This is a genomic window from Pedobacter sp. N23S346 (assembly GCF_048515415.1).
Classification (GTDB): domain Bacteria; phylum Bacteroidota; class Bacteroidia; order Sphingobacteriales; family Sphingobacteriaceae; genus Pedobacter.
Genome location: NZ_JBLYEE010000002.1, coordinates 346,029 through 403,699, shown reverse-complemented (window position 1 = coordinate 403,699; position 57,671 = coordinate 346,029). Strand labels below are relative to the sequence as shown.

47 protein-coding genes (2 of these 47 cut by a window edge) are annotated in these 57,671 nt (G+C 37.7%); 23 read left to right on the top strand and 24 right to left on the bottom strand.

The features are described 5' to 3' along the window. Nucleotides 1-64 carry the 5' portion of a glycoside hydrolase family 76 protein gene (locus ACN1CD_RS05525; protein ID WP_419129323.1) on the bottom strand. Its footprint begins 1,013 nt before the window's first position, so 64 of the gene's 1,077 nt are visible here — the first part of the coding sequence; its start codon is at nucleotides 62-64; its stop codon lies beyond the left edge, outside the window. 434 nt (nucleotides 65-498) lie between these two features. Next, nucleotides 499-2,784, bottom strand: coding sequence for a GH92 family glycosyl hydrolase (locus ACN1CD_RS05520; RefSeq protein ID WP_419129322.1), 2,286 nt, complete (start codon nucleotides 2,782-2,784; stop codon nucleotides 499-501). A 346-nt stretch (nucleotides 2,785-3,130) separates the two neighbouring features. Here ACN1CD_RS05520 and mnmA point away from each other — a divergent pair, with 346 nt between their 5' ends. Together mnmA and ACN1CD_RS05510 are read left to right on the top strand one after the other, a co-directional pair. Further along, entirely contained in the window at nucleotides 3,131-4,222 is a 1,092-nt protein-coding gene (gene mnmA, locus ACN1CD_RS05515) for a tRNA 2-thiouridine(34) synthase MnmA (protein ID WP_419129321.1), read from the top strand. A gap of 142 nt (nucleotides 4,223-4,364) precedes the next feature. Continuing rightward, nucleotides 4,365-6,182, top strand: a complete 1,818-nt coding sequence (locus tag ACN1CD_RS05510) for a glycoside hydrolase family 15 protein (RefSeq protein WP_419129320.1) — start codon at nucleotides 4,365-4,367, stop codon at nucleotides 6,180-6,182. Between the two features lie 11 nt (nucleotides 6,183-6,193). Here the strand turns inward: ACN1CD_RS05510 and ACN1CD_RS05505 are convergent, their stop codons facing one another. The 7 genes from ACN1CD_RS05505 to ACN1CD_RS05475 all read right to left on the bottom strand — a co-directional run bounded on the left by ACN1CD_RS05505 (nucleotide 6,194) and on the right by ACN1CD_RS05475 (nucleotide 11,926). Next, complete coding sequence (locus ACN1CD_RS05505) at nucleotides 6,194-6,964, bottom strand: SDR family NAD(P)-dependent oxidoreductase (RefSeq protein WP_419129319.1); 771 nt, start codon at nucleotides 6,962-6,964, stop codon at nucleotides 6,194-6,196. A 28-nt stretch (nucleotides 6,965-6,992) separates the two neighbouring features. Further along, the gene (locus ACN1CD_RS05500) at nucleotides 6,993-8,078 is read right to left on the bottom strand and encodes an AI-2E family transporter (RefSeq protein ID WP_419129318.1); all 1,086 of its coding nucleotides are present in this window, start codon (nucleotides 8,076-8,078) and stop codon (nucleotides 6,993-6,995) included. 55 nt (nucleotides 8,079-8,133) lie between these two features. Further along, nucleotides 8,134-8,349: a hypothetical protein gene (locus ACN1CD_RS05495; protein ID WP_419129317.1), complete on the bottom strand. Its 216-nt coding sequence runs from the start codon at nucleotides 8,347-8,349 to the stop codon at nucleotides 8,134-8,136. A 730-nt stretch (nucleotides 8,350-9,079) separates the two neighbouring features. Further along, the gene (locus ACN1CD_RS05490) at nucleotides 9,080-9,589 is read right to left on the bottom strand and encodes a sigma-70 family RNA polymerase sigma factor (RefSeq protein ID WP_419129316.1); all 510 of its coding nucleotides are present in this window, start codon (nucleotides 9,587-9,589) and stop codon (nucleotides 9,080-9,082) included. An 83-nt stretch (nucleotides 9,590-9,672) separates the two neighbouring features. Then, entirely contained in the window at nucleotides 9,673-10,323 is a 651-nt protein-coding gene (locus tag ACN1CD_RS05485; RefSeq protein WP_419129315.1) for a response regulator, read from the bottom strand. 56 nt (nucleotides 10,324-10,379) lie between these two features. Continuing rightward, entirely contained in the window at nucleotides 10,380-11,450 is a 1,071-nt protein-coding gene (locus ACN1CD_RS05480; RefSeq protein WP_419129314.1) for an ATP-binding protein, read from the bottom strand. Between the two features lie 80 nt (nucleotides 11,451-11,530). Next, nucleotides 11,531-11,926: a response regulator transcription factor gene (locus ACN1CD_RS05475; protein WP_419129312.1), complete on the bottom strand. Its 396-nt coding sequence runs from the start codon at nucleotides 11,924-11,926 to the stop codon at nucleotides 11,531-11,533. Between the two features lie 520 nt (nucleotides 11,927-12,446). On the opposite strand from ACN1CD_RS05475, the gene ACN1CD_RS05470 reads away from it, so the two are divergent. The 8 genes from ACN1CD_RS05470 to ACN1CD_RS05435 all read left to right on the top strand — a co-directional run bounded on the left by ACN1CD_RS05470 (nucleotide 12,447) and on the right by ACN1CD_RS05435 (nucleotide 23,649). Further along, nucleotides 12,447-12,794, top strand: coding sequence for a hypothetical protein (locus ACN1CD_RS05470; RefSeq protein WP_419129311.1), 348 nt, complete (start codon nucleotides 12,447-12,449; stop codon nucleotides 12,792-12,794). A gap of 181 nt (nucleotides 12,795-12,975) precedes the next feature. Beyond that, nucleotides 12,976-13,575: an RNA polymerase sigma factor gene (locus ACN1CD_RS05465; RefSeq protein WP_419129310.1), complete on the top strand. Its 600-nt coding sequence runs from the start codon at nucleotides 12,976-12,978 to the stop codon at nucleotides 13,573-13,575. 77 nt (nucleotides 13,576-13,652) lie between these two features. After that, nucleotides 13,653-14,819, top strand: coding sequence for a FecR family protein (locus ACN1CD_RS05460; protein ID WP_419129309.1), 1,167 nt, complete (start codon nucleotides 13,653-13,655; stop codon nucleotides 14,817-14,819). A 59-nt stretch (nucleotides 14,820-14,878) separates the two neighbouring features. Further along, nucleotides 14,879-18,511, top strand: coding sequence for a SusC/RagA family TonB-linked outer membrane protein (locus tag ACN1CD_RS05455; RefSeq protein WP_419129308.1), 3,633 nt, complete (start codon nucleotides 14,879-14,881; stop codon nucleotides 18,509-18,511). A 12-nt stretch (nucleotides 18,512-18,523) separates the two neighbouring features. Further along, complete coding sequence (locus ACN1CD_RS05450) at nucleotides 18,524-19,951, top strand: RagB/SusD family nutrient uptake outer membrane protein (RefSeq protein ID WP_419129307.1); 1,428 nt, start codon at nucleotides 18,524-18,526, stop codon at nucleotides 19,949-19,951. A gap of 14 nt (nucleotides 19,952-19,965) precedes the next feature. Then, on the top strand, nucleotides 19,966-22,398 hold the full coding sequence (locus ACN1CD_RS05445) for a zinc-dependent metalloprotease (protein WP_419129306.1): 2,433 nt from the start codon (nucleotides 19,966-19,968) through the stop codon (nucleotides 22,396-22,398). Further along, nucleotides 22,395-22,928: a DUF3347 domain-containing protein gene (locus tag ACN1CD_RS05440; RefSeq protein WP_419129305.1), complete on the top strand. Its 534-nt coding sequence runs from the start codon at nucleotides 22,395-22,397 to the stop codon at nucleotides 22,926-22,928. Before ACN1CD_RS05445 ends, ACN1CD_RS05440 begins: the two co-directional genes overlap by 4 nt. Before the next feature lie 550 nt (nucleotides 22,929-23,478). Next, the gene (locus ACN1CD_RS05435; RefSeq protein ID WP_419129304.1) at nucleotides 23,479-23,649 is read left to right on the top strand and encodes a hypothetical protein; all 171 of its coding nucleotides are present in this window, start codon (nucleotides 23,479-23,481) and stop codon (nucleotides 23,647-23,649) included. A 35-nt stretch (nucleotides 23,650-23,684) separates the two neighbouring features. Here ACN1CD_RS05435 and ACN1CD_RS05430 read toward each other — a convergent pair whose 3' ends face one another. After that, the gene (locus ACN1CD_RS05430) at nucleotides 23,685-24,200 is read right to left on the bottom strand and encodes a DinB family protein (protein ID WP_419129303.1); all 516 of its coding nucleotides are present in this window, start codon (nucleotides 24,198-24,200) and stop codon (nucleotides 23,685-23,687) included. 220 nt (nucleotides 24,201-24,420) lie between these two features. Here ACN1CD_RS05430 and ACN1CD_RS05425 point away from each other — a divergent pair, with 220 nt between their 5' ends. After that, on the top strand, nucleotides 24,421-25,239 hold the full coding sequence (locus ACN1CD_RS05425; protein WP_419129302.1) for a hypothetical protein: 819 nt from the start codon (nucleotides 24,421-24,423) through the stop codon (nucleotides 25,237-25,239). Between the two features lie 153 nt (nucleotides 25,240-25,392). Here the strand turns inward: ACN1CD_RS05425 and ACN1CD_RS05420 are convergent, their stop codons facing one another. After that, the gene (locus ACN1CD_RS05420; RefSeq protein WP_419129301.1) at nucleotides 25,393-26,469 is read right to left on the bottom strand and encodes a calcium:proton antiporter; all 1,077 of its coding nucleotides are present in this window, start codon (nucleotides 26,467-26,469) and stop codon (nucleotides 25,393-25,395) included. Between the two features lie 379 nt (nucleotides 26,470-26,848). Then, a complete protein-coding gene (locus ACN1CD_RS05415) occupies nucleotides 26,849-27,331 on the bottom strand; it encodes a hypothetical protein (protein WP_419129300.1) in 483 nt (160 codons plus the stop codon). A 332-nt stretch (nucleotides 27,332-27,663) separates the two neighbouring features. On the opposite strand from ACN1CD_RS05415, the gene ACN1CD_RS05410 reads away from it, so the two are divergent. Further along, nucleotides 27,664-28,167: a hypothetical protein gene (locus ACN1CD_RS05410; RefSeq protein ID WP_419129299.1), complete on the top strand. Its 504-nt coding sequence runs from the start codon at nucleotides 27,664-27,666 to the stop codon at nucleotides 28,165-28,167. A gap of 183 nt (nucleotides 28,168-28,350) precedes the next feature. Here the strand turns inward: ACN1CD_RS05410 and ACN1CD_RS05405 are convergent, their stop codons facing one another. Both ACN1CD_RS05405 and ACN1CD_RS05400 read right to left on the bottom strand, forming a co-directional pair. Continuing rightward, nucleotides 28,351-28,743, bottom strand: coding sequence for a response regulator transcription factor (locus tag ACN1CD_RS05405; RefSeq protein ID WP_419129298.1), 393 nt, complete (start codon nucleotides 28,741-28,743; stop codon nucleotides 28,351-28,353). A gap of 42 nt (nucleotides 28,744-28,785) precedes the next feature. Then, on the bottom strand, nucleotides 28,786-29,550 hold the full coding sequence (locus ACN1CD_RS05400; protein WP_320462754.1) for a DeoR/GlpR family DNA-binding transcription regulator: 765 nt from the start codon (nucleotides 29,548-29,550) through the stop codon (nucleotides 28,786-28,788). Between the two features lie 97 nt (nucleotides 29,551-29,647). On the opposite strand from ACN1CD_RS05400, the gene ACN1CD_RS05395 reads away from it, so the two are divergent. The 5 genes from ACN1CD_RS05395 to ACN1CD_RS05375 all read left to right on the top strand — a co-directional run bounded on the left by ACN1CD_RS05395 (nucleotide 29,648) and on the right by ACN1CD_RS05375 (nucleotide 35,860). Continuing rightward, nucleotides 29,648-31,291, top strand: coding sequence for a glycerol-3-phosphate dehydrogenase/oxidase (locus tag ACN1CD_RS05395; RefSeq protein WP_419129297.1), 1,644 nt, complete (start codon nucleotides 29,648-29,650; stop codon nucleotides 31,289-31,291). 30 nt (nucleotides 31,292-31,321) lie between these two features. Further along, a complete protein-coding gene (gene glpK, locus ACN1CD_RS05390; protein ID WP_419129635.1) occupies nucleotides 31,322-32,812 on the top strand; it encodes a glycerol kinase GlpK in 1,491 nt (496 codons plus the stop codon). A 48-nt stretch (nucleotides 32,813-32,860) separates the two neighbouring features. Next, on the top strand, nucleotides 32,861-33,592 hold the full coding sequence (locus ACN1CD_RS05385) for an MIP/aquaporin family protein (protein ID WP_419129296.1): 732 nt from the start codon (nucleotides 32,861-32,863) through the stop codon (nucleotides 33,590-33,592). A 148-nt stretch (nucleotides 33,593-33,740) separates the two neighbouring features. Beyond that, nucleotides 33,741-34,424, top strand: a complete 684-nt coding sequence (locus ACN1CD_RS05380) for an exonuclease domain-containing protein (RefSeq protein ID WP_419129295.1) — start codon at nucleotides 33,741-33,743, stop codon at nucleotides 34,422-34,424. Beyond that, nucleotides 34,409-35,860, top strand: coding sequence for a DUF294 nucleotidyltransferase-like domain-containing protein (locus ACN1CD_RS05375; RefSeq protein WP_419129294.1), 1,452 nt, complete (start codon nucleotides 34,409-34,411; stop codon nucleotides 35,858-35,860). Before ACN1CD_RS05380 ends, ACN1CD_RS05375 begins: the two co-directional genes overlap by 16 nt. A gap of 174 nt (nucleotides 35,861-36,034) precedes the next feature. On the opposite strand, the gene rplT is transcribed toward ACN1CD_RS05375, so the two are convergent. The 8 genes from rplT to ACN1CD_RS05335 form a co-directional block, all read right to left on the bottom strand. Beyond that, the gene (rplT, locus tag ACN1CD_RS05370; protein WP_029285460.1) at nucleotides 36,035-36,379 is read right to left on the bottom strand and encodes a 50S ribosomal protein L20; all 345 of its coding nucleotides are present in this window, start codon (nucleotides 36,377-36,379) and stop codon (nucleotides 36,035-36,037) included. A 75-nt stretch (nucleotides 36,380-36,454) separates the two neighbouring features. Then, the gene (gene rpmI, locus ACN1CD_RS05365; protein WP_010600880.1) at nucleotides 36,455-36,655 is read right to left on the bottom strand and encodes a 50S ribosomal protein L35; all 201 of its coding nucleotides are present in this window, start codon (nucleotides 36,653-36,655) and stop codon (nucleotides 36,455-36,457) included. A gap of 29 nt (nucleotides 36,656-36,684) precedes the next feature. Next, nucleotides 36,685-37,254, bottom strand: coding sequence for a translation initiation factor IF-3 (gene infC, locus ACN1CD_RS05360; RefSeq protein ID WP_051666461.1), 570 nt, complete (start codon nucleotides 37,252-37,254; stop codon nucleotides 36,685-36,687). A gap of 18 nt (nucleotides 37,255-37,272) precedes the next feature. Beyond that, nucleotides 37,273-39,198 carry a threonine--tRNA ligase gene (gene thrS / locus ACN1CD_RS05355; RefSeq protein WP_419129293.1) on the bottom strand — a complete coding sequence of 642 codons (1,926 nt, stop codon included), beginning with the start codon at nucleotides 39,196-39,198 and terminating at the stop codon, nucleotides 37,273-37,275. Nucleotides 39,199-40,081: 883 nt separating this feature from the next. Beyond that, nucleotides 40,082-40,981: a hypothetical protein gene (locus ACN1CD_RS05350; protein ID WP_419129292.1), complete on the bottom strand. Its 900-nt coding sequence runs from the start codon at nucleotides 40,979-40,981 to the stop codon at nucleotides 40,082-40,084. A gap of 79 nt (nucleotides 40,982-41,060) precedes the next feature. Continuing rightward, on the bottom strand, nucleotides 41,061-41,798 hold the full coding sequence (locus ACN1CD_RS05345) for a (Fe-S)-binding protein (protein ID WP_419129291.1): 738 nt from the start codon (nucleotides 41,796-41,798) through the stop codon (nucleotides 41,061-41,063). Between the two features lie 20 nt (nucleotides 41,799-41,818). Then, nucleotides 41,819-43,126, bottom strand: a complete 1,308-nt coding sequence (locus tag ACN1CD_RS05340; protein WP_419129290.1) for an MFS transporter — start codon at nucleotides 43,124-43,126, stop codon at nucleotides 41,819-41,821. 164 nt (nucleotides 43,127-43,290) lie between these two features. After that, nucleotides 43,291-45,183 (bottom strand): RecQ family ATP-dependent DNA helicase, encoded by a 1,893-nt coding sequence (locus ACN1CD_RS05335; RefSeq protein ID WP_419129289.1) that lies wholly within the window; start codon nucleotides 45,181-45,183, stop codon nucleotides 43,291-43,293. Nucleotides 45,184-45,614: 431 nt separating this feature from the next. On the opposite strand from ACN1CD_RS05335, the gene ACN1CD_RS05330 reads away from it, so the two are divergent. Beyond that, on the top strand, nucleotides 45,615-48,842 hold the full coding sequence (locus tag ACN1CD_RS05330) for an amidohydrolase family protein (protein WP_419129288.1): 3,228 nt from the start codon (nucleotides 45,615-45,617) through the stop codon (nucleotides 48,840-48,842). Between the two features lie 349 nt (nucleotides 48,843-49,191). Here the strand turns inward: ACN1CD_RS05330 and ACN1CD_RS05325 are convergent, their stop codons facing one another. Further along, on the bottom strand, nucleotides 49,192-51,387 hold the full coding sequence (locus ACN1CD_RS05325) for a B12-binding domain-containing radical SAM protein (RefSeq protein ID WP_419129287.1): 2,196 nt from the start codon (nucleotides 51,385-51,387) through the stop codon (nucleotides 49,192-49,194). Nucleotides 51,388-51,606: 219 nt separating this feature from the next. Between ACN1CD_RS05325 and ACN1CD_RS05320 the strand changes: the two genes are divergently transcribed. Then, a complete protein-coding gene (locus ACN1CD_RS05320; RefSeq protein ID WP_419129286.1) occupies nucleotides 51,607-52,323 on the top strand; it encodes a hypothetical protein in 717 nt (238 codons plus the stop codon). Between the two features lie 518 nt (nucleotides 52,324-52,841). Here the strand turns inward: ACN1CD_RS05320 and ACN1CD_RS05315 are convergent. After that, complete coding sequence (locus ACN1CD_RS05315) at nucleotides 52,842-54,032, bottom strand: NAD(P)/FAD-dependent oxidoreductase (RefSeq protein WP_419129634.1); 1,191 nt, start codon at nucleotides 54,030-54,032, stop codon at nucleotides 52,842-52,844. 55 nt (nucleotides 54,033-54,087) lie between these two features. Here ACN1CD_RS05315 and ACN1CD_RS05310 point away from each other — a divergent pair, with 55 nt between their 5' ends. The 4 genes from ACN1CD_RS05310 to ACN1CD_RS05295 form a co-directional block, all read left to right on the top strand. Next, nucleotides 54,088-55,227 carry a 5-(carboxyamino)imidazole ribonucleotide synthase gene (locus tag ACN1CD_RS05310; protein ID WP_419129285.1) on the top strand — a complete coding sequence of 380 codons (1,140 nt, stop codon included), beginning with the start codon at nucleotides 54,088-54,090 and terminating at the stop codon, nucleotides 55,225-55,227. A gap of 139 nt (nucleotides 55,228-55,366) precedes the next feature. Beyond that, entirely contained in the window at nucleotides 55,367-55,888 is a 522-nt protein-coding gene (gene purE, locus ACN1CD_RS05305; protein WP_419129284.1) for a 5-(carboxyamino)imidazole ribonucleotide mutase, read from the top strand. A gap of 172 nt (nucleotides 55,889-56,060) precedes the next feature. Further along, a complete protein-coding gene (locus ACN1CD_RS05300) occupies nucleotides 56,061-56,867 on the top strand; it encodes a DUF6597 domain-containing transcriptional factor (protein ID WP_419129283.1) in 807 nt (268 codons plus the stop codon). A 72-nt stretch (nucleotides 56,868-56,939) separates the two neighbouring features. After that, nucleotides 56,940-57,671, top strand: partial view of a nitrilase family protein gene (locus ACN1CD_RS05295; RefSeq protein WP_419129281.1) — the 5' portion only. It continues 210 nt past the right edge of the window; 732 of the gene's 942 nt are visible here — the first part of the coding sequence; the start codon lies at nucleotides 56,940-56,942; the stop codon falls past the right edge of the window.

Genomic DNA, 57,671 nt, shown 5'->3' with positions numbered 1-57,671 from the left:
AACAATTACCTAAAGTCGAAATAAAAAATAAACTAAGCATTACCGGGGCTACGTGATATCGCATTGATAGGAATGAATTTCTGATCAGACTATTTGTTTGTATGGTAATTTTATTCAACAAAATAACTCAAATTTATCTATTTAACTGAAGTGGCTTTTTGATGATCATCTGGCTAGAACGTAAACAAATATTATTATAATTTTTTTAACATCAAAATCAAAAAAGCTAATTAAGCCATTCCTAAATCGATTTTCCGATTCCTATTCAATTTATTACAAAAAACAAAGTTACTGGTATGAAATCAGATTGAAATTTTATGGTGGCTGGTTGATTAGAAAGTTAAATATATATTTTTATAAGGAGTTGTTCATAAAAATCATTGTTATCAAACCTGGTACATTTTAAAACCTGCGTTATTTGATGAAAATTGATGAAAAACAAAAAAAAACCGCTGGTAAAACCAGCGGTCCAATACCACAAACGAGACAATTGAGATATTATTTTTTTGGTTTGGCGCTCATGTAAAAAGTAAGTTTACCGCCGTTCGTGATGTCTTCATGTTTAATGCTGTGGTTAGAAATTTCCTTTCCATTCAGCATTACTTTTTGCACATAAACGTTTTTAGCACTTTGGTTTACGGCCTCTACTGTAAAAGTTTTATTATTCTCCAGGTTAAGAACGGCTTTGTTAACCAGCGGACTTCCCAAGGCATAAACATCTGCACCGGGTGCTACCGGATAAAATCCCATTGCGGAGAACATGTACCACGCACTCATTTGACCGCAATCATCGTTTCCACCCAATCCATCAGCTGTTGGCTTGTACTGCATATTTAAAATATGGCGAATCTGCGCCTGACCTTTATAAACCTCATCCGTCCAGTTGTAGAGATAAGCAACATGATGTGCCGGTTCATTACCGTGAACATAACCGCCAATAATGCCTTCACGGGTAATGTCTTCTGTGTGGGCGAAAAACTCATCTGGCAAATGCATGCTAAATAAAGAATCTAAACGAGCAGCGAATTTCTTTTTGCCACCCATCACTTCAATTAACGAAGTTGGATCATGTGGAACAAAAAAGCTATAATTCCAGCTATTTCCTTCTATAAAACCTTGCCCTTCAGTATCTTTCGGGTCGAATGCTTTTTTAAAAGTTCCGTCAGACAGTTTTGGGCGCATAAATCCGGAAGCGGGGTCATAATTATTTCTCCAGTTTTGCGAACGCTTGATAAACTCATTATAAATAGCTGTGCGGTTCAGTTTCTTCGCCAATTGTGCTATTGCCCAATCATCATAAGCATATTCTAAGGTATTGGAAACAGATACTCCACTCCTTTCAGCCGGAATATAACCCTGATCCATATAATAGCCGATGCCTTCATAATCCCGGTGTTTCGCCGTAACCACACAAGCATCCAAAGCCTTATTGGCATCTCCGTTATAAGTACCTTTAATAATCGCATCTGCAATTACAGAAACACTGTGATAACCACTCATGCACCAGTTATCGTTTGCATAATGCGACCAGATAGGCAACATATGCAAGCTGCTTTGATCATAATGTGCAAGCATAGATTTCACCATATCGTTACTCCGAGCTGGCTGCATAATATTGAAAAACGGATGCAGGGCCCGGTAAGTGTCCCATAAAGAAAAAGTGGTGTAATTGGTAAAGCCATCCGCCTGGTGAACATTCTGATCTAAACCTTTATACTCACCATTTACATCGGTGTAAGTTGTTGGATTGATGAATGCGTGATACAATGCCGTATAGAAATTTATTTTGTTATCGTTTGACGTGGTAACCTGAATTTTATTTAGCTCCTTATTCCAGGTGGCCTGTGCTTGTGCCTTTACCTGATTAAAATCCCAGCCAGAAATTTCTGCACGCATATTTTCTACCGCATTTTCCTGACTAACAGGCGATAACGCAAACTTAATTTTTATCTGCTCTCCTTCACTGGTATCAAAATCGAAGAACATTTTAATCTTTTTCCCGGCAATTTCAGGGAAGTTTTGATCCTGATTAAATTTTCCCCAGAAGCCCCGGTAAGCTTGCTTCGCATCATAACTTTTTCTACCGTAGCTTTTAAAAGGCTTAGAAAAACTCATGGCGAAATAAACGGTTCTGGTTCTGGCCCAGCCATTGGTTTGTCGATATCCGGTGATTAAAGTATCATTTACCACGCGAACGTAAGTCCACACGGTCTTATCTTCATAATTATAGATTCCAGCCATCAGATCTAAAATAATATGCGACTGATCTGATTTAGGAAAAGTATATTGATGCATGCCTACCCTGTTGGTTGAAGTAAGTTCTGCAGTAATATTGTGATCATCTAATTTTACCTTATAATAACCCGCATCGGCAGTTTCATTAGCATGACTATATGCCGAACGGTACCCGCTTTTCGGCTGATCGGCAGTGCCGGGATTTAACTGTAATTTCCCTTGAGTTGGCATAATTAAAAAATCGCCAAGATCTGAGTGGCCCGTACCGCTGAAATGCGTATGACTAAACCCAACAATTGTTTTATCTTCATACTTATAACCGGCGCAATATTTATAAACATCACCATTGTAATTCCCATTTACCTCGTAAGACAAAGTATCTGTTTCAGGACTCAACTGTACTGCTCCGAAAGGAACAGTTGCACCTGGATAAGTATGCCCCATTTTAGAGGTGCCAATAATGGGCTTAACATATTGCACTAAATTTTCTTGGGCAGTGGCAAAAAATGCTGAAAACAAAAAACAAGGCAGGATAAGTTTTTTAATCATAGTGTGTTAAAATATTGAACGATATCAACGAAAATTCTAAGGTAGAAATTAATTTGTAAATCTCTGTAAAATATAAACTAAAACGTTTAATCAATCTTAAAAACAAATTATATATGCGTTCTAGTTGGTAAGGTAACGACTCAGAGATTCAGGTACAGCTTTCCTGTTGGTGAGCCACCAACTGGGGGTTCAGTTTAATTAATCTTAAAAAAGGTTTTATATGTGTTCTGGCTGGTGGGCCACTAACCACGGGTTCGGGTTAATCCGTTCCCTTTTTACAACGAACTGACTTGCTTCAAATAATTTCAAATAAATAAACCTTATTTTTGCAACCTATAATTAAAAAATGAGTAAACACGGTAGAATTCTGGTTGCCATGAGTGGCGGGGTTGATAGTTCGGTAGCGGCTGTAATGTTGCATGAGCAGGGTTATGAAGTGATTGGATTAACCATGAAGACCTGGGATTATGCAACTTCTGGTGGCAGCAGCAAGGAAACAGGTTGTTGCTCATTGGATAGCATTAATGATGCCCGCACACTTGCCGTAAATTATGGTTTTCCTCATTATATTTTAGATATTCGTGATGAATTTGGAGATTATGTAATCGATAATTTTGTTGATGAATACCTGGCAGGAAGAACACCAAACCCTTGTGTACTTTGTAATACCCACATTAAATGGGAAGCTTTATTAAAGCGTGCCAATAAACTGGATTGCGAATTTATCGCCACAGGACATTATGCCAATATCCGTCAGCAAGACAGTGGAAGATATGTAATTTCTAAAGGTAAAGACGAAAATAAAGATCAGTCTTATGTACTTTGGGGTGTTTCTCAGGAAAACCTTTCCCGTACAAAGTTTCCATTAGGCAGTTTTGCAAAATCTGAAATCAGACAAATGGCTTTGGATATGGGACAGGAAGAACTCGCAAAAAAATCAGAGAGTTATGAAATCTGTTTCGTGCCTGATAACGATTACCGTGCCTTCTTAAAACACAAGGTTGAAGATTTGGAAGATCGTGTAGCAGGTGGTAATTTCATCCTGAGCAACGGGATGATTGTTGGTCAGCATAAAGGTTATCCGTTCTATACCATTGGTCAGCGTAAAGGTTTAGGAGTTGCTTTCGGCGAGCCAATGTTTGTGACGCAGATCTTACCGGAAAGTAATACGGTAGTTTTAGGCAAAGCAGATGAATTGGAGCGTGAAGAGGCGATGGTTCGTAATATCAACCTGATTAAATATGCCAGTATTGAAGAACCTATGAATGATGTGATTACCAAAATCCGTTATAAAGATGCAGGTATGTTAAGTACTATTGTGCAAGAAAAGGATAGAATGCGTGTGGTTTTTGATCATAATGTTTCTGCAATTGCACCCGGACAATCGGCTGTATTTTACGAAGGAAATGATTTACTAGGTGGTGGTTTTTTAGTTTAAATACCCCTTTAAGAAATACAAATCCTGGCTAGCGATGGCCGGGATTTTTTTGTTTACTCCTATTCAAACTAACACCAAACAAAAAACCAAAAAGTTACTTTATTAGATATAACTTATTTAAAATTTAATTTTTTCGCACTTTATGAATCATACCAAGAGACCATTTCAACCGATAGAAAACTATGGCATTATCGGAAACCTTAAAACCGTAGCATTGGTTTCATTAAATGGTTCGATCGATTTTATGTGTGCACCAAAATTCGACTCACCTTCCGTATTTGCCACGATGTTAGATTCGCAAAGAGGTGGGTTTTGCGCCATAGAACCAGATTTAGAAAATCTCACAACCAAACAACTTTATTTTCCGGGAACAGCTATTTTGCTTACCAGATTTTTTTCAGATGATGGAATTGCAGAATTAACAGACTTTATGCCCATTGCAGAAGGAAATAAGTCTTCTGCCAGTGCCATCGTTAGGCAAGTTAAAACGGTGAGGGGAAGCATAAAATTCAAATTTAGTTGCATACCCAGGTTTGGTTATTCAGAAAGCGATTATGAAGTGATTAAAGAAAATGATCAACTTATTTTTAGCTGTAAAAAAGAAGGATTGAATATCAAAATTTCTGCAGATGTGCCTTTGGTGGTCAGAAAACAAAATGGATATGCAGAATTTATGCTCGAGGAAGCAGAAACTGCTACAATTGTTCTGGAATTTTTAAAACCAGATGAGCAAGGCAAAGAACTTTCTTTCTATGCAGATAATGCCTACCACGAAACAAAAGAATTTTGGGTAAAATGGATCAATAAAACCAGCTATAGTGGCAGGTACAGTGAATTAATCAGGCGTTCTGCCATTACACTTAAGTTACTGACTTCGGCAGAATTTGGTTCTGTGGTGGCTGCGCCTACTTTTGGCTTGCCCGAAGCACTTGGTGGCAACAGAAACTGGGATTATCGTTTCACCTGGATTAGAGATGCTGCCTTTACCATGTATGCCTTCTTATCGCTTGGTTTTTATGACGAAGCAACCGCATTTATTGATTGGATATTCGGCCTTTGCCAAAATATTGACCTACAGCTTATTTACAAGATAGATGGTAATCCAGATATTGATGAGAAAGAGCTTAAACATTTTGAAGGCTATCGCGGATCAAAACCTGTCCGGGTAGGAAATGCGGCATCGCAACAGGTTCAGATTGATATTTATGGCGAATTAATCGATACCATTTATATCTACAACAAATCTTATAAACCAATTACCTATCAATTCTGGACATTAATTGAAAAACAGATTGCGCAGGTAATAAAAAACTGGAAAAAGCCCGATCACGGAATCTGGGAAATCAGAAGTGAGGAGAAAGAATTTTTGCATACCAGGCTGATGTGCTGGGTGGCCATGGATAGGGCAATCAAAATCGCAGAACATCGCTCCTTCCCTTATCCTGAACAAGAATGGCATGAAATAAGAAGCGAGATTTATAACGACATTTACCACAATTTCTGGAATGAGAAACTAGGTGCCTGGGTGCAATACAAGGGTGCTAAACATGTTGATGCAAGTGTGATGCTGATGCCTTTAACACACTTCATTTCGCCTATGGAACCGCGCTGGCTATCAACCATGAAAGTAATAGAAAAAGAATTATTATTAGATGTGTTGGTTTACCGATATAGAAATGGGTTCAAGAAAATAGATGGTTTGGAAGGTGAAGAAGGAACATTTAACATGTGCTCTTTCTGGTATATCGAATCACTGGCAAAGAGTGGGGAATTAGATAAAGCGGTAGAATATTTTGAGAAGATGATTAGCTATTCTAATCATCTTCTGCTTTTCAGTGAGGAACTAGGTAAAAAGGGTGAGCATTTAGGTAATTTTCCACAAGCTTTTACGCATTTGGCATTAATTAGTGCTGCTGTAGAGTTGAATAAACAAATCAGCAGACAAACCGGAAAAGACTAAATGCAAAGCACTTATTGTTCTTCGTAATGATAAGTTAATCCGCCGTCTACGTAATAGGTTGATCCGGTAACGTAGGCGGCATCATCTGATGCCAGGAAAGCAACTACACCCGCTACATCTTCAACAGTTCCCATTCTCCTTAATGGTATGTTACCAATTACTTTTTCTAACTGTTCCTTATTATCCAAAAGATCTTGATTAATTGGTGTCGTAATGGCGCCAGGAGCCACATTATTCACTCTAATACCTAATGGGGCAAGTTCAGAAGCCAGGTTACGTGTCAACATTTTTAAGCCACCCTTACTTGCACAATACGCAGCAAAATGAGGGAAAACGATTTCTTCATGAACTGAACTCATATTAATAATAGTTCCTTGTCGTTTTTCTTTCCTACAATAATTAACAAAAGTCTTGATCCCGAAAAACACCCCCTTCAAATTGGTATCCATTACTAAATCATAATCTTCCTCGGTAACATCCCAAAAATCTGCTTTGGTTTCTAAGCCAGCATTATTAATCAGAATATCTAACGATCCAAAAACTTTAATCGCATCATCTACCAGCTTAATTACCTCTTTCGTTTTACTTACATCGGCTGCTAAAAACTCGGCTCTCCTCCCCATGGCTTTAATCTCATTGATTAATTCTTCCCCCCGCTCATCAAATTTTCTTCCATTCAGAATGATATCCGCACCTTCCTTAGCCAGGCGCAGCGCACAAGCTTCACCAATACCTTGACTACTTCCTGTAACTAATGCTATTTTATTTTTAAAACGATCCATATTATGCTATTTATTAATGTGATTTAAGCTATTTTGAATAAATAATTTCTTCTATTCTTTGATCCATTTCCGGGTCTTCCGGAAGTTTTTTCAGGTAGAACTCCTCATAAAAGGCTTTTATAATGGCTGCCATAGGCGTTGCCAAAAGTGCACCCGTTAAACCAAAGGCAGCACCCATGGCCAGCAACATCACTAATGATGAAACCGGATGGATATTCATGGTAGATGATCGAAGTTTTGGCATTAAAAAGTCAGATACCAGTTCATTCAATAATAAAAAGAATAACAGGCACCAAAAGGCCGTTAACGGACTGATCGAAAGGGCAACCAATGTTGGAGGGATAGCCATGATGTAGAAGCCCAGCTTAGGAATTAACTCCGAAAAGAAAGCAAGTGCCGCCCAAACCAGGGCGCCAGGCACATTAATAATACTTAAAAAAGCATATACCAAAACAGACTGAATTGCTCCGCCAATCAGGTTCGATTTCATCCAGCCCACCAGCATGATGGTAGTATGCTGCATCGCATTTTTTGCACTTTCCCGTTTTCGCGGTTGAAAAAGAGAAAGATATAATTCTACTATTGGTTGAGGATGGGTAACGTAAAATACAACCAGACAAACGAATACGATAAATAAAAATATTCCACCAATCAGGCCAAATGAAAAATTACCTAACCCGATAATCGTTTTGCCTACCGATGGCATCGCAGATCCGATAGAAACGCCACTATCCTGAATCTCCCGGTTAAACTCCGGATAATTTTTTAATGTAGAGGCTATGTGATTGGATGCAGAGGTATAATAAGTAGGCAAATTGCTAATTAAAACATCCAGCTGATTGGTAATGTGTGGCACAATTAACCATCCTAAACCAATACTCAATCCGAAAATAATAATGAAAATGATCAAACTGGCCAACCAGCGCTTCATTCCTCTCTTTTCAAATCTGCTTACCGGCGCACTAATGATAATGCCTAAAACTAAAGCAAAAATAACCAGCAATACAATAGAGATAATTTTAAACGTAAAAAACAGCAGCAAAGTTAATCCTGTAATGTATAGAATAGTAGATTTTATAGTTTCGAAAAGGCGATTGTGTTGAGGTAAACTCATTTGGCTGTATGATTTATTTATTTTACGGTCAAATTATTGGTAGAAGACTGTTATTTCAAACAAGTACTATCTTCTCTACAGCATCCGTATCCTCACATCGAATAAAGAGCACCTTGGGATGACTTAAGTTTTTAAAGCGGGATTTTAGCTTGGCAATAAAACTTTTAGAATCGGTTTCTTTCACCAGTGTAATGGCCAGTGCATCAGCATTACCCCTCACCTCAATAATTTCAGTTGGATAAACTTCCCTGAGCTCACTTGTAAATTCCATATTTAAGAAACCAACGTAACTGCTTAAAGTTTGATTTTGACGATTAAATATCCTGGAGAAAAAAAAGAAGTCACCTATCTTGGTAGATCCTGAATCAAGTTCAGGAGGACGATTCTTTGCAAAAGTGATTTCTTCGAGCAATGTACTAACCAATTCGTCATGCTGACCTGTAGCGCAGCGGAAAGCTACGCAGTAAATTTAGTTCAGCACCTATCCAGGTAAGATCCTGAATCAAGTTCAGGAAGACGATTCGTCGCAAAAAGGGAGTTCTTCGAGCGATGCACTATCCGATTCGTCATGCTGATATTTAGTTCAGCACCTATCCAGGTAAGATCCTGAATCAAGTTCACTGTTGTCCGGTTAAAGTTTAAACGATCCATTAAATCCTTTAAATCAAGCTAAAAAAGCTGTTTTTATCTCATTTTTAAAAGGTAAGCCCATTGTTTTATAGGTTTCCTAAAAATCTTGCACTAATTCGGCTGTCCGGTAAAAAACTATCATTTTCAGAGGTTTTAATATTTTAAACCGCTCATAGCTTCCATATCCTGCAAAATATTATTTTGGTTAAGGAATATTGCAGCCATTTGTGATTAGGCTGTCCGGTAAAAATTTGTTCAAAAAGTTTTACCGGACAACAGTGAATCAAGTTCAGGAGGACGATTCGTCGCAAAAAGGGATTTCCTTGAAGGATGACATTTCGAATTTATAATACAGCTCCTTTTCCGTTTAATTAAGACCGGTGCATATGCAACATTTTCTTCAGCATTTCTCTCGCTACGAAGATCCTCGTTTTAACCGTGCCAATCGGGATTCCTAGTTCTTGTGCTATTTCTTCATATTTATAACCCTCAAAATGCTTTTTAAAACAATAAGCAGATTGAGCTGGAATTAAATTTAGCGCCTTATTAATGTCGTCTAACAAGAATTTTGCTCTGTCTGTGTTTTCAGCTCCATTTGGGGCTTCAGCATTAATGGCATCAAGATTATCCTCCAGCGAAATAGCACCTTTATTTTTCTCCCTGTGATAGTGATTAAGAAAAGTGTTTTTTAGAATGGTAAATAACCAACCACGCAAATTATTTTCTGTTTTTAAACGTCCGGCAAAACGAAAAGCTTTAATGAAGGTTTCCTGAACTAAATCATTTGCAACATCATCATCATGCGTATAGGCAAAGGCCCTCTCAGTGAGTACCTTTCTAAAGCAATAAATCTCGTCTTTAAAATCAACTTGTCTTTCCATGTGTAGATAGGTATGATACTATCAATAAACATCGGAGCTATAAAGTTGTTGATGCTAAAATTACGTGGATTTTTACTGAATTATTAACTTACGTAACCATTAAGTACAGCATAGCGAATCAGCGCAGCAGAATTTTTAGCACCAGTTCTATCAATTAATGCCTGGCGGATACCTTCAACAGTTCTTCTACTTAGAAAAACCTGCTCAGCAATTTCCTGATTAGTCATTCCATTTGCAATGAGCGCTAAAACCAATTGTTCCCGTTCAGAAAGTGCCAATCGCTGTACCCCTTTTTCGGGCATATTAGTAAGCTGGTGGTTGAAACGTTCTAACACGCCAATACTTAACTCTGAGGATAAATAACGCTTTCCGCTAACCACATGCCGCAGTGCAAAAAGGAGTTCCACTTCATCAACATCTTTAGATAAATAGGCTCTTGCACCTGATACAAAAGATTTTGCCGCGTATTTCTCATCTTCTAAGATCGAGAGCATTACAACGTTAATTTCCGGATTTATTAACCGAATCTCCGCAATCATTTGGATTCCATCCATTTCAGGCATATTAACATCTGTAAGCACGATATCTGCCTTTGTTCCACATTTTAAAAGTTCTAAAAGCTTATGTGCGCCATCTACCGCTGCCACTACTTCTAAATCAGAATGTTGTTTTAACAACACCTGTAAAGATCTTCTTACAATTTGATGGTCTTCTACTAGTATAATCTTAATCATATATTTTTATTAAAACGGCCTGAAAAATTACCAGACCAAGAACATTCACCTGAATGTTATTTTGGCAGTGTGATGTAAAACACTGTTCCTTTGTTTAATTCGGTTTCAAACCAAATATCGCCTCCATGCAAATCGACAATTGCTTTGATAATCCCCATTCCCAGTCCATGAGATTCCTCCCCAATCAATCCACGTTTCATTCCTTGTTCTGCCCTGTCGAAAAGTGAAGACCTCAATTCTACAGGAATTCCACTACCGTTATCACTCACCGTAATAAGTACATTTTCTTCCTGATCCTCAGCCGAGAGCATAATTTCACCTTGATCTTTGGTAAACTTAATGGCGTTAGAAATTAAGTTGTTCAACACCTGGAGAAACTTCATACTATCCAGACGGATGTAAATCCGTTCTGATTCACATTTAAAAGAAAAGTGCTTTACTTCTTTTAAACGAGATCTTCTGTAGAAACGAATCAGGTCACGAAATTCCCAAACCAGATCAACACGTTCCTTTTTTATCTCAACCTCCGAAGATTTTAAAAATTCTTTATTAATTAAGCTTCTCACCATCTTCATGTTACGCTCGCACATTTCAATAATAAAAGCCAATCCTTCCGAAAGGTATTCTTCACTTTTCTGTTGAATGCCGTTCGCCATTGATGATGCAGCAAGCTTCATCATCCCGAAAGGTTCTTTTAAATCATGAGAAAGCACTTCAAGTGCAATGTTTTTACGGTTATTGATCTGTTCGATATGTATTTTATTGTGCCTATCTATGGTAATATCTTCTACTATACCACACAGGGCCTCATTTCCCGCACCTTCAACCGGCCCAATACTTACTTTGAGATACCTTTCATCTTTACCATTCAGCAACAATCGGAACTCGTATTTTTTAAATACTTTATCTGATGAAATTTCCTGAAAACAATATCCCACCAGAACCTGATCATCCGGATGCACCAAATCAAATAAAATGGTAGGCGATTGCGAGATCTCTTCCGGTTTTAAACCCCAGATTGTAGCTAATGAGGTATTGAAGTACAGAAATTTGCAATCAATCACATCATAAACAAAATATCCATCAGAAGATTGCGCGCCTAGTTGATAAAAAAGATCTTGTTGCATTACGTTATTTGTTTTGGTCGTATATGTAGCCCACCAATAAGTTGACTGGCATAAACCAAACAACCAGTTTCAAAAAATGTTTACGCAGGCAGATTTAGTAATACGCCTTGCCTTTTAAGAATCAATTTTTCAACCGTACTTTCAAGATAAGATATATCAAAAGGCTTCGTTATCAGTAATTCATGACCACAATCAAGGTCTTCTTCTTTAATGATAGCTGCAGACAATAAAATAATGGGTACGTTAGCAAGCGCAGGCAAACGTTTTAGATTTCGACAGATTTCCCGACCATCTTCTACACCAAGCACAATGTCGAGCATAATTAGATCGGGCTTAAAATCATCAACTAAAGTTTCGATGTTAATGATATCAGCAATAGTCTTGACGAGATAGTTTGTTTTGTCGAAAATAAATGGAATCATCTCGCGGATGCTTTCATCATCATCGATAAGCAATAGATGTTTAAGTTGGCGCATAATTTAAAAGATCAAATCTATAGATAATTCACTATGAGCCTATAAGTATATGTACGTGTATTTCACGCAAAAAGTGTAAAAAATTAACTACAAGGCACTTTTTATTATTGATAGACGAGTAAAACAAACATGCATTTTAAGGTATTGTGAAATAATTTTAGAACTGGAAGTATCCTTTGCGAAGATTCTGAACCCATTCAGAAACACACGCAAACTAACTGATTAAAACTGGCATTATTTTTTACCGAAGATTTGGACTCAACGCTGTATGTAAATAATGAGAATCAAATCATCCGGATGTAAAAGGATAAATTTGTAGAATCAAGGTTTAGGAAATTCAAAAAATAAACCTCATATACAGTTTTTTGTACGTAAAAAAATTTAAAATGATTCCTAATAACAAAACACTAAAACCTAATCTGTTGATTATCAAATCATAGCTTCTATATGTTTACACTTTCTGGAAAATGTTAGAAAATAAAGTCTGATTATTTAAAATCAGGAAACTACTTTTGCTCGAATGTTATCCCAATACCAAATCTTATTTTATTTTGAAGGCGAAGGATTAGTGATCTTGGAGCTAAAGCGAAATGACATGCCGGAAGGTTCAGATCTATCGGAAATTTTCCATTGGCTTTATCTGGAAAAACAGTCCCAGTCACTTATTAAACTTTGGTTTCGATCGCTGGATTCATCAGCTGATATTGAAGAACGCTTTTTTGAACAAGGCTACTTAAAATTCAACATGAGAGAAGCTACTTTTATCGAAAAATATAATTCTGCTCAACATAAACTCATCAAACATGAAGTGAGTGTAGTAAGTGAAGAAATTCATGATATGATTAAAAATTACCTCAAACAACCATAACATTTTTCATTCCCTGCTTTTAAAGGCTATAAATTTCTAGGCTATAGTGGATTATTTAAACAATAAACCTGTTAAGTGTGAATTCTCCAGGCAAAAACTAAAGACTTATCTTAAATAAATTTAAATTTGTTTTTATTAATCCTCCACCAGCCAACTAAATATCCAGAAAAAGCAAAGCGAGATGCTTAAGAATGACTTAGAGAATGAAAAGCAATGGATATCTCAACTTAAAAATGGAGATAAACATGCTTTTGAAGTGATCTATAGCCATTACTGCAATAGTATTTATTCAAAGATTTTAAAAATGACTAAAGACGAATCAATTGCTGATGATTTGCTTCAGGATATTTTTGTTAAAATTTGGGAACGTAAAGAAAGCATTGTAGAGGAATACTCATTTAAAGGCTGGATTTACAAAATCGCGGAGAACAGTGTTTTTGATTATTACCGTAAGTTGAGTCAGGATGTTAAACTCCGCTCACAGTTAATCATCACTTTTGCCGAAATCTATGAGCAAACTGAAGATTATCTATTTGATCAGGAACGAAACAAAATTCTAACTGAGGCCATTCAGCAATTGCCAACCCAGCGCCAAATCATTTTTAAACTATGTAAACTGGATGGAAAAAGCTATGCTGAAGTAGCCGAAATGCTTGGCATTAGCTCATCAACCGTAAGCGGACAAATGGTAAAGGCAATGAAAGCCATTAAAGACCATGTATTTTATAATTCCAGGGAATTTCTTGTTTTTTTCTTAGCTATATACTTCAGAAATCGCTAAAGAGTAAAATATTTTCATTTTTTTTTATTTCAGAGTAGTGTTTTTTTAGGGTTTGTGCGTATAGCATTAAATACCTTATGGAAAAAGACACCAAAATCAACAAACTATACCATCGTTTCTTAAATAATGAGGCAAGTGCTACAGAACTTGTGCAATTATTAGATTATTTTAAGGAGACCGATGAACAGGAACTGCGCAACCTGATTCTGCAAGCACTACAGGAGATCCAGGATGATCAGCTTGATGCCAAAAGAGCTAGCCACCTGGCAAATTTATCAGTTGCCATTATGAATAAAATCGGGCAGACGGATGCAATCGAACAACCCGCCTCGAAACCCTTATTCTTCAAGTTAACCCGTTCTAAAATTTTCAAAATCGCAGCAAGTATTGCCATTATTGCCTTTTTGGGTTATCTGGCAAACAGCTCCCTTAAAGTTGATCAGCAGATTAAACCTGGCGGAAACTATGCCACCCTTATAAATGCGGAGGGCAAAGAGTTCGATTTAAGCGATGCTAATCCCCTACCTGCCTCTGAATGCTGTGTAAGTATTACCAAAACCAATGATGGCAGAATTATTTATACGGCAACAGCTAACGCAGGGCAAATGCCAAATACCGTTAATAAAATTACCACGCCAATGGGCGGACATTATAAAATTACTTTATCTGATGGTAGTTTAGTGATGCTCAATTCAGGCTCCAGTCTGGAGTTTCCGGTTGGCTTCAACGGTTCGCAGAGAAAAGTAAAGTTAACTGGCGAAGGATATTTCGAGATTACTAAAAATGCTGAAAAACCTTTTATTGTAGAAGCCGGAACGAATGAGGTTGAGGTATTGGGTACGAAGTTTAACATCAGCAGTTATGATGACGACCAGATCTGGAGCACCACCTTACTGGAAGGAAAAATCAGGTTCAAAGATAATAAACAGTATACGACCACATTAAAACCAGGAGAACAGCTTCATGTTGAAAATGGCAAGGCTGCGCTAAAAAACATTGATGCAGAAGAAGCAATGGCCTGGAAAGATGGAAAATTCATTTTTAAAAATGAAGATCTGGCGACCGTAATGCATAAAATCAGTCGCTGGTACAATGTTGAAGTAGCCTATAACAAATTACCAGATCGTCGTTTATACGCCAAAATAAGTATGGATGCCAGCTTAAATGAGGTATTGAGAATGATCTCGCTTACCAGCAATCTTAAATTTAAAGTGGAAGGAAGGAGGATAACCTTGATCGAATAAATCATCAACCGAAAAGCACTACCTACAACTTATTAAATCAAACCAACCAAACCTTATAGATGACAATTTTTACTTACTTGCCCAGGCACTGGCAAAAATTAACCAAACGTGCCGCAGGAATACTATTATTTGTTTTTACATCCCTAATCATCAATCAAAAAGTGCAGGCACAAACGGGCACTTATTCATTCACCTTCAATAAGACATCGCTTGAAACCGTAATTGCCGAGGTTACTAAAAAAACTGGTTATGAATTTATTTTCGATGCCAGTTACCTCAGAGAAGCTAAACCCGTAACAATCGAAATTAAAGCCGCTACCGCTAAGCAGGTTTTTGATGCCATTTTTAAAGGCCAGAATTTTAACTATGAAATTAGCAACAAAACTATTATCCTTAAACCCGTTGTAAAACAAGCAGAAAGTGCAGCCAAATATACCATCAGTGGCCAGGTGATTGATAGTCTTGGCACTACAATACCGGGCGTAAATGTTAGGATAAAAGGCACAAATAATGGTGTTCAAACTGATGGTGATGGCCGTTTCAATATTGAACTGCAACCGAAAGACAAAGTACTTTTATTTGATTACATCGGCTATAAGGAACGAGAATATACTTTAGGTTCAAATGCAGCAAATAGTAAAATAAGCATCGTTTTAAGTTCTAACGCGAATTTACTGGAAGAAGTTTTTATAAATGGTTTTCAGCAGATTAGTAAGGAGCGAAATACCGCAACCTACACCGTTATCGATAATAAAAAGTTAAATGAGCAAGTAAACGTAGATCTTTTAACAGCCCTGGAAGGCCGGGTTCCTGGTTTAAATTATGTAAAAAACAAAAATGGCGCAGATGATGATAAACCTAGATTACGTGGCATCAGCACCATGACCGCGCTGAATGAAAGTGCTCCCCTCATCGTAATTGATGGTTTGCCTACAGAATTTACCCTGGCAGAAATTAATCCCTATGATATAGAATCCATAACTGTACTACGGGATGCAGCCGCATCATCCATATACGGTGCAAGATCATCAAACGGTGTTATTGTCTTAACCACGAAGCAGGGAAAGGGAAATAATGTAAAAATCAGTTTAAATGCAGATTTATTTATTACCGAAAAGCCAGATTTAAGCAGTATGCACTATGCATCAACCAGCGATCTTATTGATTTTGAAACTGCGGTTTATAATGCAGAACGATCCAGGTATGCGAATACAGAAAGTATGTTTGCTGCTTATGGAGATATCAATAACGGATTATTAAAATATTATTCACCTCTTTACCAGTTGTACCGCAACCAGGCTAACGGTAGTTTGAGTGCAGATCAGGTAAACAGTACTTTGAATCAATGGCGCAATAACGATTATATAAATCAATATTCAGATAACGTTTGGCAAAATGAAATCAGGCAACGTTATAACCTTTCATTGAGTTCTGCTGCAGGCAAAACAAATACTTACTTTTCACTTAATTATGATGAAGGTCAGGAAAGGATAGTTAACAACAAAAACCAAAGCATCAATTTAAATTTTAAAACCACCTACAACTTTAAAAAATGGCTTGTCGCCTCCTTTGGTATAAACGGTACCTATGTAAAAAATGATGCTGCAGATAACTCCTACAACAATATCAATCTTCAGGAACGTTATGCCAGAATTTTAGATGAAAATGGCAACCGGGTTACTACAGATCACATCAGTTTAGTTGATGGTTTTGTTGGCGCCGGACAGATAAATGCCGCTGCGCTGGCTAAAGTAAAATCCAATAGTGAATTCAAATCTTTTGGTTTTAACATTCTGGATGCATTGGATGAGGGAATCGTTCAAACAAAAGTATTTAAACTAAGAAGTTTTGCAAATCTACAAGCCACAATTTTTGATGGTTTAACATTAAGTTCACAATTCCAATATGAAAACACGAGTTCCAAAGAAGAATCATATTATTCTGCTGAAAGCTACAAAATGCGTTATGCCTATAATATGTTTACAAGTTATAATGCGACCACATCCAGATATGTTCATAATTTACCCAACGGTGGTCGTTATAAACAATTTGATGAGTCTAGAAACCGATATACGTTCCGAAATCAATTAAGTTTTAACCGTGGCTTTGGCGCTAAAAAAGAAGAACATTACATCTCGGCAATTGCCGGATTAGAAATTCGCCAAACACAGGCAGACAGGCCTTTAGAATCTATTCGTTATGGATATGATCCTCAAATTTTAAGTTCCATAAATTTAGATAACAATTCATTAAACACCACCGGCATTTCCAGCTATTTCGGCGGCACCAGAACATTGGGATTAGTAAGCAGGGTTCAGGACCAAATTAAACACAGGTTTGCCTCACCTTATGCCAATGCCAGCTATACCTACCTGGGTAAATACAACTTAACCGGTAGCATAAGGGTAGATAAAGCCGACTTATTTGGTGTAGATGCTGAATTTAAAAACAGGCCACTTTGGTCTGCAGGTGCAGGATGGAATGCCAGTAGTGAAGATTTTATCAAGAACATCTCCTGGATTAACCTTTTAAAGGTTAGGGCTACTTATGGAATTAACGGAAACATAGATCAAACCACCAGTAAATACCTAAATGCTTCACGCCGGGCAGATGGTCTTTTTCCATCGCTAACCTATACCAATATTTTATCGTTACCCAATCCTAAACTGAGGTGGGAAAAAAGTGCAACCACTAATTTTGGCATCGATTATGCCTTATTAAACAGCAGATTAACCGGAAGTATTGATTTATATAATAAAGAAAGTACCGATTTATTAGTGACTACCGATTTAGACCCAACTGTTGGTACAAATACCATCGCACTAAACAATGGGGCACTACAAAACCGTGGTATTGAAATTTCACTAACCGGAAACTGGCTTAAAACAGATGACTGGAACTTTAGTACCACACTTATTTACGCTTATAATAAGAACACCATTAAAGCAGTAAATAACGCGACTACATCTTTGGCCAGTTACATTCAGTCGCCTACCAATTATTTTTTAGCCAATACAGCTTACAATACCATGTATGCTTACCGATATGGAGGAATGATTAATGGCTACCCTTATGTACTGGATCAGAACGGCCAGTCGAACGTAACCTTTGATGCTAGTGGTACGGCAACTGTTGTGAGAGGAATTACCAGCACAGATGCATTGGTAAATGTTGGTCAGATAGACCCGAAATATAACGGATCAGTTTCTCAACGGATTAGTTATAAAAACTTCGAATTTGGTGCTTTATTCATTTACTCTGGCGGTAATGTATTACGTAAAGATGTAACCGATTTTATCTCAACAACTGCAACTGATGAGGATATTAGCAGGCGATGGAACAGTGCAGGAACTTCTGATCTACCTCGCTTATTGATAGATTATCCTCAAAATTTACTGAATAGAGCAAACGTTGCAATGTCACTCTCCGATTATTACAGGTATTCAGACTTGCAAATTTTGGATGCCAGCTATATTAAACTTCGGAATATCTCACTTTCTTATAACCTTCCATCAGAAATATCTTCGAGACTAAAATTAGGATCAGTAAAATTTACTGCACAGATCAATAACCTGTGGTACTGGAGTGCAGCGGGCGATGATATTGACCCGGAAGCGTTTTCGCTGAACAGTGGAACAAGATCATACAGCATCCCAAAGTCATTTATTTTTGGTCTTAATGTTAATTTTTAATCAGTCTTTGACATGAAAAATATTCTAAAATACTTATTAATATTGCCGGTTATATTTACGTTATCTTGCAATAAATACACCGATATTGTACCAACAGGTGCACTTTTGGTACAATCTACTCAAGATTTTTACGACCTGGTTTCGTTGCCTAACCGCGGTTATCCAATCAACAACTTTCAATACCTGGTAGATGATATGTGGATGAAGGAATCCAATGTGATTGGCATCAATAAAAATATCGACATCATTAACTTCACCTTTGATGAAGCAGAAAGCCGTACCGATAGATTAACCTCATCATCATTTTATAACCAGGCGTACAAATACATTAACCGTTGGAACACAATCATTTCGCTTGTTGATGACAGTAAGGGCGATGCCAGCCTGAAAGCACTCGCAAAAGCTGAAGCCAAAATATTCCGGGCATATGATCATTTCTTACTCGTAAATACTTACGCTAAATCTTACGATCCGGCAACGGCAGCAACAGATGGTGGAATTTGCTTAATGGAAAAATACGATCTGGAAGCTGTGCCTGTAAAATCAACTGTAAAAGATGCTTATGATTTAATCCAACGGGATATAGACGAAGCCATTCCTTTTCTTCAGGTGCAACCGGTAGATGTATATCATCCGGGCCTGGCCTATGCCTGGGCGTTTAAGGCTAAGGTTCATTTATTTAGAAGAGAATATGCACAAGCCCGCGAGGCAGCAATAAAATCTCTTTCTTATAATGATAAACTTTTCGATATGGTTGAATACACCAAACAAGGTGGCCCAACTGTACTGCTCGTACCCGCTGCAAATAACCCTGAAGTATTAAGCCATCAATATATGACGGGCTACACTGAAATGAGCTTCGGATACCAATACATCATCAGTCCGGAATTGAGAACGCTATTTGGCACCAATGATGCCCGTTTCAACTTATTCTTCAATACCACAAATGCTTCATTTCTAGATATTGGCTCGGGTACGGCATATCATTCAGTGGCATACACCCGTTTCTTTTATCCTACTGTAGGCATGAAAATACCAGAAACCTTCTTAATTCTTGCCGAAGCTTACGCCCGTGAAAACAAACTGACAGATGCCATTGCAACACTAAATAAACTTCGGGTAAAACGCATCACCTCAGGTACCGTGAATTTAGCTGTACCAGCAACGATTAAAGAAACAATGGATTTGGTTATTAACGAGCGTAGAAAAGAACTGCTCTTCGGTTTTAATCGTTTCTTCGACTTAAAGCGATTTAATACAGAAGCAGATTATGCCAAAACGGTGATTCGCAAATTCCCCCTCGTAAATAAAACGGTACCTCAGCAAACCTATACGTTAAAACCAAACTCCAGGTTATACATCATTCCGTTTGCACAAGATGTGATGAAGAAAAACCTTGCATTAACGCTTAATACTGATGAGATCATCAATTACAGATAGACTAAAACACACAAATGAAACAACTTTTTATCACCATATTATGTGCGCTCTCTCTTAATATTTTTGCACAGGAAAAAAAAGACTCCACACAAGTTAAAGCCACAATAGGAAGTTATGATAAAATTGCCACTAAAACAGCCATTGCTAAAAATGGCCTGTTTAAGGTGATTAATAACGATAACAAATGGTATTTCGAAGTGCCAGATAGTTTGCTAAACCGATACCTTTTAACGGTAACGCGTTATGTAAGTACGCCACAAGGCTTAGGTAATTTTGGCGGAGAAGAAGTAAATGAACAAACCCTTTATTTTGAAAAAGGCTTTGGTAATAAGCTCTTTTTACGCGCTGCGATTTACAAGCAGGCAGCTAAAGATGAAAATTCTGCTATTTACAAAGCGCTGTCTACATCTCAGGAAAATCCGATTGTTGCTGCCTTTGATATTAAGGCTAAAAATCCGGAAACCGGTAGTGCTGTAATTGATGTAACCGATCTGTTTAAAAAAGAAAGTCCGGTGGTATCGATTCCTCCGACAGTTAAAACCGATAAAAAGTTAGGAAGCCTCACCGATGATCGTTCATTTATAGAAACAATTAATACCTACCCCATCAATATCGAGATTAAAACCACCAAAACGTATGGAGTATCTGGCCCGGGAACTTCTGCTGCCGCAGGCACAGGTAGTGTTACCTTACGCTTAAATACCTCGATGGTTTTATTACCTAAAGTACCGATGCAAAAACGTCTGGCAGATGAACGGGTGGGTTATTTTAACAATAAATACATTTTATTTGATGAAGATAAACAACGGGCACAGGCACAATATTTCATCCAACGGTACCGCTTGGAACCAAAGACTAAGGATTTAGCCAAATACAAAAGAGGTGAATTGGTAGAGCCGCAAAAGCAAATCGTTTATTATATCGATCCGGCAACGCCGAAAAAATGGCGCCCCTACCTTATTCAGGGGATTAACGATTGGCAAAAAGCATTTGAACAGGCTGGTTTTAAAAATGCAATTGTTGGTAAAGAATGGCCTGAAGGTGATACGACGATGAGCCTGGAAGATGCCCGATATTCTGTAATCAGGTATTATGCATCAGAAACACCGAATGCTTATGGCCCCCGCATCAGCGACCCAAGAAGTGGTGAAATTATCGAAAGCCATGTGGGCTGGTACCATAATGTAATGAAGCTGGTGCAGAACTGGTACATGATTCAGGCTGGAGCCGTTGATCCAAGAGCCCGCAAGATGAACCTTGATGATGAATTAATGGGCCAGTTGATCCGCTTTGTATCTTCTCATGAAATAGGGCATACCATTGGCTTAAAGCACAATATGGGCGCCAGTAGCCAAACACCTGTTGAAAAATTGCGTGATAAGAAATGGGTTGAGGCCAACGGACATACCGTTTCTATTATGGATTATGCCCGTTTTAATTATGTGGCACAACCAGAAGACCACATCTCGCCTGCAGGAATTTATCCGAGAATTGGCGACTATGATAAATGGGCCATTGAATGGGGATATAAAAATATTTTCAATACCAAAGATGAATTTGAAGAGAAGGAAATTCTGAATAAACTTATTATCGAACGCTTAAAGGCAAATCCAAGGTTGTGGTTTGGTGGTGAAGGAAAAGATCAGGACCCAAGAAGTCAGACGGAAGATTTGGGTGATGATGCCATAGCCGCGAGCGATTATGGAATTAAAAACCTCCAAAGAATTGCACCAGAATTAGTAAGCTGGACTTATGAACCCGGCGATATGTATGATAACCTTAAGGAAATGCACAAGGCATTAAAGGGGCAATACACTAAATATCTTTATCATGTGATGAAGAATATCGGGAACAGCTACATTACTACAAGAAGTGCTGATGAAGCTGGTGTAGTAGTTACAGAAGTTCCGGCGGCAAAGGTAAAAAGAGCGGTTGGCTATCTTGATCGGCAGTTGTTTAACCCACCCCTATGGTTATACCCGAAAAATATTACCGATAGACTCGAAGCTAAGCCGATGGAAGAAATTTCAGAGCAGCAGAACCAGATTTTAAACACGCTGTTAAGTCCTGGTATATTGTATAATCTTGGCCAAAAAGCCTTAATGAGCCAAAACCCATACCCGGTTCAGGAGTTTTTAAATGATTTAGGGGCAACTACCTGGCATCAATTTTCTGGCGACCAGGTTAAAGATACCTACCTGCGGAACTTGCAACGCGCATACCTGGAAAAGTTAGCGAGATTAATTAATCCAAAGGATGTGGAAGATGGAAAGGCAATGACCCTTTTTCAGCGAAGCGATGTGAAACTGGAAGCCCTCGCGCATATTCAAAAAATAAAATTAAAAGTTACGCAACTCATTCCGGTTACTACAGGCATCAACCAGACACACCTGGAAGATCTGCTGTTAGAGATCAATAAAATCATCAATAAAAACAATAAATTATGATTAGAAAATACACCCTGATGTTAATCGCATCTTGCTTCTACCTGGGCGCCTTGGCACAAACCAGTTCTAAAACAGAAGTAGCGACGCCAGAATTGGTTGCGCAAAGAGAACTTACCAAAAAAGATGTAGTAGAGAGTTATCTGCAAATTAAACAGGCATTAATTGTATCAGACTCCCTTAAAGCAGCATCATCTGCCACACAATTTGTTAATTCATTAACAAAATTCAAATTCAAAAAACTTACCCTGGAAGAAATGAACAATGCTACGGGTACAAGAGCAGCGTTGAAAGAATTAGCTAAAATTGTATCCTCAACCCATAACATTACCAAACAAAGAAAGGCTTTTGTAGAAATGACCGATCATTTCTGGAAAATAGCAGATAAGGTGAAACCATTAAATACCCCTTTGTTTTTACAAATGTGCACCATGACAGGCGAAACATGGGTAAGTGATCAGGAAAAAATTGAAAACCCGGTCTATCCGAAAAACATGCTAACCTGTGGGATGATAAAAGCAAAGCTTGATTAATTTTATAATCCTAGAGTTAAGAAACTGTTAATTTTTTCAATGAATTAAAAACTTTTTTTATTAGTACTGTTAAATCAATTAGTTAAAAATACATCGATGAACCAAGGTAGAAACACTAAGAGAGTGGATGATTCTAATAGATTGGTTGCATATACCATCTTATCAGGAATCTTGATACTCTTGTTTATGGCGATGATCAGATAAAATTAGTATTGAAGTTATATCCCTAATAAACTTCGATGAGTCACATCCTATGATTAAACAATAAAAGCTTCGCAAACCGCTGAGCTTTTATTGTTAATACCTATAATTATGTCCAGATAACTTTTTAAATCACGATTCCCATCCTTATCACATAAGTTCGATTAATAATATGTATTAAAATACCATTTGAACATTTTAATTTTTTAATCACCCCGCCCTTTGGGCATCTTCCGATGAATTATATACACAAATAGGCAACAAACCAATTATTTTTTCATTGTAGATTTGCTTTAGAAATATTTTTTCACTAAATTGACATTATTAATCACCATTTAATCAGAATGTTATGAAAAATATTTCGATCTTCATTGTAGCTTGTCTGATTTCAATCGCATCTGCCCTTTTTTCTAAAACCATAGCCGCACCAGAACTTGGAATATCTACTATTCTACTGGTTTTCGGAATGGCGACCTGGTATTTCATCAACCGCCACAACCGCACCATTCAAAATAAGTGATTATAACTATTTAATTAAATCAATTTTTTAAAAAGTTAAATTCCATTATTCTTAACAACTGCTACGGTAACCATGAGTTGACCCAGATGTCTCATCGTATGTTCTGCCGCATGAAAAAGTAATCCAATAACTGTTGAAGGCAGACCTGCCCTACCAATTCCCCTATAATCTGTTAAGGTTGATTCTTCAGTGTGTTTGATTTGTTTAAGTGCGTGATCTATCTGAACATTAAACCGATTAAGCAGATCAGCAACGGAAAGCCTTTCGGTGGTATCTTTTCCCTCCTCATACAATTGGCTAAATTGAAATTCGGAAAGACCTTCAGCCCGTGCATAAGTAAATACCCGATCGAGCACGCCACTCAAATGCTGAAGGTGAAAACCTGCAGATGCCAGGCCAGCGGGACGAATCCAAAGCAATTCATCAGGAAATTCATGCAGATATTCATTAAGTTCTTCCCTGGCTTGTAGCAACGCATGGGCCACTGGCTGAAGTAAAGGTGGAATTTCTGGTAACAATCCTCTTTGCCAAACTTCTGTTTCTTGTGTCATATTATATGGTTGTAGATCAAAAATAAACTAAATTTTGTTAATTGTTCAGGTCTCATTATCTCTAGCTTGAGTCATTTGCTTTGTTTATGATCTGGTATGTTCAAGTGATTAATTTACTGATATAAAAGATTAAACAGCATAATACTTTAAATTGCCGAAAAGAATTAATGATGTCTTGATATAATTTTTTTAATTTTAAAGCCTAATACTATATTCCAGCATGTCTGTCAGTTCACTTTCGTCACAAGATTTTTCCAAATACCAAGAAGCAATTTCAACATCAACCAGTGCAAAAAAGAGCTTTTCCTCCATCACTGAACTATATGCACGTTTAGCCATTAATGAAGAAGAGCTGGAGGAGTTACAATTCGCAGCTGCGCTATCTGAAATTCAGATGCAACACGATTTGGAAAAAGATGGGTTTAGAAACGAGCACACTACCTTAAAAAGTGTTCGTAAAGCAATTGACGATAGAATTCTGGCAGTTGAGCAAAAACTATATCTGGGTCTTCCAGATGATCTTGCTGAAATGGATCGATTGATAGCGGAACAGGAAGCCATTGTAGCTGATCAGGAAGAACTGAACGAAAATGAACTTTCGCTTATGGAAAAAATGAGCCGGAGCGATATCAGTTATGGTAAAAAGCTGGCGGCGTTAGATCAGTCGAAATCTAATCGGGACCTGCCACTAAAAGAAAAACTGGAAAGACAACTCTCGCAAGTTGCGGTTGCCGAAAAGCAAAATACTTTCCGAACCGGTTTGTTTTCTATAGTGATCATGCTCCTCGTGCCGATTGTATTAGATTATATTGCTTTTCTTTTAGGCTTAAACGGAAAGGGCGATACACGACTTATTTTTTCGCATTATGTGTTCCTGATCTCGCTGATTGTTATTCAACATTTTTATGCAAATCAGATCAAAGAAAGAATTTCTAACTTCCTGGCGAAAAAACAGGGCGAAGTATTTTTAAAGGAAATTTCAGAGTCGCTCGAAGGCATTGAAAAGAACAAAAGAAAGTTAAGTAATGAACGCAGGTAAATTGGTATCGAATCAATTCTATAACTATGAAAAAAAATCAGGAACCTTCTTTCGAAAATTCCTGAATTGATATATCTTATAGTAGGAAATCGCTATTCCCTACTCACCCTCTTCCATCCTCCATCTTACATTTCCCATCATCCATAAACCTTCCTAAGGCACTACAGTATAAAATAAGTAAGAAGCGAAGATCACCAATAATACCACACCCTGCTGTACGTTCGTTTTTCCGGTCGCTAAAGAAAACATAATCGTGATCATAGCCAATAAAAGTAAAACAGTCGAGCTCATATCAATTCCCAATGTAATGGGCATTCCGAAGGCAATTGATACCCCCGCAACCGCAGGAATGGTTAATCCGATACTGGCTAATGCCGAACCCAATGCCAGGTTAAGACTGGTTTGCAATCGGTCAGCTTTTACCGCATTATAAGCAGCCAAACCTTCTGGTAATAATACAATAGCGGCAATGATCACGCCCACAACCGATTGCGGTGCCCCCATAGCAAGTACCATCACTTCAATATCTTTGGAAAGGTATTTTGCCAAGAGTACCACTGTAACCAGGCTAACAATTAATAGCAATAAGCTGGTTAAAGTAGTCGGCATATTTGGTGCTTCTACATGATCGTCTTCAGAATGAGAATCTTTAGGTAAAAAGTAATCCCTGTGTCTAACGGTTTGCATGAAAATAAATCCTCCATATAAAACCAACGATACAATGGAGACAAATATTAACTGGCTCACCGTATATTCTCCCATAGCACCACTAATGGTATAATTAGGTAAAATCAGTGTAAGCACTAAGATTGCTGCCAACGTAATTAGTGCTGCATTTACTCCCTGAAGTTTGTACAGTTGTTCTTTAAATTTGATTCCTCCACGCAAGAGGCATAACCCAACAATAGCGGTAAGAATGATCATCACCGCTGCGAAAACAGTATCTCTCGCCAATGCCTTGGTTGCGTCTCCACCAGCAAGCATAAGCGATACAATAAGTCCAACTTCTATCGTAGTAATGGCTAAGGCCAGAATGATAGTTCCGAATGGTTCTCCAACCCGGTGGGCAATAACCTCTGCATGATGCACCGAAGCGATCACACTACCAATTAATAAGCCAGCTAACAAAACTCTAAACCATATACCTGATTCTATTCCTGTTAAAAAGTACGCTGCAATTCCCAATATCGGGATCAGCATGGTCCATTTAGGTAGATCTATTTTTTTCATAAGTAAGATTAAGTTGCTTTACTAACAAAAAACTATATAGACGGTTTTATTAAATCGGAATCAGTAAATAAGGTACATGAGTGAAATTTGGTTTGAAATTCAGAAAATACACGGTATATTTATAACTCAAAGTTGTAAATATTGAATCTCTAATAAAAACTAAATCAAGAATTATGTTGTTTTACGCTGTTCCCTTATACCTTATCGTTTTTCTTGGCTGGCTGATTTATGCTGGCATGATTAAGAAAAATTTAAAACAAAACTTACCGATGGTTTATTTTGGTGGAGTATTCAGTATAATTTGGGTTGTAATCTTATTAGTTTCTATATAATATTTTATAAAGGGATCGCATTTTACATTATCCGTTGAGCAATCAATTTAATCCCATCCCACTGCATTTTTTTTCCAAACCGAAGGTTTTGCCTGTAGTGTAAAATCTTCAGAAAAATCATGACTGAAAACACGAAAGTTAATGGGCCATTCGTCTTTTAACAGGCCGGATACGAACCGCGAAAATATCCCTTCAAAACTTTTAAAACCAATCCCCGCTTTGCAAACCACCAGATACTCTTGATCAGATCTAGGTACCACTTCATGAATTTGCTTATTCCACCTCGACATCAACGCAGAAGATAAATCATTGAAATGCTGTTTATCAATAAATTTAACAATGTCGATAAAAAACTGATTAGCAAAATCTTCCCCGCTAAGCTGTCTCCATTGTCCTTCAAATTTATCCAGGCTCCCTAACAACTCCCCATTAAGTACTACACGCCATGGATCTTCAGGAGAAAACTGTATCACCTGATAAACCAAAACCTCGTCATTTGCCTTCGATAAAAAATACTCCAGTTCAATCATACAATATAAAAATCCCTAATCCTGTAAGTTTCAAATATAAGCGATAAATACTAAATTTAATAGCATTAAACACTGGTTTAATGCTATTAAATTTATATAGTCTTATTTTGTAGTCAGTTACATTAAGTCTTCACGAAAAAGATCAAAGCTAAATTTATTAGTCCTATTAGGAAAATTAGTTATTGATGAAGTTAGTAAATTATTTTTAATGCCGGGTTTATGTGCATTTGCAACCATTTGGCAAGTGTTTAATTCTTATATCTTCGTTACAAAAGAAATCTTGGCACAGCATTTGAATTTCAATTATTACACACAAATTAAATCTGATTATTATGAAAAAGTTATTAATCATTTCCGCGATTGTAGGGATCGTGTCTTTAACCTCAAATCAATCTAAAGCTCAGGTTAGCCTTAATGTAAATATCGGTAGTCAGCCTGCCTGGGTTCCTGCAGGTTATCAAAACGTAAATTATTATTATTTACCAGAAGTTAACTCTTATTACTATGTTCCACAAAGGCAATTCGTTTACCTTAACGGAAACCGATGGACAAGATCAAGAAACCTACCTAACCGATATAGAAGCTACGATTTAAACCGGAGTAGAAAAGTTGTTGTTTACGGAAACAGTCCATATCGAAGTTACAATACCCATCGTGTAAAGTATGCAAACCATTCCAGAGTTTACCGATCGTCTTACGGTGGTGGAAACCGCGTAATATACAGTGCTCCGGGAAGAAATTATTATAAAGCATATAAAGGAAGTAATAAACATCACGACCGTAGATTTAACCACTCGCCAGGAAGAGGCCACAGAGGCGGACACGGAAGACACTAGGAAACCTTATAAATCTCAATTATCAAAGTCGTTAGCATCATCTGGCGACTTTTTTTATTTGCTTTAGTTTTCGGATATCGGTATGATAAACTCATGAAAACCCTGAAAACAAAAAAAGCCGGAATATCTTCCGACTTTTAATTATGTTATACTCGCTTAGTATAATTAACCTACTAAGTTAAATTAAGCTTTTGCAGGCGCTTTTTCTTTACTAATTTTCAATTGAGCATTAATACGATCAAGCACGTCATAGATATCAAAAGGTTTGCTGATGTAATCATTAGCAAAAGCAGCAATAGCTTTTTGTTCGCTGTTATTCTGCGCAGACATTACAATAATTGGAATATGCTTGGTAAACATATCAGTTTTTAAATCTTCACATATTTCTGCACCGTTACCGTCAGGCAGCATCACGTCAAGTAAAAATAAATCTGGCATTGCATCCTGGATATTTTTTTTCAATTCTGCGAAAGATGATGATAATTGTAATTCAAACCCCTCCTCTTTCAATAGTATTTCAATTACATTTCTGATTTCCTGGTCGTCTTCTAAAATGTGTATTCGTTTAGTTTCCATATTCAAATTATATCGTTTTGGTTTCTTGCATAAAAATAAATTCTATACGATAGTTACTGTAACACCTAAACCCTCTAAATGTTTTACAATTTGTTCAGAAATTCCCTTATCCGTAATGATGTGGTCAATTTCCTCTAATCCGCAGATTTTCCCGAACCCTCGTTTCCCAAATTTTGTAGAATCGGCAAGCACAATGGTTTTCTGTGAAGCATTAATCATCTTGCGGTTTAAATGCGCTTCCATAGCATTGGTTGTGGTTAAACCAAAGTCTAAATCAATGCCATCAACACCGAGAAAAAGTTTATTAAAATAAAAATCCTGCAACACTTGTTCAGCATATGCCCCCATTACGGATGATGAACTTTTCCTTAAAATTCCACCCAGTTGAATGACATCTATATTAGGCTCACGCATCAATTCCAATGCAACATTAAGCGCAGAGGTTACTACGGTTAAATGTGTTGAAGGCGTAATATTTTTAGCAAAATAGTAAACCGTTGTTCCTGATGCAATCACAATAGAGTCGTTTTCATTTAACAAAGCAGCAGCGGCAATGCCAATTTTATTTTTCTCTGTTGACTGGATTTTCTCTTTTTCGTTTACAGGCCGGTCTACAGTATAAGGATTATTTACGGTGGCACCACCATGAGTTCTAAAAAGTAAGCTCTTATCTTCGAGGAGTTTTAAGTCCTTTCTTATCGTAACAGAAGACACTTTCAACTCCTTACATAAATCAACAACGTTGATGTATTGATCTTTTTGCAAGCGACTTAAAATAAACTGGTGCCTCTCAGCCAAATTCATCATAAACTTTATTAGTTAAGTATTTTGCAAAATAGCAAATAAAAAACGCTATAGAATTGATTTCTGGAAATATTTAATGTTTTTTTAATACAGACATTATATGATTTCGAATTTGATTATTTATACTTGCGTATTGTTTCGTTTCATTATTTATTTACGCAAATTGAAAAAAGTCTCCGATTATACCCTGCCCCCAAATTCCGATTGGGATATCATCATTATTGGAGGCGGTGCCACGGGCTTAGGTACGGCGCTTGATGCAGTAACCCGTGGTTTGAAAACTCTTTTGGTAGAGCAATCAGATTTCGCAAAGGGAACATCAAGCAGAAGCACAAAACTCGTACATGGAGGTGTTCGATATTTAGCACAAGGTGATATTGGACTGGTTAAACGTGGATTAAAGGAGCGTGGATTATTACAGCTAAATGCCAACCACCTCGTTAATAAAGAATCTTTCATCATTCCATGCTACGATTGGTTTTCTGTTGCCAAGTACCTTACCGGATTAACACTCTACGATTGGCTTGCAGGTAAATTCAGTTTTGGCAAATCGAAGTTTTTTTCTAAAAACGAAACTTTGAAATTGATGCCTGGAATAAAATCTAAAGGATTGAAAGGAAGTGTAAAGTACTACGATGGAAAGTTTGATGATGCCCGTTTAGCCATTAATATTGCGCAAACAGCTATAGAACAAGGCGCCAAACTTTGTAATTATACTAAAGTTACCAACCTGATTAAAAATAACAATGGAGATATTATCGGTGTCGAAGTTATAGATACGCTTTCAGGGAAACTGGCAAAAGCCGAAGCAAAAGTAGTGATTAATGCAACTGGTGTTTTTGTAGATGATATTTTGCTCATGAACAATCCGCAATCGAAGAAACTGGTCAGGCCAAGCCAGGGCGTTCATGTGGTGCTTGATAAATCATTTCTAAAAACAGACTTGGCGTTAATGATTCCTAAAACTTCAGATGGACGGGTATTATTTGCTGTTCCATGGCATGATCATTTATTGGTTGGCACAACTGATACGCCATTGGATGAACATGCGCTCGAACCCAGAGCCTTAAAAGAAGAAGTAGATTTTATCCTGAATACTGCCAGTTCGTATTTTGAAAGGGCACCAATCGAAAAGGATATTTTAAGTGTATTTTCGGGCTTACGTCCGCTTGCTGCACCCACAAATGGCGATAAAAACAGTACTAAAGAAATCAGCCGCGACCATAAACTTATCGTCTCCGCAAAGGGATTAATCACCATTACCGGTGGCAAATGGACAACATATAGAAGCATGGCTGAAGAAACGATTGATTTAGCCATAAGTCATGCTCAATTAAAGGCAACAGCCTGCCGCACGCATCAGTTGAAAATACATGGCTGCAGCGACTTTAAGGAAAATCACCATTTGGACCTATATGGATCAGATCGAGAAGCGATTGAAAAGCTTGCCACTGAACTTCCGCAGTTTAATCAGAAACTCCATCCGGATTTTCCCGATTTAGAAATTCAGGTGCTTTGGGCGGCAAAGTATGAAATGGCCAAAACCGTAGAAGACGTGCTGAGCAGAAGATTACGCATTTTATTTATCGATGCATTAGCTGCAAAAGCAATGGCTCCTAAAGTCGCGGCAATTCTTGCAACTGAACTGCAACAGGATCAAGATTGGGAACGTGAACAAGTTAGTGCCTTCAATAATTTGGCAGATGGCTACATTTATGCACCTCAATTACCGAACAAAAAATAAACCTGGCCGAATAACAAAAACCAAAAAATGATGAGCAAATACATTCTGTCACTAGATCAGGGCACCACAAGTTCGAGAGCAATAGTTTTCAACCACAATGGCGAAATCGTAGCTATTGCGCAAAAAGAATTCACCCAAATATATCCTAAGGCAGGCTGGGTTGAGCATAATCCGCTTGAAATTTGGTCAACACAACTAACAGTTGCTACAGAAGCCATAATCAAAGCGGGCTTATCTGTTTTTGATATTGATTCTATTGGGATTACCAACCAACGGGAAACAACCGTAGTTTGGGATAAGGAAACCGGACAACCAGTATATAATGCTATTGTTTGGCAAGACAGGCGGACATCTAATTACTGCGATGAAATTAAAGCCCAGGGTTTATCAGATAAAATTCAACAAAAAACGGGTTTAATTATAGATTCTTATTTCTCTGCCACAAAAGCCAAATGGATTTTGGATAACGTAGCTGGAGCCAGAGAAAAAGCCAACGAAGGAAAGCTTGCCTTTGGAACGATAGATACGTGGTTGATCTGGAAACTAACAGCCGGAAAAACTTTTGTTACCGATGTTACCAACGCTTCGAGAACGATGCTCTACAATATTCATACGCTGGCGTGGGATGATGAACTTACCGACCTTTTCAATATTCCTAAGAGTATGTTGCCAGAAGTTAAATCTTCCAGTGAGGTATATGGCGAAACTGCAGGTAAAATTTTAGCTGCTAAAATTCCAATTGCAGGAATTGCTGGCGATCAGCAATCTGCCCTTTTCGGACAAATGTGTACAGAAATCGGAATGGTCAAAAACACTTATGGTACAGGCTGTTTCATGTTAATGAATATCGGCGAAACACCAAAACTCTCATCGAATAATCTATTAACTACCATTGCTTGGCAAATAAACGGACAAGTGAATTATGCTTTAGAAGGAAGTATATTTATTGGAGGTGCAGTGGTACAATGGCTAAGGGATGAAATGGGTTTGATTTCCAAGTCTGCTGACGTAGAAACATTGGCACAACGGGAAAAAGATACCAATGGTGTTTACGTAGTACCGGCATTTGCAGGTTTAGGCGCTCCCCATTGGGATCAACATGCACGCGGAACCATTACTGGCTTAACACGTGGAACCAATAAATCACACATTGCCAGGGCAGCACTGGAAAGTATTGCTTACCAAACCATGGATGTATTAAAAGCCATGGAAGCTGATGCCGGCATCGAAATTACCGAATTACGCGTAGATGGCGGAGCCACTGCAAATAACCTCCTCATGCAATTTCAGGCAGATTTATTAAAGAGCAGTGTGATTAGGCCTGAAGTAACGGAAGTAACAGCACTCGGTGCTGCTTACCTTGCTGGTCTGGCTACGGGTTTTTGGGACAGTATTGATCAGATCAGATTACAGTGGAAAATAGATAAAACATTTAAAGCAGAAGAAGGCATAGACAATACGGAAAGAATTAAAGGCTGGAACCGGGCAATCAAAGCTGCACGGATCAGTGCCGCCGATTAAACAAGCATCAACGATTTCCAATTCCACCAGACTAACCAAATACCGATTATGACAGAATTTGTTGCAGAATTAATTGGCACTGCCCTCCTTATCTTATTGGGAAACGGTGTAGTAGCGAACGTTGTGCTTAAAGGCACAAAGGGTAACAATAGTGGTTGGATGGTCATTACCACTGCCTGGGGGCTCGCAGTTTTTGTTGGTGTGGTGATTTCGGCGCCGTATAGTGGCGCGCATCTAAACCCAGCTGTGACCATTGCTTTGGCTATTGCTCAAAAATTCGACTGGATTAAAGTACCTTATTATATCCTGGCACAATTATGTGGCGCAATGATTGGTTCCTTTCTGGTATGGGTGATCTACAAAGATCATTTTGATGCAACAGACGATAAGAATTTAAAAGCTGCTCCTTTTGCTACTTCACCCGCTATCCGAAACCTCAAATCAAATCTCTTCTCCGAAATTATCGGAACTTTCGTACTAATCTTCGTGATATTTTATTTCACCAATGCAGAAATGGGAAGCGATAAAACACCTATTGGCTTAGGTTCGTTAGGTGCTTTACCCGTAGCTTTTCTGGTTTGGGTAATTGGTTTAGGTTTAGGCGGAACAACAGGTTATGCCATTAATCCGGTGCGAGATTTAGGGCCTCGAATCATTCATTCCATTATTCCAATGAAAGGAAAAGGCAGCAGTGATTGGTCTTATGCCTGGGTGCCAATTGTTGGTCCGCTTATAGGTGCTGCGCTAGCCGCTTTACTTTACATGGCTTTATTGAAATAAGTAATTGCTTTCAAGTTATCTATTGATAAGCTGATTAAATCAATTCGATATGTTATATATTGACAAATTAGCATTGTCAAATTTTATTACCTTTGAGATCAGATAGCATTTTACATCTAATTGCTTCGACTAACCTAAATATCAGACCTTGCACGATTTTTTTCTTTTTATAGATACCGAAACCTCCGGCTTACCAAAAAACTGGCGTGCCCCCTATTCTAAAGAAAATAACTGGCCACATATTCTACAAATTGCCTGGATCATTTTCGACAGCAACTGCGTGGAAGTGAAAAGAGAAAATCACTACATTGAAAATAATGGTTTCACCATCGATAAGGCAGCACAAAAAATCCATCATATAACCGATGATTTTTTGAAAATCCATGGCGAGCCAATTGAGCCGGTTATGCATTCATTTTGTAAGGACATGGATCAATTCAATCCGCTTGTGATCGGTCACTTTATTGAATTGGATTTTCATATGGTTAATGTAGAACTTAACCGATTAGGAATGCATAGCATTTTTGGATCATCTACTTTTTATTGTACAATGAAAACCAGTGCAGATTATGTAACTAACTCTATCATCAGCCATTTAAAGCTTGATAAATTCTACACTATCCTATTTAACGAAGAGCCAGCAGAAAACCATAACGCATTAACTGATGCACTAAATACTGCAAAAATCTTCTTCCATCTATTAAATGATAAAAAAATAAGTTTATCTTCCATTTATAACCAGGAACATACTTTTATCAAAGTATCAGATGGATTAGACATTTCACCATTTAAACGTATCTTACAGCGATTATTCCCATGGACAATAAGCTAGCAGATAAAATTTACACCTCTAGAATCGGCGACATTACGTTTAAAAAAATTGTGCGCTGTTCTACAGAAACTCCTGTTTTTGAAGCCGCAACAAAGATGGCTGAAAATAAAACCAGTTGTTTATTTATTGAGGATAGCTCGGGTAATTTCGTAGGCTTTGTGACTGATATTATTCTCCGGGATGAAGTAATTGCAAAACGCCTTGATCCACAGATTGCAATTAGTGAGGTGATGGATCCTAATATTGTTACCATTACACCGGAAGCATTTGTTTACGAAGCGATACTGATGATGTTCAGTAAGAAATCGAGATACTTACTGGTAAATGATAACGGAAATTTTGTTGGCTTTTTAAGCCGCAACAGGCTTTTAAGCGAACAGGCTGAGTCGCCATTGGTATTTATTCAGTCGGTAAAATCAGCTGTAAATACCTCTGATTTAAAATCTAAATGGCAAAAGGTGCCACATATTGTTGCCCAGCTTTTGGACAGAGGTGTACATGCCAAGATTGTTAATGAAGTGGTTACCACTATCGCAGATACCATTTCCCTAAAAATTATAGAAGAAGTAATAGATAAACTGGGTCAGCCGCCGGCAAAGTTTGTATTTATGGTTCTGGGTAGTGAAGGAAGAAAAGAACTCAGTTTGAAAACCGATCAGGACAATGCTATTTTGTATGAAGATACAGATGAAGACCGTCGTCCTGCGGTTCGCTCCTATTTCCTCGATTTCGCTACACAGGTTTCAGATAAGCTAAACTACGTGGGGTTCGTGTATTGTGATGGCGATTATATGGCGACTAATCCAAACTGGACACATTCACTGGAGCATTGGAAATACAATTATAAAAACTGGATTGAAGAGGCGCTCCCTGAAACGGCTGTAAAATTTGCGGCATTCTTCGATTGCAGAGCCATTTACGGTGATTTATCTTTAATGACGGGTTTACGATCTTTTGTAGATGAGGAACTTCAGAAACCCCTTGAGAAGTTTTATGCCTATCTGGCAAAAAATGCATTGTTATATGAACCGCCACTTACCTATTTTAGAAATATCAGAACGCAAAAGATCGAGAAACGAGAGGTTTTTGATATCAAAACAGCCATGACGCCTATAGTGGATTTGGCCAGGGTTTACGCCTTACAGAATCGAATTTTTCAGAAAGAAAATACTGGCGAACGTTTAAAGGCTTTGAAGGAATTGGGAGTTTTTAGCGAAAAACAGTATAATGAGCTTTCCCATTCTTATTATTACCTGATGGGCTTGAGATTAAAACACCAGGCGAATTTGATTATTAATGACCAGGTAATTCCAAATAACTTTATTGATATTGATTCGCTAACGAAGATCGAAAAGGTTACGCTGATAGAAATTTTCAAAATTATTCAGGATTTTCAGAGTGGAATCAGAATGAAGTTTACCAATAGTTTAGGCTAAGGGCTGAGTGTGTGGTGCACTTTTTAGCCTAGTGGTCGGTATCTCACCAACCATCCTAAGTTTTATCTTATTAATACGCTTGATCTATCGATATTAGCTTGGCCTTAAAGCAAAAAAAGTCCCGATTTACATCGGAACTTTTTCTAAATATGATTATCGCCTGAGCGAGAATTTCTATTTTACTGCATCAATTACAGCTTTGAAAGCTTCTGGGTGATTCATTGCTAAATCAGCCAATACTTTACGGTTTAACCCGATTTCTTTTGAAGCAAGTTTACCAATTAATTGAGAGTAAGAAATACCGTGCTGACGAGCACCTGCATTAATACGTTGGATCCATAATCCGCGGAATTCTCTTTTCTTAACTTTACGGTCACGGTATGCATATTGCAAACCTTTTTCTACTGTGTTTTTAGCAACCGTAAAAACTTTACTTCTTGCGCCCCAATAGCCTTTGGCCATATTAAGGACTTTTTTCCGTCTTCTTCTCGAAGCTACTGCGTTTACCGAACGTGGCATGTTGTTGTTGTTTTTTGGTAAGCGGCGTTCCTTTTTTTCGGAAACTTAATGCCTGATACCTGGTGAATTAATAAATTACTTTCCGATGCAAAGCATGCGTTTAACGTTACCTGAATCTGCATCTGTTACAATTCCTGCATTTCCAAGAGCACGTTTACGTTTAGTACTCATCTTTGTTAAGATGTGACTTTTGTATGCTTTGTTTCTTTTGATTTTACCTGTTCCAGTAAGCGAAAAACGCTTTTTAGCACTGGAATTGGTTTTCATTTTTGGCATAACCTGTTTTTTAATTTATAAACCTATTTTTATTTTTTTGCTACTTTAGGCGCAACTGTTAAGAACATCCGTTTACCTTCCAATTTAGGTAATAATTCTACTTTACCTACATCTTCCAAAGCCTGGGCAAATTTCAATAATAAAATCTCTCCCTGTTCTTTGTAAACAATTGCTCTACCTTTAAAATGCACGTAAGCGCGAACTTTTTCACCGTTCTCTAAAAAGCTTACCGCATGTTTCAATTTAAACTGGAAATCGTGATCGTTCGTATTCGGACCGAAACGAATCTCCTTAATTACAGTTTGTTTAGCATTAGATTTAATTTCCTTCTGCTTTTTCTTTTGTTCGTAAACAAACTTGCTGTAATCGATAATTCTACATACTGGTGGTACTGCATTTGGAGAAATCTCTACCAAATCCAATTCCAAATCATCAGCAAGTGCCAAAGCTTTTGCCAAAGGATAAATCCCCGGTTCAACATTATCGCCAGCCAAACGCACTTCAGGCGATTTAATGTACTGATTAATGTTATGCTCTGCTTCTTTTTTCTTAAAAGGTGGACGTGGTCCCCTGTTAAATCCTGGTCTTCCTAATGCCAAATGTGTAACTATTTTAATTTAAACTGTTATTTCTTTTTTTAATAAATCGTTGAACTCCTCCAACGTCATTTCTCCTAAATCTCCCTCACCGTGTTTACGTACCGAAACTTTTCCTTCTGCCATCTCTTTATCGCCGATAATCAGCATATAAGGAATCTTTTTAACTTCGGCATCACGGATTTTCCGTCCGATTTTCTCATCTCGAAAGTCAATCAGCCCGCGAATATCGGAATTATTTAGTTCATCTAAAACTTTTTTTGCATATTCTTCATATTTTTCTGAAATCGGAAGAATCGTAAATTGCTCCGGACTCAGCCATAAAGGGAAATTCCCGGCACAATGCTCAATCAAAACAGCAATAAATCTTTCCAGTGAACCAAACGGTGCACGGTGAATCATTACTGGTCTGTGTTTCTGATTATCACTTCCGGTATATTCCAATTCAAAACGTTCAGGCAAATTGTAATCTACTTGAATGGTTCCCAACTGCCATTTTCTACCCAAAGCATCTTTCACCATAAAATCCAGCTTAGGGCCATAAAAAGCCGCTTCGCCATATTCTACAACAGTATTTAATCCCTTTTCGGCTGCAGCCTCAATAATTGCATTTTCTGATAATCTCCAGTTTTCATCAGAACCGATATATTTTGATTTGTTTTCCGGATCTCTCAACGAAACCTGTGCAGTGTAGTTGTCAAATCCTAACGACTTAAATACGTAAAGCACCAAATCAATCACTTTTTTAAACTCTTCCTTCACTTGTTCTGGCATACAGAATAAATGGGCATCATCCTGAGTAAAGCCACGCACACGGGTTAAGCCATGTAACTCGCCGCTTTGTTCGTAACGATAAACAGTGCCAAACTCTGCAAACCTAACCGGAAGATCTTTATAAGAGCGTGGTTTTGTTTTGTAGATTTCGCAGTGATGCGGACAGTTCATCGGTTTTAAGAAAAACTCCTCTCCTTCTTGTGGCGTTTTAATCGGCTGGAACGAATCCTTACCATATTTCTCCCAGTGACCAGAAGTTACATATAAATTCTTATGTCCGATATGAGGGGTAATCACTTGCTCGTAACCTGCTTTGGCTTGTGCTTTTGTTAAGAAATTAACCAAGCGCTCACGTAAGGCAGCTCCCTTAGGTAACCATAACGGTAAACCCATTCCCACTTTTTCGGAGAAGGCGAATAGTTCGAGTTCTTTTCCAAGTTTACGGTGATCACGCTTTTTAGCCTCTTCAATCATCGCAAGATATTCAGTAAGCTCGCTTGCCTTTGGAAAAGTTACGCCATAAATACGGGTTAACTGTTTTTTCGTTTCATCACCGCGCCAATAAGCACCGGCAACATTCATCAGTTTTACTGCTTTAACAAAACCAGTATTTGGAATGTGTGGACCACGACATAAATCGGTAAACTGACCCTGAGAATAGAAAGTAATTTTTCCATCTTCCAAACCGTCGATCAGATCCAGTTTATATTCGTCACCTTTTTCAGTGAAATATTTAATTGCATCAGCTTTGCTTACACTTTCACGGGTGAAAGTTTCTTTTTGCTTAGCCAGTTCAATCATTTTGGTTTCGATGGCCTTAAAATCATCCGAAGAAAATTCTTTGTCGCCAAAATCTACATCATAATAAAAGCCGGTTTCAATCGCCGGACCTATACCGAATTTTGTTCCTGGATATAATGCTTCTAAAGCCTCAGCCATTAAGTGGGCCGATGAATGCCAGAAAGTCGATTTACCGGAAGCATCATTCCAGGTTAGCAATTTTACAGAAGAATCAGCTTCGATTGGACGTGTTGAATCCCAAACTTCGCCATTTACTTCGGCAGCTAAAACGTTACGGGCCAGGCCTTCAGAAATTGATAATGCAATTTGATGGGCAGATGTGCCCTGTTCATACTGACGAACGGAGCCGTCAGGTAAAGTAATATTAATCATCTACAACTATGATTTGTTCCTTATCCAGTATTAAAATTTCGGAACGGTTTAAAAATATGGTGAATTCTAAATCACATACAAAGTGATTTTTTATTGTCGCGAAGATAAGAAAATTTATTTCAACGTTATTTTACGCCAGAAAATATTTTTAGGGAAATTGATTTGGCTGATTGCAGTAGAACAGATCCTGAATCAAGTTCACTGTTGTCCGGTAAAACTTTTTGAACAAATTTTTACCGGACAGCCTAATCACAAATGGCTGCAATATTCCTTAACCAAAAGAATATTTTGCAGGATATGGAAGCTATGAGCGGTTTAAAATATTAAAACCTCTGAAAATGATAGTTTTTTACCGGACAGCCGAATTAGTGCAAGATTTTTAGGAAACCTATAAAACAATGGGCTTACCTTTTAAAAATGAGATAAAAACAGCTTTTTTAGCTTGATTTAAAGGATTTAATGGATCGTTTAAACTTTAACCGGACAACAGTGAATCAAGTTCAGGAGGACGCTCGAGGGGTAACATCGACATCTTGGAATATTCGCAATAGAAGATACTCGAAAATGGCGCTTAATGCCTTAATGTTTCTAATAACTTTTTTATAACAGATCCTGAATCAAGTTCAGGAGGACGATCAAGGGGAAACATCGACATTTTGGAATATTCGCAAAGAAGATACTCGAAAATGCCGCTTAATGCCTTAATGTTTCTAATAACTTCTTTTATAACAGATCCTGAATCAAGTTCAGGAGGACGTCCGAGGGAGGATTTACGTTGGAACTGCCAAAAAACTACTCCTAAAATTCCTAGTAAACAAAGCCCTTAAGATATAAAGCCTTTCGAAAATACATCCGAAAGGCTCTCAAAACATTATATTAAAATTTAGTTACCTGGAACAACTATTCTTTGAACGCCAGTTCCACCCGGCCTGTTCTGTCTGAATCGTTTCATCATGTTATCCATTTTAATTTTGTATTCCTCTTCTGTAATTAATTTGGCTTTTTTAGGTGGTGTAACATCCTTACTGCTTACCCCTCTGTACTCAATGCTTTTCGCGATAGTCGAATTGCCTCTGCCTTCGATTGCCAATACCGTACCTTCCGTCCACATTTTTGGGTTTGGAGAAAAATTGAATCCTAAATCATTAGTGTACCAGATATGAGTTTCTTCGGTTACATCTTTATCCATATCCAGGATTTTAACTGATCTGGTTGATTTGACAATTACTTCCTTACAATCAAAACCAATTATTTTTTTTGTTGCATCTGTTTTTACAATTTCAATTTTTGGAGGCACAACTGGTTTAGGTTTAGCCGTATCACCTGGATTTCCGCTACCCATTCTAAACGATCCAATCGGACCAGAAGTGGATAAAGTTAATTTGCCAGGCATATAATAGGTAGTATCGCTCAAATCGAAAACCTCTGTTAGTTTTTGATCAGCGAAGCTGTAATAATATTCGCGGTTACCACCACCTCCACCGAAGCGCATCATCATCCTACCCATTCCACCGCCGCCGCCACCAGCACCATTACTGTCTTCCATGTCTTCAACGGGCATGTAACTTGCATTTGTGGCCGTAAATAATAGCTCGAAATTGCTTTTACTGGATGATGGCATTCTTGCTTTCATCTGATCTGGAATTTGCATTCCGCTAGCAGCAGCCATTGCAGCTGGATCAACCGTTGTTTCAAACTGAATGGCACCCGAGGTTTTTTTTTGCGCATCTGCTACAGATACCACAGCAAAAACGCTCATCAAAGCGAAAATTATCTTTTTCATGTTTTGTTCTTTAGCTTTTAGAGGCAGTTGTACTAAAAAGGTTTAATGAAGGGAGAGCAGATTTATTGAAATTGAAAATTTAATATTCTGTACTTTCAAGCCAGCCGTTACATAATACATCTGCAATGTGCATGGTTTTGATTGGGAGGCTATTTTTTTCAATATAACCTTCAAGATGTAGTAAGCAAGATAAATCTGTAGAGATAATATAATCGGCATTTTGAGCCAAGGCATGATTTACCTTTTGTTCGGCCATTGCAGAAGAAATGGCATCAAACTTAACCGCAAAAGTTCCGCCGAAACCACAACACATATCAGTATCCTGCATTTCTAACATTTCCAGTCCATGAACTTTTGAAAGCAACTGACGGGGTTCGTCTTTAATTTTACATTCACGAAGTGCACTGCAAGAATCATGATAAACGGCTTTACCCTCCAACTCCGCTCCGAAATAATCTTTCTTCGCTACTTTAATTAAGAAATCTGAAAGTTCCCAGATATTAGATTGTAAATTCCTGCACTTGTTATGAACAATGGTATTGGTAAACAAATCATTATACCCTCCTTTTACCATGCCCACACAAGAAGCCGAAGGCGCAACAACATAAGTATTTTCTGAAAAATCATTTAAGAATTTGGTTCCCACGTCTTTTGCCTCATCCCAATAACCAGCGTTGTAGGCTGGCTGACCGCAACAGGTTTGTTTGGAGTTGTATTCAACCTTACAACCAGATTTTTCTAATAACCTCATGGTATTAAAAGCAGTTTCCGGATATAATTGATCAACGAAACAAGGGATAAATAATTCTACTTTCATAATCTTTTCAGGTTGCAAACTTACAACTTTACTATTTCTTTGCTTTCGTTTTTCCTTAAGATTAGTAAAAAGACTAAGCCAACGATAAAAAACGATGCTAAAGCAATAATGGAGTAACGAATGTTTCCTGTTAAATCTTCGATGTAAGCAAAGCTAAATAATCCGATTACGATAGCTAGTTTTTCCGTTACATCGTAAAAGCTGAAGAATGATGTAGTATCTGGTGTATTTGCCGGTAGGTATTTCGAATAGGTTGAACGGGAAAGTGATTGAATCCCTCCCATAATTAAACCCACAATTGCCGCCAATGAGTAGAACTGAATCTCATTTGTAATATAATAGCCGTAAACACAGCAGCCGATCCAAACCAGAACCACCATGATTAAGATGTTTATATTGCCTGTTTTTTTGGCTAGATAAGACATCAGCAATGCACCAGGAATAGCAACTAATTGGATGATTAAAATCACTGCGATCAATTTTGCCGTTCCTAATTTCAGCGTTTTTTCTGCAAAACCTGCTGCAGCGAGCATAATGGTTTGAACGCCCATAGAATAGAAAAAGAATGAGAAAAGAAATCCTTTCAATATTTTGATCTGTTTTAGCTGCTGCCATACTTTTGATAATTCACTAAAACCATCTTTAATGATGTTAGTTTTAATCTTATCTACCTGTGGCGTTCCATTTGGAAGAACCGAAAACGGAATTTGTGAAAAGGCAATCCACCACACGCCTACCAATAAGAATGATAATCTTGGAGGGAAGGACGCATCTGTAATACCGAACCATTCAGGCTTCAGCACAAACAAGAAGCAGATTAACTGCAAAACTACTGAACCAATATATCCATAGGAGAAACCCTGAGCACTTACCCGATCCTGATGCTCTTCTGTTGCAATTTCTGGCAGATAAGAGTTGCTGAATAATACACCACCTATGTATCCCATTGCGGCTATGGCAAAGAAAATAACACTTACTTCGAGTGTGTCGAGCTTGAAGAAATATAGCGCCATACAAGCCAAACCACCCATGTAGGTGAAAAATTTCATAAACGACTTTTTATTCCCTCTTCTATCTGCGATGGATGAAAGTATTGGTAAGGCTAAAGCCATAATCAAATAAGCAAAAGACAATGCATAGTTGGAAAGCGAAGTATTAACGAAGGTTCTGCCAAAGAAAGTAACCTGATCACCATGTTCTTTTGTAGTGGTAATAATGGTATAGTAAGCAGGAAAAATCGTTGAAGTAATTACCAGATTATAAGCCGAATTAGCCCAATCGAAGAAAGCCCAGGAACGAATGGTTTTCTTGTTATTTTTTTCTATCATTTGTATTTCGCTTCGCGGATGATTACACAGATTATTAAATTACCCAGATTGATTTAATGATTACAAAACTAATATATTATCGATAATTATAGTTATCAATTTACAGTTCTCAGTTACCAATTTTCAATTCTCCGATTCCCCTTTTCCATTCTCACATCTTCCATCTAAAGATAGTACTTCTTCCCATCAGTTTTAATCTTACCCGCATCTAATAATTCGCGGACGGCATCGATGCGATCATTTTCTGAACCATTTTTTATTCCGGTTACCAGATCATCTAAATTTAAAGGTTGCTGTTGCAATAAGGAAACAATTTCGAAATCTATCTCATCATCTTTTTGCAGATCATTTTCTGCTTTCTTTTCTGCCAGACAAACATCGCAGACACCACATTTAGCTGCCTGATGTTCATCAAAATAAGATAGCAATTGAATACTCCTACAGATATTGGTAGATGCATAGCTAATTACTGCATTAACCTGTTTGAGCAGAATTTCCTTTCTAAATTCAAGATATTTTACATCTAAATCAAAATGATCCATATCTACACGAGGCCGAACATACTGCAATTGTGGTTGATCAGTTTGTTGAATGTAGGTTAGCAATTCTATAGATTGTAACTTATTTAACAAGGCAACAATTTCTTTATATGAAAGTCCTGTTTTTTTGGCTAAATCTGCTTCTTTAATGCTTACAAAGCCATCAAAAGCGCCACCATGAGAACGTAATATCGTTTTGATAATTCCATCGTAAGCCTTGTTTTCGATCTGAAATCGATAAATATCTTCGTGACTGGCAATAAACATCATTCTGGAAGGAAGAAAAATACTTTCTGATAACGTTAAGTAACCATCATGTTCCAGAAACTTCAAGGCCGATAGGGTTTTTAAAACACTAATATTAAATCGTTTACAAAAGTCAGCTATATCAAAGGTAAAAGTTAAACCTTCACCTGCTCCAAAGGCAAGCTGAAAGTAATTCCCGAGGTAATGGTATATTTTTCGAATTTCATCAGGAGATGGAAAACTATCAATATAGCGAGATTCCAGGTTCATCATATCAGATTGGTTGGCTAACAACACGGCGTAACTGCGTTTTTCATCACGACCTGCCCTTCCTGCCTCCTGATAATAGGCCTCTAAACTTTCTGGTAAATCTAAATGCACCACGGTTCGAACATCGGCCTTATCAATCCCCATTCCAAAGGCATTAGTTGCCACCATAATGCGAATTTTGTTCAATTTCCAATCTTCCTGCTTTTGAAAGCGGACATCACGTTCCAGACCAGCATGATAAAAATCAGCCTTAATTTGATTGCGGTTTAAGAAATTAGAAACTTCTGCCGTTTCCCGCCTGTTCCGAACGTAAACCAATCCTGTCCCCTTCACATTTCTGCAAATTTCTGTCAGCTTTTTATATTTATCTTCCTTATTAATAACAACATAACTTAAGTTATCTCTGGCAAAGCTTTTAACAAACACCTGTGGATCATTCATCTCTAATTTCTCTACAATATCTCTGCGAACAAAGGCGGTAGCGGTGGCGGTGAGCGCTAATACAGGTACCTTTGGATGGATTTCCCTCAGCTTTGCGATTTGCTGATAAGGTGGCCTGAAATCATATCCCCATTGCGAAATGCAATGTGCTTCGTCAACGGCGATGAGGTTAACATTCATGTAAGAAATTCTTACCCTAACTAACTCAGACAGTAATCTTTCTGGAGATAGATATAGAAATTTAATTTTCCCGTAAATGCAGTTATCTAACAGGATATCGATCTCTCTTTTCCGCATCCCCGCATAGATGGCAATGGCTTCAATTCCTCTTGATTTGAGGTTTTCCACCTGATCTTTCATCAAAGCAATTAATGGCGAAACTACAATGCAGATCCCTTCTTTTACCAACGCAGGAACCTGAAAACAAATGGATTTACCACCACCGGTAGGCAGCAGCGCTAAGCTGTCTTTTCCTTCTAAAACGGAATTGATAATATCTTGCTGTAACGGTCGGAAAGCGGAGTAACCCCAATATTTTTGTAAAATCTCTATGGCTGTCATAAATCGGCGATACCAAAACTATAAAATTTAAATGTAAAGCAATAGTATATTTACAATTGGCATAAAACCATTTTTACAAAAGATTATTAACTTTGTTCAATACCTAAATAAATGCTGGAAACTCCGTTCACCGAAATTATAAGCTTTAAAAATGCCGAAGGGAGACGATCTGTTTTAAAAGAGTTCGCTGGTTTTTTATCAAGAAATAAGCCTATAAGCAGTCTTTTTTTTAAGCTTTCTGTTACAAAAAACACAAAACTCTCACCACTGGTGAGAGAAATTTATCCGTATGCCGAAAACGCTTTCAAAGACAGCTACGTATTCAAATTTTTAAATCTTTCAAATAATTACACGATTCAGAATATCAAACTCAACTTCCTGACAAGAAACTTCTTCAACAAAAAATACACGAACTATTCCGATAATATAAAATGAAAAACTTCTACTTCCTCTCTGCGCTCACGCTCCTATTTTTCAGTTCAAATGCCCAGGAAAAGAAATGGGATGTAGAAAAATATCAGGGCACAACCAAGAATTTCACGCTAAATACAGATGAAGGCACCTGGATGAACCTCGATGTAAGTCCTGATGGGCAAGAAATTGTTTTTGATCTATTGGGCGATATTTATACCATTCCGATTTCGGGCGGTCAGGCTAAATTAATTAGTGGCGGCATTGCCTATGATGTACAGCCACGGTTTAGTCCTAATGGAAAATACATTTCTTACACCAGCGATAAAAGCGGCGGCGATAATATCTGGATCATGAGCCGCGATGGTTCAAACAAAAAACAAGTAACTAAAGAAAGTTTCAGGTTGTTAAATAATGCCACCTGGATGCCAAACAGCGAGTACCTTGTAGCACGTAAACACTTTACCGCAGGGCGATCTTTAGGTGCAGGCGAAATGTGGATGTATAATATAAATGGTGGAGAAGGTGTTCAACTTACTAAACGCAAAAATGATCAGCAGGATGCGGGTGAACCCAATGTTTCGCCAGATGGCAGATATGTTTATTTTAGTGAAGACGTAACGCCCGGGCCAAATTTCGAATACAGTAAAGATCCAAATGGAACCATTTACGCCATTCGCCAGCTGGATTTAACTACCGGAAAATTAACGACATTGATTAATGAACAAGGAGGCGCCTGCCGTCCACAAGTTTCGCCAGATGGGAACTTAATCGCCTTTGTAAAACGGGTTCGCTTAAAATCGACGCTTTTTGTGCAGAATATTAAAACTGGTGAAGAGTGGCCGATAAACGAAGATTTATCTCACGATCAACAAGAAACCTGGGCTATTTTTGGCGTTTATCCGAACTTCGCCTGGACACCAGATGGTAAAAGTCTCGTATTTTACGCTAAAGGAAAAATCAGAAAAACAGAGATCGTATCATTAATCAATTCTACTATTCCATTTCAGGCGAATACCGTTCAAACGGTGCAACAGGCATTACATTTCGAACAACAGGTATTTGATAATGAGTTTTCTGCAAAGATGCTGAGACAATTAACTACATCGCCTGACGGCAAAACAATCATTTTTAATGCAGCCGGATACCTATACAAACAAGAATTATCTGGCGGAACACCAGAACGTTTAACCAATAGCCAGGATTTCGAATTTGAGCCCGCGTTTAGTCCGGATGGAAAATTTGTGGTTTACACCACCTGGAGCGATGAACTTCGAGGTGCAATTAAAAGAACAGATCTGAAATCTGGAAAAACAATCACTTTAAGTGATGAAAAGGGATTCTATTATTCGCCACAATATTCTACAAAGGGCGATCGAATTGTTTTCAGAAAAGGAAGTGGCAATGATGTTTTAGGCTATAATTATGGTCGTGGAACCGGAATTTTCACCATGGGCGCAAATGGCGGAGCTAAAACGCTGGTTTCTGATAATGGCATCCGTCCCCAATTTAACAACACAGATACCCGAATTTATTTCCAAAGTTATGCTGATGGTAAAAAAGTACTGAAAAGCATTGATTTGAACGGTGGAAATGAGAGAACGCACTTCACTTCGCAATATGCCAATCAGTTTGTCATCAGTCCTGACAATAAATGGGTAGCTTTTAACGAATTATTTAATGTTTACATCACGCCAATGATTAATGTTGGAGCGGCGCAGGATGCTTCAGCAGGAAACAAATCTATTCCCGTTGCAAAGGTAACTACGGATGGCGGAACGTACATTCAGTGGAGTGCAGACAGTAAAAATCTCCATTGGACATTGGGTCCGAAATACTTCACTATCGATGTAAATAGTGCTTTTAATTTTGATGGCAGCACGCCTAAAACGCAAGCCACTTCAATTGATATTAATTTGATTCTGAAATCAGATAAGCCAAGTGGAATGGTGGCACTAAAAGGTGCAAGAATTATTTCGATGAAAGGTGACGAAGTCATTGAAAACGGGGTTATTTTAACGGATGGCAATAAGATTTCTGCTATTGGCAAAGCTGATGCCGTAACGATTCCGGCAAATGCAAAAGTGATTGACCTAAATGGAAAAACCATTATGCCGGGCATTATAGATGTGCATGCGCATTTACGAACCAGTCCCGATGGGATTACGCCACAAAACGACTGGAGTTACCTGGCCAATCTGGCTTTTGGTGTCACCACGTCTCATGATCCATCTAGTAATACGGAAATGGTTTTTAGCCAAAGCGAAATGCTCAAAGCAGGAAGAATGATTGGCCCGAGGGTTTATTCTACCGGATCTATTTTATATGGTGCCGATGGCGATTTTAAAGTAGTGATCAATAGTTTAGATGATGCACTTGCTAATTTGAAACGATTAAAGGCAGTTGGCGCATTTTCGGTAAAATCTTATAATCAACCCAGGAGAGAACAACGCCAGCAGATTTTGGAGGCTGCACGTCAGTTAAAAATGGAAGTTGTACCGGAAGGTGGTTCTACTTTTTTTCATAATATGAACATGATTGCCGATGGACATACCGGAATTGAACACAGCATCCCGGTTTTACCGGTTTATAAAGATGTAACTACGCTTTGGAACAACACTGAAGTTGGCTATACTCCTACTTTAATCGTGGCTTACGGTGGTCAGTGGGGCGAAAATTATTGGTATGACCGTACCAACGTTTGGGAGAATGAAAAATTAATGACTTATACGCCGCGTTCGATTATTGATGCGAGAGCGAGACGCAGAACTACTTCAGAATATAGTGATTACAACCATATTGATATTGCAAAGGCAACCAAAAAAATTGCGGATGGTGGCACAAAAGTAAACCTGGGCGCTCACGGGCAAATTCAAGGTTTAGGTGCACACTGGGAATTGTGGATGTTTGTTCAGGGTGGATTTACGCCTTTGCAAGCGATCAGAAATGCCACTTTAAATGGAGCAGGTTATCTAGGAATGAGCAAAGAATTGGGTTCATTAGAAGTTGGCAAGCTAGCCGATTTAGTAATTATGGATGCAAATCCTTTGGATGATATCCGAAACTCGGAAAAAATTAAATATGTGATGATAAACGGTCGTTTATATGACAGTGCAAACATGAATGAAGTGGGAACACGAGAAAAACTTCGTGGAAAATTGTGGTTTGAAAATGCAAGAGGAAATGGTTACATCGTTCCAAATGGAGAATCAGAAACCTGGACGTTTACCGTTCCACACTGTGATTAAATTTTTTCCGCAGATTAAATAAAAAGAATTACGCAGAGTTTTATAATCTGCGGGATCTGCGGGAAACTTTTAGACTCATCCCAAACGGGAAATTAAAAACCTCGACATTTACGGTTAAGACTATAAATAAACATTTCCCGCAAATCACAGGGATTACGCAGATGTTTTAATCTGCAAGATATGCGTAATATGCGGGAAACTTTTAGACTCATCCCAAACGGGAAATTAAAAACCTCGACATTTACGGTTAAGACTATAAATAAACATTTCCTGCAAATCACAGGGATTACGCAGATGTTTTTAATCTGCGAGATATGCGTAATCTGCGGGAAAACTTATAAACAAAATATTAAAGCACCAACAGACCAAACTCCCGCAAAGTATTTACAGGTTTTGAATACCAGAACAATTCGAAGTTTTCCATTTCTTGTTCAAAATCAGCCTTAACATCTTGGAAAGAGTAAGTCTGATCTGAAGCAACCCTGATTTTCTGGAGAATCGAAACCAGCCATTCTCCTTCATTTTTATTGGTTTGAATGGTAAAGGTTTGCTTTTTATCATGAAAAGTGAGCGTAGCAATTTCCCATGAATTCCCTTTTTTAGTTTTGGTAAAATATTCAGCTTCGGGATTTGTACCTAACCAAACTACCTTTGCTGTTGGTTTGGTGTTAAAATTTTGATCCTCATTTAAAGCTTTTTCTATGAAATCTTCAGGAATTTTGGTTCTTGGAATTTTAAAATCGAACCAGTCCTGGAGTTCATAATCGAAGCAAATTCCATGCATAAAATTGAACAATGACTTTTTTAATCCAAAGCTAAATTTGTTATGGTCTATACCGGTTTTATCGGTGTAGTTGATATCGTTATTGGCGAATGTTCCGATGATTTCCGTATCTTTTATTACACCAAATTTTTCAGGGTATAAACCCACCGGACTATGTGCCGTCATGGCGAACTGATGCCAGAAACCGGATTGCAAAACCCCTACTTCAAACAATTGTCGCACCATCTCCAGGCTATCTACCGTTTCCTGTATGGTTTGTGTAGGATAACCATACATCAAATAGGCATGAACCATGATGCCGGCCGCTGTAAAGTTTCGTGTTACCCGGGCAACCTGTTCAACAGTTACTCCTTTTTCAATGAGCTTAAGTAACCGATCTGATGCCACTTCTAAACCACCTGAAACGGCGATACAGCCAGAAGCCTTTAGCAATAGACATAAATCAGCGGTGAAACTTTTTTCAAAACGAATATTAGTCCACCAGGTTACAGCTAATTTTCGACGAAGAATTTCCAAAGCTACCTCACGCATTAAAGCCGGAGGAGCGGCCTCATCTACAAAGTGAAATCCGTTTTGTCCGGTTTTGATAGATAATTCTTCAATCCGGTCTACAATCTGCTTCGCCTGAACTGGCTCATAAACTTTAATATAATCCAGAGAAATATCGCAAAAAGTACATTTCCCCCAGTAACAGCCGTGCGCCATGGTGAGTTTATTCCATCGGCCATCGCTCCACATCCGGTGCATGGGGTTCACAATCTCGATTACGGAAATGTATTGATCTAAAAGCAAACCAGAATAATCTGGCGTACCTACATCTGCTTGCTTATAATCTTTTCTGAATGAATCATTTCGATAAGCAACTCCCCCTTCTTGAAGCAAAAATGTGCGTTTATACATCTGCATCTCTTCAGGAATCGTTCCGCCGATGTTCTGGATCAGCAACTCGATTGGCAACTCGCCATCATCTAATGTGATGAAATCGAAAAACTCGAAAACCCGTGGATCGGAAAGTGAACGCAGTTCTGTATTTGGAAATCCGCCACCCATAGAAATCTTTATTTCAGGGTGGTGCTTCTTTACCCATTGGGCAGATCGGAAAGCGCTGTATAAATTACCTGGAAAAGGTACAGAAATCAAAAACAATTTTGGCTGAACGGTCTCAATGTAAGGCTGCAAAACAGAGATCAAAATTTTGTCGATATAACTTGGCTCCTGCCCTAAGACATGGTAAAGTTCATCGAAAGAGTTTGCACTTCTGCCTAAACGCTCCGCGTAGCGACTAAAACCAAAATTTTCGTCTACACATTCTACTATAAAATCAGAGATATCTTCCAGGTAAAGCGTTGCTAAATGTTTGGCTTTATCTTGTGTTCCCATCGCACCGAAGGCCCAATCTAATTCTTCCAATTGCGCAAATCGCGATGCCTGAGGAAGGAAATCATCACCACAAATTTGTAAAGCAAGTGTTGGATTTTTGCCCTGAAGGAAATCAATTACCGAATCGATGGTTTTTAAATATTCATCCTGAAGTGCAAGAATCCGCTTTGAATTGGCACTTAATGGTTTTTCGTTTTCAGCATTAAAGAGATCTTTTAAACCTTGCTTGGAGAATATTTTAAGGATAACTTCAATGCCTAAATCGGCTTGTGTAGAACTGATGTTCTTTGTATTAAGAAAACCTTTTATATACGCTGTCGCTGGATAAGGTGTATTCAGTTGGGTAAATGGCGGCGTAATGATAAAAAGTTCTGTCTTCAAAAGGAATATTTAAAATGCAAAAGTACGGGATTTTTAGAAGTATCTGTCTGTGCTGAATTTATTTTAAAGGTGGAATTAGTGTTTTTAGTTAATCTGTAGTGACTTCTTAATCAGCAGCTAGTTTGGAATAAGAACCTGAAATGAATTCAAGATGCTTAAAATTTGCAAACTAAAAATACAAAAATCACGTTTTGTAATTATATTAACACCATTTACCAAATGAGATTTTTGCTATTCCTGATATCTATATTTTTTATACAAACTTCTTTTGCCCAGAATGCTTTTATTTTCCCAAAAGTAAAACAGCGTGCATCATCAGTGGAACAACTTAACCTGGCAAAATGGAAAATTATTAAGACAGCGAATGGTGATTTAAATAATGATGGAATTGCAGATTTTGCCTTAATTTTTGAATCGGATAAAATGATTGATGAAACCCGAACTTACGGTGATAATAACTCTGAAATCATAAAAGAGACACAAAAGCCAAGGATTTTAGCAATCTATTTCAAAGATAAATCCACCGGAAACTACCAACTATCTGCACAGAATAACGATTTTATCTTACGTTCTGAAGAAGGTGGAAAACTTGGCGACCCCTTACAACAAATCGAAATTAAAGATCAACAGTTATTTTTAAGATTTCGAGGTGGCAGTGAATGGCGTTGGGAATTGGGTTATACTTTTAAATTTCAAAACAAAGACTGGTTTCTCACTAATGCCATTAATATTTATTTCAACCAGAATACTGGTGACATGACCGAAAGAATTTATGATTTTAATACTCGTGAATTATTCACTACTGTTGGAAATTTGCACAGAAGAGATATCGCCAACCGAAAAACCAGTGAGGTTTTATATTTTAGCCAGCTGAGAACTTTTAAGACTTTTAAAAAGCCCTGGGCATGGGAAATTATGCCAAATGTTTATTTGTAATGATTAAATAGTTGTTAATTAATATCTTACAATCCTTTGGGTAATATTAATAACAATCTCCTCTTTTACCATAATATTAACCTCAATAAGGTTGCCACAAAACGGAGAAAAACCGTTTCTTGCAATGAAGACCATGTTAGTTTGGTGCCAAAATCTGGTTGTAGCGTCTCGCTAAGACTCAAGTTATATAGCGAAATCAACTTACGAAGTTTAGTGGGCCTGTGAAAAGGAAAACTTCGTCAGTTTAAAACGGTAGTTTCTCCTATCCTCGAGTGTCCTTGCGAAAACATACTACAATCCTTTATCGGTTATGTCCGCGGCAATCTCCTCCTTGTTTACAACAATCTAGCTAAAGTGAGGTTGCCACGAAACCAAGAAAAACCGTTTCCCGCAATTGTAAAAGTTTAATATTTTACCACCAAAAACTATTTTTCTGAGTATTCAGTGTTTCTGTGGCAAATACTATAGGCTATATGGTAAATTTTTATTTCCACAAAAACACAAAAATCGTGAGGTATTTACAAATTCTGCGCAATCACAAACCCACTCGCCCAGGCCCATTGGAAGTTATAACCACCAAGCCACCCCGTTACATCCATACATTCGCCGCCAAAAAACAAGCCTGGTATCTTCTTACATTCTAAAGTTTTAGATGAAATCTCATTGGTGTCTATTCCGCCACGCATCACTTCCGCTTTATCATACCCCTTATCTCCGGCAGGCTTCACCTTAAACCTATGGATAGTTTGATCCATCAATTGGATTTCAGTGCTGGTTAACGAAGCAACTGGTTTATTTAGCGGTAGAAATTTACCTAAGGCATCTGTTAATTTTTTGGTGTAAAAACGATTCAATAAAGTAGAGACTAATGTTTTTCCATTTAATCGCCGCTCTTCGTCCAGTAGCAAGATGATGTTTTCGTTAGGAAGCAAATTCAAATTAACCACCTCACCCCTCCGCCAAAATGAAGAAATCTGCAAAATAGCCGGACCACTCAAACCCCAGTGCGTAAAAAGAATATTCTCTTCAAACGAAATCTCGTCATTACTCACTTCGCAAAAAACGGAGTTACCAGAAAGTTGCGCAAACCATTCTTCATCCTTACCTGTAATGGTTAAGGGAACCAATGCCGGAGCGGTTTCCACGATGTTCAATTGATGTTTCCTGGCAAAACGCAAAGCAAAATCTGTAGCACCCATTTTTGGAATGGGTAAACCTCCTGTTGCGATCACTAATTTTTCAGTAGTTAGCGAAATCATCTTCCCGTTCTTCTCATAAGTAACTTTAAATCCATCTGCCAAGACATCAATATCCTTAACATCTGCCTTGGTTCTGATTTCTTGACCAAAATCTGCACAAGCAGCCGTAAACATTTCCACCACATCTTTTGCATTCTTATCGTCTGGAAATAATTGACCTAAAGTCTTTTCTTTACCCAGAATACCATATGTTTCGAAAAAACTGATGGTATCTTCAACCGTCCACTGGTTAAAAGCTGATTTTACAAAATGTGGATTTGCAGAAATAAATTGTTCAGCTGTAGCCAATTGGTTGGTATAATTACAGCGCCCACCACCAGAAATTAAAATCTTTGCTCCGGGTTTATCGTTCTTTTCCAGTACGATAACCTTTTTACCAAGATAACCAGCCTGTACTGCGCACATTAACCCACAGGCACCAGCACCAATAATAATCGCATCTGCATCCATCATTAAACCTAAAATTGTTACTTTTGTACAAAATTAGCATAATTTTCAACCCCTCATGGCAAAACAGATAAGCGAATTAAAATTAGGTATTTTAGGTGGTGGGCAACTGGGTAGAATGCTTATTCAGCAGGCAATCAACTACAACGTAACTTCTTTAGTTTTAGATCCTGACCCGGATGCTCCTTGCAAACACATTGCGAACTATTTTGAAAATGGTTCCATCACAGATTTTGACACCGTTTATAATTTCGGAAAGAAAGCAGATGTAATTACAATTGAAATAGAAAAAGTAAATATAGAAGCATTAGAACAACTCGAGAAAGAAGGAAAAAAAGTATTTCCGCAGTCGAGAGTTATTCGTTTAATTCAAGACAAAGGGGTTCAGAAACAATTTTTTAAAGAGAATGATATTCCAACTTCTCCATTTCAAATTGTAAATACCAGAGAAGATATCGAAAATAGCCTGATTCCTTTTCCTTATATCTTAAAATTGCGTAAAGATGGTTACGATGGCAAGGGCGTAATGAGGATAAACAGTGCCGATGATTTAAAAGATGCTTTTGATGCGCCTTGCATTATCGAAAAATTGGTTGACTTTGAAAAGGAAGTTGCGGTAATAGTTGCCAGAAATGCAAAAGGCGACATGAAAACCTTCCCAATGGTTGAAATGGAATTTAATGCAGAAGCTAATTTAGTTGAGTTTCTGATCTCTCCTTCTACCTACGCAGAAAGCTTACAACAAAAGGCTGAAAATATCGCAAAAAATATTGCATCAGCAATGAATATCACAGGTATTTTAGCGGTTGAAATGTTTGTTGATAGTGATGGAGAAATACTGGTGAATGAAGTTGCGCCACGTCCGCATAATAGTGGTCACCATACGATTGAAGGAAATTATGTTTCTCAATTTGAGCAGCATTTAAGGTCTATTTATAATTTGCCTTTAGGCGATACCACCAGCATTACCAACGCCGTTATGATTAATTTACTGGGCGAAAAAGGCTCTGAAGGCGTGGCTAAATATGAAAACCTGGAGAAAATTTTAGCTATCGATGGCGTGTTTGTTCACCTTTATGGTAAAAAATATACCAAACCGTTCCGCAAAATGGGTCATGTAACGATCGTAGATATTGATAGAGATAAAGCAATCGAGAAAGCGAGATACGTTCAAAAAACATTAAGGGTTATAGCGTAACCCCCCCAGCCCCCTGAAGGGGGAGCTGACAGGCGATGTGGAAATGCAGGGTGGCTAAAGAATTGGTGACTCTTGTCAAAAATAAAAATCTAATCCTTTCGAGGAAAAACTTAACTTATAAATAGATCACACGATAGATATGAACAATGGAAATTCAAATTCCCCTTTAGGTGCTGAGGGGTTCTTAGTAGGAATAATCATGGGCAGCAAATCAGATTTGCCTGTAATGCAAGATGCTGCTGATGTATTAAAAGAATTTGGAATCAATTATGAAATTACGGTAGTTTCTGCACACCGTACACCAGAACGCATGTTTAACTATGCAAAGGAAGCACAAGGAAGAGGTTTAAAAGTAATTATTGCTGGTGCTGGCGGAGCTGCACATTTACCAGGAATGGTGGCATCCATAACCACATTGCCTGTAATTGGTGTTCCTGTGAAATCATCAAACTCTATAGATGGCTGGGATAGTATTTTATCTATTCTACAGATGCCAAACGGTATTCCAGTGGCTACAGTTGCTTTAAACGCTGCAAAAAATGCTGGCTTATTGGCCACTCAAATTTTATCAACTGCTGATGCATCATTAACCGTAAAAATGCAGGCTTATAAGGATGAACTAAGAAGAAAAGTGGAAGAAAGCGCTTTGGAAATGGAATAAAGCCAAAAGGCTGATATCTGGATGTTAGAAAATTTAATTATTTTTCTTTTCAAACTTAGGTGAATTAAGCTTTAAAAATTCAAATAACATATAAATCTTCGAAAAAAATATCCTTCATTAAAAAAATCATTTTCAAAATACCTTGAATCTATATTTAATTCCCATGTAATTCATGCAAATACCACCATCACCAGTTCTGAGCAGTATTGTTAGACACTATCTGATTCTTTCTAGTGATGTTTGTACAAATCCTGATTTTAGATTTTTCTCTGATGGAAGTCCCGGAATTGTTTTTCACCGGAAAACACCCTTCTCACAGAAAAATAAATTAAATGGTAATTTTAGTGCACAGCCTAAATGCTTTGTATACGGACAGATTACGCAGTTTAATACCTTATCAACCACTGCAGAAACAGATATGCTGATTGTTGTTTTACAACCATTTGCCCTATTTAAATTATTTAATATTGCTGCTTTTGAAGTAAATGATAAAACCATTTCGTTTGATGAACTAACTGGTCAATCAGGTCGGTTGCTTTTAGAAAAGATTCAGGAGCAACCAGAAAATATTGTAGCTATTAATTTGATTGAAGATTTTTTGTTAAACCTGCGTATTCAGAAAACTCATTATGATAAAATAATATTTACTTCGCTACAGCATATTTATGCAAAGAAAGGAATGAGCAGTTTAACACAAATGCTAAAAGAAGTTCCTGCAACAGAAAGACAACTGGAAAGAAAATTTCGTGAGCACATTGGTTTGAGTCCAAAAAAGTTTGCAGATATTGTCAGATTCAGGCACTTACTCAAATGCCTTAAACAAGCAAATCAGCATACAAATATTTCAGCAATTGGTTATAGTTGTGGCTATTATGATCAATCACATTTAAATAACATCTTTAAGAAATTTACTGGCTTAACGCCACTGCAATATCAAAACAATGGTAATCTGCTTGCAGTTAATTTTCTTTTGCTTTAGCAAATTGTCGGTTTTTTCCAATTTTTAAAATAGCTTTCTGCTCATCTTCGTATTAACAATTAAGATAATGAAATGAAAAATTTAAAAATTGCTACAGCACAGTTTGAAAACAAAAGTTACGATAAAGCATATAATTTAAGTGTAATAGAAAAACTCTCGAAGGAAGCTGCAGATAAAGGTGCAAACGTAATTAACTTTCATGAATGCTCCATTACTGGCTATACTTTTGCTAGAAATTTAAATAAGGAGCAGATGCTTGAGCTGGCAGAAATTATTCCAGATGGTCCAAGTATAAAGGTATTAATATCTATCGCAAAAAAATATCGGATTACGATATTGGCAGGATTGTTCGAAAAAGATCATGAAGAAAACTTATACAAAGCGCATGTTTGCGTTGATGAAACAGGTTTAGTGGCAATACATAGAAAACTTCATCCTTTTATTAATCCAAACCTTTCTGCCGGAACAAGTTATACAACTTTTAATCTTCATGGATGGAAATGTGGTATTTTGATTTGCTATGACAACAATATTATTGAAAATGTACGTGCGACGGCACTACTTGGGGCTCAAATTATATTTATGCCCCATGTAACCATGTGTACACCATCTACAAGACCAGGCGCAGGCTTTGTTGATCCTGAATTATGGAAGGATAAAAAAACAAATGCAATACAGCTGCGTGAAGAATTTGATAGTTTAAAAGGAAGGCAGTGGCTGATGAAATGGCTGCCAGCACGAGCTTATGACAATGCCATTTACGCAGTCTTTTCTAATCCCATTGGGATGGACGATGACCAGTTA

What these genes read in the sequence shown, in the direction of transcription:
- ACN1CD_RS05375 (WP_419129294.1), top strand. Translation starts at nt 34,409, where the DNA reads ATGGACAATAAGCTAGCAGATAAAATTTACACCTCTAGAATCGGCGAC.
- ACN1CD_RS05450 (WP_419129307.1), top strand. Translation starts at nt 18,524, where the DNA reads ATGAAAAATATTCTAAAATACTTATTAATATTGCCGGTTATATTTACG.
- mnmA (WP_419129321.1), top strand. Translation starts at nt 3,131, where the DNA reads ATGAGTAAACACGGTAGAATTCTGGTTGCCATGAGTGGCGGGGTTGAT.
- ACN1CD_RS05415 (WP_419129300.1), bottom strand. Translation starts at nt 27,331, where the DNA reads ATGATTGAACTGGAGTATTTTTTATCGAAGGCAAATGACGAGGTTTTG.
- ACN1CD_RS05400 (WP_320462754.1), bottom strand. Translation starts at nt 29,550, where the DNA reads ATGATGAATTTGGCTGAGAGGCACCAGTTTATTTTAAGTCGCTTGCAA.
- ACN1CD_RS05510 (WP_419129320.1), top strand. Translation starts at nt 4,365, where the DNA reads ATGAATCATACCAAGAGACCATTTCAACCGATAGAAAACTATGGCATT.
- ACN1CD_RS05420 (WP_419129301.1), bottom strand. Translation starts at nt 26,469, where the DNA reads ATGAAAAAAATAGATCTACCTAAATGGACCATGCTGATCCCGATATTG.
- ACN1CD_RS05335 (WP_419129289.1), bottom strand. Translation starts at nt 45,183, where the DNA reads ATGACAGCCATAGAGATTTTACAAAAATATTGGGGTTACTCCGCTTTC.
- ACN1CD_RS05320 (WP_419129286.1), top strand. Translation starts at nt 51,607, where the DNA reads ATGAGATTTTTGCTATTCCTGATATCTATATTTTTTATACAAACTTCT.
- ACN1CD_RS05310 (WP_419129285.1), top strand. Translation starts at nt 54,088, where the DNA reads ATGGCAAAACAGATAAGCGAATTAAAATTAGGTATTTTAGGTGGTGGG.
- thrS (WP_419129293.1), bottom strand. Translation starts at nt 39,198, where the DNA reads ATGATTAATATTACTTTACCTGACGGCTCCGTTCGTCAGTATGAACAG.
- ACN1CD_RS05395 (WP_419129297.1), top strand. Translation starts at nt 29,648, where the DNA reads ATGATTTCGAATTTGATTATTTATACTTGCGTATTGTTTCGTTTCATT.
- rplT (WP_029285460.1), bottom strand. Translation starts at nt 36,379, where the DNA reads ATGCCACGTTCGGTAAACGCAGTAGCTTCGAGAAGAAGACGGAAAAAA.
- ACN1CD_RS05350 (WP_419129292.1), bottom strand. Translation starts at nt 40,981, where the DNA reads ATGAAAAAGATAATTTTCGCTTTGATGAGCGTTTTTGCTGTGGTATCT.
- ACN1CD_RS05490 (WP_419129316.1), bottom strand. Translation starts at nt 9,589, where the DNA reads ATGGAAAGACAAGTTGATTTTAAAGACGAGATTTATTGCTTTAGAAAG.
- ACN1CD_RS05300 (WP_419129283.1), top strand. Translation starts at nt 56,061, where the DNA reads ATGCAAATACCACCATCACCAGTTCTGAGCAGTATTGTTAGACACTAT.
- ACN1CD_RS05445 (WP_419129306.1), top strand. Translation starts at nt 19,966, where the DNA reads ATGAAACAACTTTTTATCACCATATTATGTGCGCTCTCTCTTAATATT.
- ACN1CD_RS05435 (WP_419129304.1), top strand. Translation starts at nt 23,479, where the DNA reads ATGAAAAATATTTCGATCTTCATTGTAGCTTGTCTGATTTCAATCGCA.
- rpmI (WP_010600880.1), bottom strand. Translation starts at nt 36,655, where the DNA reads ATGCCAAAAATGAAAACCAATTCCAGTGCTAAAAAGCGTTTTTCGCTT.
- ACN1CD_RS05485 (WP_419129315.1), bottom strand. Translation starts at nt 10,323, where the DNA reads ATGATTAAGATTATACTAGTAGAAGACCATCAAATTGTAAGAAGATCT.
- ACN1CD_RS05520 (WP_419129322.1), bottom strand. Translation starts at nt 2,784, where the DNA reads ATGATTAAAAAACTTATCCTGCCTTGTTTTTTGTTTTCAGCATTTTTT.
- ACN1CD_RS05410 (WP_419129299.1), top strand. Translation starts at nt 27,664, where the DNA reads ATGAAAAAGTTATTAATCATTTCCGCGATTGTAGGGATCGTGTCTTTA.
- ACN1CD_RS05425 (WP_419129302.1), top strand. Translation starts at nt 24,421, where the DNA reads ATGTCTGTCAGTTCACTTTCGTCACAAGATTTTTCCAAATACCAAGAA.
- ACN1CD_RS05480 (WP_419129314.1), bottom strand. Translation starts at nt 11,450, where the DNA reads ATGCAACAAGATCTTTTTTATCAACTAGGCGCGCAATCTTCTGATGGA.
- ACN1CD_RS05405 (WP_419129298.1), bottom strand. Translation starts at nt 28,743, where the DNA reads ATGGAAACTAAACGAATACACATTTTAGAAGACGACCAGGAAATCAGA.
- ACN1CD_RS05465 (WP_419129310.1), top strand. Translation starts at nt 12,976, where the DNA reads ATGCTTAAGAATGACTTAGAGAATGAAAAGCAATGGATATCTCAACTT.
- ACN1CD_RS05340 (WP_419129290.1), bottom strand. Translation starts at nt 43,126, where the DNA reads ATGATAGAAAAAAATAACAAGAAAACCATTCGTTCCTGGGCTTTCTTC.
- ACN1CD_RS05495 (WP_419129317.1), bottom strand. Translation starts at nt 8,349, where the DNA reads ATGGAATTTACAAGTGAGCTCAGGGAAGTTTATCCAACTGAAATTATT.
- ACN1CD_RS05330 (WP_419129288.1), top strand. Translation starts at nt 45,615, where the DNA reads ATGAAAAACTTCTACTTCCTCTCTGCGCTCACGCTCCTATTTTTCAGT.
- ACN1CD_RS05345 (WP_419129291.1), bottom strand. Translation starts at nt 41,798, where the DNA reads ATGAAAGTAGAATTATTTATCCCTTGTTTCGTTGATCAATTATATCCG.
- ACN1CD_RS05460 (WP_419129309.1), top strand. Translation starts at nt 13,653, where the DNA reads ATGGAAAAAGACACCAAAATCAACAAACTATACCATCGTTTCTTAAAT.
- glpK (WP_419129635.1), top strand. Translation starts at nt 31,322, where the DNA reads ATGAGCAAATACATTCTGTCACTAGATCAGGGCACCACAAGTTCGAGA.
- purE (WP_419129284.1), top strand. Translation starts at nt 55,367, where the DNA reads ATGAACAATGGAAATTCAAATTCCCCTTTAGGTGCTGAGGGGTTCTTA.
- ACN1CD_RS05315 (WP_419129634.1), bottom strand. Translation starts at nt 54,032, where the DNA reads ATGGATGCAGATGCGATTATTATTGGTGCTGGTGCCTGTGGGTTAATG.
- ACN1CD_RS05430 (WP_419129303.1), bottom strand. Translation starts at nt 24,200, where the DNA reads ATGACACAAGAAACAGAAGTTTGGCAAAGAGGATTGTTACCAGAAATT.
- ACN1CD_RS05385 (WP_419129296.1), top strand. Translation starts at nt 32,861, where the DNA reads ATGACAGAATTTGTTGCAGAATTAATTGGCACTGCCCTCCTTATCTTA.
- ACN1CD_RS05475 (WP_419129312.1), bottom strand. Translation starts at nt 11,926, where the DNA reads ATGCGCCAACTTAAACATCTATTGCTTATCGATGATGATGAAAGCATC.
- ACN1CD_RS05440 (WP_419129305.1), top strand. Translation starts at nt 22,395, where the DNA reads ATGATTAGAAAATACACCCTGATGTTAATCGCATCTTGCTTCTACCTG.
- ACN1CD_RS05470 (WP_419129311.1), top strand. Translation starts at nt 12,447, where the DNA reads ATGTTATCCCAATACCAAATCTTATTTTATTTTGAAGGCGAAGGATTA.
- ACN1CD_RS05500 (WP_419129318.1), bottom strand. Translation starts at nt 8,078, where the DNA reads ATGAGTTTACCTCAACACAATCGCCTTTTCGAAACTATAAAATCTACT.
- ACN1CD_RS05505 (WP_419129319.1), bottom strand. Translation starts at nt 6,964, where the DNA reads ATGGATCGTTTTAAAAATAAAATAGCATTAGTTACAGGAAGTAGTCAA.
- ACN1CD_RS05455 (WP_419129308.1), top strand. Translation starts at nt 14,879, where the DNA reads ATGACAATTTTTACTTACTTGCCCAGGCACTGGCAAAAATTAACCAAA.